The organism is Psychrobacter sp. UBA6739, assembly GCF_002453835.1.
Taxonomy (GTDB): domain Bacteria; phylum Pseudomonadota; class Gammaproteobacteria; order Pseudomonadales; family Moraxellaceae; genus Psychrobacter; species Psychrobacter immobilis_A.
In genome coordinates this window covers 76,783-123,808 of sequence record NZ_DKHR01000003.1, presented here as the reverse complement: position 1 = coordinate 123,808, position 47,026 = coordinate 76,783, and the positions used below count along the sequence as shown (strand labels likewise).

General features: G+C 43.3%; 37 protein-coding genes and 2 tRNA genes. 11 read left to right on the top strand and 28 right to left on the bottom strand.

The genetic code is table 11. The features are described 5' to 3' along the window. Positions 1-335: 335 nt before the first annotated feature. The 3 genes from B2575_RS00880 to B2575_RS00870 are packed head-to-tail and all read left to right on the top strand — an operon-like array spanning position 336 to position 1,695. Complete coding sequence (locus B2575_RS00880) at positions 336-731, top strand: outer membrane protein assembly factor BamE (RefSeq protein ID WP_201539591.1); 396 nt, start codon at positions 336-338, stop codon at positions 729-731. An 11-nt stretch (positions 732-742) separates the two neighbouring features. Next, positions 743-1,273 carry a hypothetical protein gene (locus tag B2575_RS00875; protein ID WP_060490679.1) on the top strand — a complete coding sequence of 177 codons (531 nt, stop codon included), beginning with the start codon at positions 743-745 and terminating at the stop codon, positions 1,271-1,273. Continuing rightward, positions 1,270-1,695, top strand: coding sequence for a hypothetical protein (locus B2575_RS00870; protein WP_060490678.1), 426 nt, complete (start codon positions 1,270-1,272; stop codon positions 1,693-1,695). The genes B2575_RS00875 and B2575_RS00870 overlap by 4 nt, the downstream gene beginning before the upstream one ends. Before the next feature lie 86 nt (positions 1,696-1,781). Here B2575_RS00870 and B2575_RS00865 read toward each other — a convergent pair whose 3' ends face one another. Next, positions 1,782-2,807 (bottom strand): protein kinase domain-containing protein, encoded by a 1,026-nt coding sequence (locus tag B2575_RS00865; RefSeq protein WP_201539590.1) that lies wholly within the window; start codon positions 2,805-2,807, stop codon positions 1,782-1,784. A gap of 69 nt (positions 2,808-2,876) precedes the next feature. Here B2575_RS00865 and B2575_RS00860 point away from each other — a divergent pair, with 69 nt between their 5' ends. After that, positions 2,877-3,839 carry an ATP-binding protein gene (locus B2575_RS00860; RefSeq protein ID WP_201559881.1) on the top strand — a complete coding sequence of 321 codons (963 nt, stop codon included), beginning with the start codon at positions 2,877-2,879 and terminating at the stop codon, positions 3,837-3,839. A 39-nt stretch (positions 3,840-3,878) separates the two neighbouring features. On the opposite strand, the gene B2575_RS00855 is transcribed toward B2575_RS00860, so the two are convergent. From B2575_RS00855 to B2575_RS00820, 8 genes are all read right to left on the bottom strand, one after another. Next, positions 3,879-5,006: a ribonuclease Z gene (locus B2575_RS00855; RefSeq protein ID WP_201559882.1), complete on the bottom strand. Its 1,128-nt coding sequence runs from the start codon at positions 5,004-5,006 to the stop codon at positions 3,879-3,881. Positions 5,007-5,038: 32 nt separating this feature from the next. Beyond that, positions 5,039-5,308 carry a hypothetical protein gene (locus tag B2575_RS00850; RefSeq protein ID WP_201559883.1) on the bottom strand — a complete coding sequence of 90 codons (270 nt, stop codon included), beginning with the start codon at positions 5,306-5,308 and terminating at the stop codon, positions 5,039-5,041. Positions 5,309-5,401: 93 nt separating this feature from the next. Beyond that, entirely contained in the window at positions 5,402-6,070 is a 669-nt protein-coding gene (locus B2575_RS00845; protein ID WP_045444962.1) for a glutathione S-transferase, read from the bottom strand. Between the two features lie 215 nt (positions 6,071-6,285). Beyond that, a complete protein-coding gene (gene rarD / locus B2575_RS00840) occupies positions 6,286-7,356 on the bottom strand; it encodes an EamA family transporter RarD (RefSeq protein ID WP_201553568.1) in 1,071 nt (356 codons plus the stop codon). A gap of 241 nt (positions 7,357-7,597) precedes the next feature. Continuing rightward, on the bottom strand, positions 7,598-8,668 hold the full coding sequence (rarD, locus tag B2575_RS00835; RefSeq protein ID WP_060490672.1) for an EamA family transporter RarD: 1,071 nt from the start codon (positions 8,666-8,668) through the stop codon (positions 7,598-7,600). Positions 8,669-8,855: 187 nt separating this feature from the next. Beyond that, positions 8,856-11,675: a DNA gyrase subunit A gene (gene gyrA, locus B2575_RS00830; RefSeq protein ID WP_296239779.1), complete on the bottom strand. Its 2,820-nt coding sequence runs from the start codon at positions 11,673-11,675 to the stop codon at positions 8,856-8,858. 305 nt (positions 11,676-11,980) lie between these two features. After that, positions 11,981-12,160, bottom strand: coding sequence for a hypothetical protein (locus tag B2575_RS00825; protein WP_087814632.1), 180 nt, complete (start codon positions 12,158-12,160; stop codon positions 11,981-11,983). A 105-nt stretch (positions 12,161-12,265) separates the two neighbouring features. Then, entirely contained in the window at positions 12,266-13,957 is a 1,692-nt protein-coding gene (locus B2575_RS00820) for an alpha/beta hydrolase family protein (protein WP_201559886.1), read from the bottom strand. Between the two features lie 322 nt (positions 13,958-14,279). On the opposite strand from B2575_RS00820, the gene B2575_RS00815 reads away from it, so the two are divergent. Continuing rightward, a complete protein-coding gene (locus B2575_RS00815; protein ID WP_201559887.1) occupies positions 14,280-15,152 on the top strand; it encodes a methyltransferase domain-containing protein in 873 nt (290 codons plus the stop codon). A 166-nt stretch (positions 15,153-15,318) separates the two neighbouring features. Here the strand turns inward: B2575_RS00815 and B2575_RS00810 are convergent, their stop codons facing one another. The 7 genes from B2575_RS00810 to B2575_RS00780 form a co-directional block, all read right to left on the bottom strand. Further along, the gene (locus B2575_RS00810; RefSeq protein ID WP_201559888.1) at positions 15,319-16,671 is read right to left on the bottom strand and encodes an ABC transporter ATP-binding protein; all 1,353 of its coding nucleotides are present in this window, start codon (positions 16,669-16,671) and stop codon (positions 15,319-15,321) included. A 106-nt stretch (positions 16,672-16,777) separates the two neighbouring features. Beyond that, the gene (locus B2575_RS00805; RefSeq protein WP_296239775.1) at positions 16,778-18,484 is read right to left on the bottom strand and encodes an ABC transporter permease; all 1,707 of its coding nucleotides are present in this window, start codon (positions 18,482-18,484) and stop codon (positions 16,778-16,780) included. A 173-nt stretch (positions 18,485-18,657) separates the two neighbouring features. Then, positions 18,658-19,782 carry an extracellular solute-binding protein gene (locus B2575_RS00800; protein WP_201559890.1) on the bottom strand — a complete coding sequence of 375 codons (1,125 nt, stop codon included), beginning with the start codon at positions 19,780-19,782 and terminating at the stop codon, positions 18,658-18,660. A 290-nt stretch (positions 19,783-20,072) separates the two neighbouring features. Continuing rightward, a complete protein-coding gene (locus B2575_RS00795; RefSeq protein WP_201559891.1) occupies positions 20,073-20,798 on the bottom strand; it encodes a 16S rRNA (uracil(1498)-N(3))-methyltransferase in 726 nt (241 codons plus the stop codon). Continuing rightward, entirely contained in the window at positions 20,795-22,381 is a 1,587-nt protein-coding gene (locus tag B2575_RS00790; RefSeq protein WP_296239773.1) for a 3-deoxy-D-manno-octulosonic acid transferase, read from the bottom strand. The genes B2575_RS00795 and B2575_RS00790 overlap by 4 nt, the downstream gene beginning before the upstream one ends. Positions 22,382-22,557: 176 nt before the next feature. Next, the gene (locus B2575_RS00785; protein ID WP_296239770.1) at positions 22,558-24,015 is read right to left on the bottom strand and encodes a tetratricopeptide repeat protein; all 1,458 of its coding nucleotides are present in this window, start codon (positions 24,013-24,015) and stop codon (positions 22,558-22,560) included. Between the two features lie 104 nt (positions 24,016-24,119). Beyond that, positions 24,120-25,757 (bottom strand): cardiolipin synthase, encoded by a 1,638-nt coding sequence (locus B2575_RS00780; RefSeq protein WP_296239768.1) that lies wholly within the window; start codon positions 25,755-25,757, stop codon positions 24,120-24,122. Positions 25,758-26,053: 296 nt separating this feature from the next. On the opposite strand from B2575_RS00780, the gene B2575_RS00775 reads away from it, so the two are divergent. The 4 genes from B2575_RS00775 to B2575_RS00760 all read left to right on the top strand — a co-directional run bounded on the left by B2575_RS00775 (position 26,054) and on the right by B2575_RS00760 (position 28,977). Next, positions 26,054-26,129, top strand: a tRNA-Val gene (locus B2575_RS00775). 65 nt (positions 26,130-26,194) lie between these two features. Further along, positions 26,195-26,271, top strand: a tRNA-Asp gene (locus B2575_RS00770). Between the two features lie 592 nt (positions 26,272-26,863). Next, positions 26,864-27,667 carry a DUF5020 family protein gene (locus tag B2575_RS00765; protein WP_227675931.1) on the top strand — a complete coding sequence of 268 codons (804 nt, stop codon included), beginning with the start codon at positions 26,864-26,866 and terminating at the stop codon, positions 27,665-27,667. 305 nt (positions 27,668-27,972) lie between these two features. Next, positions 27,973-28,977: a D-cysteine desulfhydrase family protein gene (locus tag B2575_RS00760; RefSeq protein WP_296239765.1), complete on the top strand. Its 1,005-nt coding sequence runs from the start codon at positions 27,973-27,975 to the stop codon at positions 28,975-28,977. Between the two features lie 46 nt (positions 28,978-29,023). Here the strand turns inward: B2575_RS00760 and modB are convergent, their stop codons facing one another. From modB to surE, 4 genes are all read right to left on the bottom strand, one after another. Beyond that, positions 29,024-29,725 (bottom strand): molybdate ABC transporter permease subunit, encoded by a 702-nt coding sequence (gene modB, locus B2575_RS00755; protein ID WP_250163882.1) that lies wholly within the window; start codon positions 29,723-29,725, stop codon positions 29,024-29,026. Positions 29,726-30,093: 368 nt separating this feature from the next. Further along, entirely contained in the window at positions 30,094-31,398 is a 1,305-nt protein-coding gene (locus B2575_RS00750) for a lytic murein transglycosylase (protein WP_296239760.1), read from the bottom strand. 139 nt (positions 31,399-31,537) lie between these two features. Then, positions 31,538-32,332 (bottom strand): M23 family metallopeptidase, encoded by a 795-nt coding sequence (locus B2575_RS00745; RefSeq protein WP_201603485.1) that lies wholly within the window; start codon positions 32,330-32,332, stop codon positions 31,538-31,540. Positions 32,333-32,581: 249 nt separating this feature from the next. After that, complete coding sequence (surE, locus tag B2575_RS00740; RefSeq protein ID WP_238049758.1) at positions 32,582-33,394, bottom strand: 5'/3'-nucleotidase SurE; 813 nt, start codon at positions 33,392-33,394, stop codon at positions 32,582-32,584. Between the two features lie 629 nt (positions 33,395-34,023). Here surE and B2575_RS00735 point away from each other — a divergent pair. Then, positions 34,024-34,461 carry an MCR_0457 family protein gene (locus B2575_RS00735; RefSeq protein WP_045444876.1) on the top strand — a complete coding sequence of 146 codons (438 nt, stop codon included), beginning with the start codon at positions 34,024-34,026 and terminating at the stop codon, positions 34,459-34,461. Positions 34,462-35,037: 576 nt separating this feature from the next. Further along, entirely contained in the window at positions 35,038-36,204 is a 1,167-nt protein-coding gene (locus B2575_RS00730) for a D-alanyl-D-alanine carboxypeptidase family protein (protein WP_045444873.1), read from the top strand. Positions 36,205-36,522: 318 nt separating this feature from the next. Here the strand turns inward: B2575_RS00730 and B2575_RS00725 are convergent, their stop codons facing one another. The 8 genes from B2575_RS00725 to pilW form a co-directional block, all read right to left on the bottom strand. Next, positions 36,523-38,460 carry a sensor histidine kinase gene (locus B2575_RS00725; protein WP_296239752.1) on the bottom strand — a complete coding sequence of 646 codons (1,938 nt, stop codon included), beginning with the start codon at positions 38,458-38,460 and terminating at the stop codon, positions 36,523-36,525. Positions 38,461-38,680: 220 nt separating this feature from the next. Beyond that, the gene (gene der, locus B2575_RS00720) at positions 38,681-40,123 is read right to left on the bottom strand and encodes a ribosome biogenesis GTPase Der (RefSeq protein ID WP_055124475.1); all 1,443 of its coding nucleotides are present in this window, start codon (positions 40,121-40,123) and stop codon (positions 38,681-38,683) included. Between the two features lie 381 nt (positions 40,124-40,504). Further along, complete coding sequence (gene bamB, locus B2575_RS00715) at positions 40,505-41,713, bottom strand: outer membrane protein assembly factor BamB (protein WP_045451756.1); 1,209 nt, start codon at positions 41,711-41,713, stop codon at positions 40,505-40,507. A 243-nt stretch (positions 41,714-41,956) separates the two neighbouring features. Further along, positions 41,957-42,742, bottom strand: a complete 786-nt coding sequence (locus tag B2575_RS00710) for a YfgM family protein (protein WP_201559924.1) — start codon at positions 42,740-42,742, stop codon at positions 41,957-41,959. Positions 42,743-42,797: 55 nt separating this feature from the next. Further along, positions 42,798-44,087 (bottom strand): histidine--tRNA ligase, encoded by a 1,290-nt coding sequence (hisS, locus tag B2575_RS00705; protein ID WP_296239745.1) that lies wholly within the window; start codon positions 44,085-44,087, stop codon positions 42,798-42,800. Positions 44,088-44,151: 64 nt separating this feature from the next. Next, the gene (ispG, locus tag B2575_RS00700; RefSeq protein ID WP_055124478.1) at positions 44,152-45,267 is read right to left on the bottom strand and encodes a flavodoxin-dependent (E)-4-hydroxy-3-methylbut-2-enyl-diphosphate synthase; all 1,116 of its coding nucleotides are present in this window, start codon (positions 45,265-45,267) and stop codon (positions 44,152-44,154) included. A gap of 133 nt (positions 45,268-45,400) precedes the next feature. Continuing rightward, entirely contained in the window at positions 45,401-46,213 is an 813-nt protein-coding gene (locus B2575_RS00695; RefSeq protein ID WP_109591647.1) for a helix-turn-helix domain-containing protein, read from the bottom strand. Then, positions 46,210-47,022 (bottom strand): type IV pilus biogenesis/stability protein PilW, encoded by an 813-nt coding sequence (gene pilW, locus B2575_RS00690; protein ID WP_414707405.1) that lies wholly within the window; start codon positions 47,020-47,022, stop codon positions 46,210-46,212. Before pilW ends, B2575_RS00695 begins: the two co-directional genes overlap by 4 nt. Between the last annotated feature and the right edge of the window lie 4 nt (positions 47,023-47,026).

Sequence of the window (47,026 nt, the reverse complement as noted above, 5' to 3'; positions counted from 1 at the left end):
GATAGTACATCTTAGACCAAATATCAAAGCCTGCTTTTTAGCAGGTTTTTTTGTGTCTGTATTTTGTCGGAAAACAAACACTCACTTCAAAACTAATTCAGATCTCCTTCGCTTTTCTTTAATACCAGATTAGTATTTTGGAATAAAAACCCACACCCATCTAATAATTACAATAAAACAATATTTATAATTAATTAGTAATACTAACGACTAATTGTTTACATTAGTTAACTTTTTGTTTACATTACCCTTGACAGGCTTAGGTATGAGATATTCTATAAACATCATACTTAAATAAAAGAGTTAAGTTTATTGATAGTCCAAAAGGAAAGATAATGAAAACTATAGTTGCCTTGTTGGCTGCCCTATCATTGGTTGGTTGTGTTTCAGCATCTGAGCATGCTGCCCAAGTCCAAAACAATGGAAACATCTCTGTAGGGGTTGTTCAAAAACAGATTAAAGTTGGAATGAGTGGCGCAGATGTGTTGCAGGCGCTTGGCTCACCAAATATGGTTTCTACTGACGACAAAAGAAGAGAAGTTTGGGTTTACGATAAGGTAGCAACAGATACCGTGCAGTCATCAAGTACAGGCTGGGTATTTGCTGTTTTAGCTGGTGGCCAGACTAGCTCAGGAGCATCGTCTAGATCACAAAGAACGCTGACTATCATAATAAAATTTGATGAGCAAAACTTGGTAAGAGACTTTGCATACCATTCCTCAAAATTCTAAAGGCCAGCTAAATGAAAAAACTGAAATATATATTTGTTGCTTGTGCCTTAGGAATAACAGGCTGTGCAACCACTCCACCAGAAAACTTATTTCAAGTAGCAGAGACCTCATTACAAGATCGACAAATGCAATCGAGATTTTTTGAAACAAGCAACGAGGTAGAGCTTCTTTCGGCTGGGGTAGCTGTGTTACAAGACATGGGATATTCAATAGATGAAACAGAGACAAAATCAGGTGTTGTGACCGCATCTAAAACTGTAGATGCTACTAACAATGCGCAGATAGCGGGTGCTGTATTACTAGCGGTACTTGGTGGCGGAAACATGTCGATTGATAGCCAGCAACAGATAAAAGTTAGTTTCGTAACATTACCGTCTAAAAACAATAAAAATGGTTATTTAGCTAGAGCTACTTTTCAACGCATTGTGACGAATACACAAGGACAGGTAACCAAAGCCGAAACAATGAAAACAGAAGAGCTATATGCTGAATTCTTTAACAAACTATCTAAATCAGTATTCTTAGAGGCTCAAAAAATATGAATACATTAAAAATAGCTTTATTCGCAGCTTGTCTAACTTTGATTACTGGTTGCGCTACAACTCATGATGCCAGAATTTTAGGCGCTGACAATCAAGTAGAATTACGTAGTATGCAAACTAGATCTTTTGATACTAGTGATAAAACTGTAGTTGTTAGAAATGTCATATCAACGTTACAGGATTTGAGCTTTGTAATTGATAAGGCTGATACCGACCTTGGTACTGTTTCAGCGACGAGATTGTATAATGGCAACAAGGTTAGAATGACTGTAACCGCGAGACCGTCTTCTTCTAGCAAGTCTGTAATCGTTAGAGCTAACGCTCAGTACAACCTAAAGCCAATTGAGAATCCTAAAATATATCAAGATTTCTTCTCATCTTTATCGAAGTCGCTTTTCTTATCAGATAATGCTGTAGAGTAAAACATAATATCCTAACCATTAAAAATAAAAAAAACTCACTAAATAGTGGGTTTTTTATTTAACTCCTTCCACATAAAACTGTACTCTTAGTAAATTCGTAATTGCTCTAAACTCTTCAACACCTCTTCCATACTCTGATACCTTCTCTCCACCCGCTTTGCCAATGCTTTATTAATGATACCTTGATAGTGACTATATTCTAACGGTAAGGTTGGAATAGGCTGTTGGCAATGCTGAATCGCCCATGCTTTTAATTTGTCATTACTGTTAGCACATATCTGAAACGGTCGCTTGCCTGTTAGTATTTCAACCATCATAATACCAAACGCATAGATATCACTTTGCACTGTCGCACTCTGACTCTTACTTTGCCAGCGTTCAGGGGCAAGATACGCTGGTGTACCAGCAAGACTAGTCTCTATTGATTTACTAATTGGCTTAGCTAAGGCAAAATCGTTTAACAATAAATCAGCCTTGATACAGCTATCATCCGCATGATTTGGCAAAAAATCATCTAGCAAAATATTACTGGGCTTAATATCATTATGTAGCCAACCAGCGCTATGTAGAGTAGCGATAAGGTGCGCAGATTGCACCATAAAATGATGCTTTCGTTGAGAATTTAATAACGAATGATTTCGAATATTAAGCTGAGTTGCTAAGCTACCACTGAGATAATATGGCATGGTAAGTATCGTCAGCTGCGAAAACGGATCTAATACCTGTACCCTTAAAGTTTCATAAGCGAGCATTGGCGGAGCAATAGCAAAAAGACTGTCTTGAAATCTCTTTTGATTGGCTGATAAATTATTGATAGATTTTAGAATACCGATTTCATGGGTTAAGCCCGCCAAATTTTGATTGCTAGCAGCCGTTAACTGCCATTTAATCATCACTCGACCAAACTGTAGATGCTGGGCACGCGTCAAGCCTTGGTAGTCATTCTCGTTATTATTGTTACTTTGCTGGCTGAGTCGTTGATGCGAAATATCGTTATAATTCAGGCTTGAGAATAACGCAGTCAATGTTGGCAACATTTGCTGTGCTTGCATTTGTAATGCTTGTTTTGCACACGCTTTTGCATTAGAGGAATTACTGGCATTATGTTTCATGGTAAAGTGAAGCCTTTATACGTCTAGTATGCCACACGTTATTTTAATTTTTATGAGCGACTGAGTATTATGCCCCAATCCACTAAGCCTGTTAAGAATTACGCCCTACCCGACCATTTATTGGATTTACTTGGACAGTATTTACAAGAGCAAGTCACGCCCACTATCGAGATTGATCCTGCACAGCTCGCCTATCGCTGGGTCGGTGGTCATAATGGACATTTGGAGCCATTGGCAGTGAACTTATTTTTAAGTTTAGATGATTTGCATGGTATCGATACGCAAAAGGCAAAACTGGTACAAAACACACGACAATTTCTAAAGGGCTATCCTGCCAATCATGTCTTGATGACAGGGACACGTGGTGCTGGCAAATCATCGCTGATTCGGGCATTGCTACAAGCCTATCATAGTGAAGGATTACGCATTATTGAAATTGCCCGTGATGACCTGCGAGTGCTTGATAAGATACGCGCCGTCATTAATGCACTGCCGACCGAGTGTGGTTGTCACTATGTGGTGTACTGTGATGACTTGGCGTTTAACGGTCAAGACGAGAGTTATCGGACGTTAAAAAGCGTATTGGACGGCTCGCTAGACTCAGAGCAAGACAAGTTGTTGGTTTATGCGACCAGTAATCGCCGTCATCTATTGCCTCAGCTAATGAAAGACAATGTCAATATTTATAATGGTCAAACCGATGAGGTCAATCCTTATGAAACCATTGATGAGACGGTATCGCTGTCTGATCGCTTTGGGCTTTGGTTGTCCTTTCATCCAATGGATCAAAACACCTATTTGCACATCGTGCGCCATTATTTATCACTTTCGCCAAACCGCCATCTAGATAATGCGAATGACGTTAAAGAAAGTAATAGTGAAGAAAAAAATAAGACGCTACCTGATAACATCAGAGCAGCAGCGTTGCGCTGGGCATCAGAGCGCGGTGGACGTTCAGGACGAGTGGCGTATCAGTTTAGCCGCTACTGGATAGGACAGACACGATTAGCAGCTGAAGACAGTCCATTGTAAAGCTTCATTAAAAGTTATTTTTATGATGACGCTCAGTGCTTAACGACCGCGTGCAGAACCCAGATATTGTACGCGGTTATTTTCATTAATATCTGCCAAATCAACGGCACCATCGACCATATATTGGTCAAAATCTGCGGCTAGCCATAGATTACCTTTGTAAACGCTCTCAGCATCTAAACGAATGTATGCCATATTTGGCGTCTTGCTATTAGGATTATCAAAACCCTGATAACGCGCGCTAAAGTGAGTCAAAATTAAATTATTTACACCACTTTTTTCCACAAAATCAGCCACCAATTGTGCACTACTATGCATTGGATCAAACTCTGGATTTTTGCCTTGAATCTTAGTCAACACCTCATGCGTATACGTCGCTTCATGCACCAATAAATCCGTATCAACCAACGCCGCAGTGAGACACGCTGGCGTATCGTTATCACCAGCCACCACTACTCGCGTTCGTGATAAATCATCATTGACATAATCGGCTGTATATAACTGCTGACCCTCTTCAGTGATAACGTCATGACCTTGCTGCAATTTACCCCATAGTGCGCTTGCAGGAATACCTTGCGCCAGCAGTTTATCCGTATCAAGCGTGCGATGATGGATAGTCTGCGTGATACCAAATGCATGAGAAGCAACCCGATGTGCTAGCGGCGTAATATCGATATCAAGCTGATGTTGGTCGCTTAAGCGAATATTTATCTTGCTTGTATCACTTTGCTCAGATAGCACCTCTTCAATCGCTATAAAATTGAGAGCAAAAGGTAAATACAATTCCGTGGTTAAGGTAATGGCTTCGAGCAATGTCTTGATTGCTTTTGGGGCAATGAGGGTCAGCGGCTCACGGCGTCCTGACATGGCGGCACTCGCCAACAGTCCTGGCAGACCATAACAATGATCGCCATGCACATGGGTGATACAGATAGCAGCTAGTTGATTCAAAGAGAGCTTTGTATGTAACAGTTGCTGCTGTGTGCCTTCACCGCAATCAATCAATAGCCATGGGCGCGACTTTTTATTTTGATTGGCATTCTGTGGTTGATTGCCTTGCTGTGCGCTAGATAAATAAGGATTAAGACATTCAATCGCCAGTGCTGTCACATTGCGCTGTTTGGTTGGCACACCAGCAGAGGTACCCAAAAAAGTCAGCTTCAACATAGATTGCCCCTCTTACACATGATACTTATCTGCTATGACAATTGGCACATCATGGTTTTTTGCGCTGCAACCATCTGCCCACCATTGGCCGTACATTCACTGACCATATTGGACTCATAAGATTTCCAGCCGCCATAAAAGCTGGCAATACATAGTATAACCACGAGCAATTTTTGTGACCATGCTTTAATGGATACCTGCTGATGGTTCACATTGTCAGCAGTAGTATCAAGCGCGGGCTTAGCAGCAATGTCAGTATCGACATCAGTATGCTTGTTATGCGATTTATTTAAGTCTGTCATTTCTTATCCTAAAAAAGGTTTTGTCTATGAATAAACAAAACCTTTTATTTTAATATCAAATTAGTTATTTATGAACGATTAAATCCGCCGCTTTTAGAACTGCAAACGACCACCCTTTTCTTCTGCACGCTTAAAGGCATCACGCTCCTCACAGCGTTTTAGCCAAATTAAGATATTGGCATATTTACTGCTATCTAATCCTGTACCAGCATTGGCACCCACAACCGCAAGATGCATTTGGATATCAGCGGCACTAAATTCGGCCCCTGCAAACCAATGATTGTCTTGCAAATGCTGCTCCATCATCGCCAATATAGCATCTAGACTTTTGCTTATCATATTTTTTTCGACTTGGTTGCGGATGCTTTTGCTCACAGGCTTGATGAGCATGGGCGACTGCTCAACCACTTTGGTAAATACCAAACGCATGACCAATGGCGGCATCACTGATGCTTCAGCGAAATGTAACCAAAACGTGTAAGCCTCCCACGCCGCTTCATTATCATCGGCAGGCTTGAACTGTTTCTCGCTATCATAATGCTTCAACAAGTATTCGATAATAAAACCTGATTCGATGAGCACACGGTCATTTACTTCTAACATGGGTGCATGACCGAGCGGATGTATTTTTTTTAAACTGTCAGGCGCACGGTATGCTTTATTGCGCTCATAGCAAGTCAATTGATAATCGACGCCAAGCTCTTCTAACAGCCAAATAATACGAAATGATCGCGAATTTGCTAAATGATGAAGGTGTAACATAAACCATCCTAGTTATAATGTGAATAAGTTATCGTGTGAATAAGTCATAATATGTATAGTTGGTGCCACGCATTCCATTAATAAACGTTGTTAAGCGTGGCAGCAATGCTATCGATAATAGCGTAATTAATGCCTCTTTAACACAGAAACTGTGTAGAGTAATGACGAAAAATACTGCCCGCTAAGTCAGGTCTATATCGACTTGCTGGCAGGTGCTACTTTGAATGCAGCTCTTCAATTTTGCGTGTCATCTTATGTATTTTTTGCTGATACTTTCTAATTTTACGGAAACGATGCGCGGTTAATACACCTTTAATACGGCGGTTTTTCAGACGGCGACGTGGTGGGAAGCTACCCACTTGTGGCTCATTATAACCATGCAAACGGTCATCACGCTTACGCGCCAAGTAACCAAGCGCACTATCCACAATCATCATCAACAACGCGACAAAAATCATGCCGTACATAAATAAAGAGCCGCCCTCATCGATACTTTGATGCAAAATCGTGATGGAAAATATAAATAAAAATATCGGCTCAAGGTAGCATAAAGTGCCAAATAATGAGACGGGCAGCTTTTGGCTGGCAACCATGGTCAATGACATCGCAGCCGTACTGATAATGCCTAATAGTGGCAACAGATACCAAAACTTATCGGTAGATATCGCCAGCGCAAACCCGCCATTGAGATATAAAGCAATCAACACCACCGGCGTCAATAAAACAAGGTCAGAGATAAGCCCTGTAATCGGCGGCACTGCCAATTTACGACGCAGTAGATAATAGGGCGGATAACCCAAGCAAACAAATAAAGTCGCCCAAGAAATACTGCCGTACTGAAAGACATCATAGGCAATACCTGCGCCTGCGCAAATGGTGGCAATCCATTGTAACAAGCTCATGTCTTCGTTATAAAAAAACCGACCAACCATAATCATAATCATTGGATATAAAAAGTAACCCAGTGTCACCTCAAGCCCCAAATCATTGACAGGTGCCCACATAAATATCCAGATTTGCGCGCCCAATATTGGTGTGGGTATGATAAATAAAAACCATTCTTTGGGCGACTTTAGGGTTTTGAGATAATCAAAAATATGCTGCCACTGCTTAAGCACACTAATCAGCAGCACCAGACTCAATAGCATCATCAGTACGCGCCAAGAAGCGACTTGCGTCCCTGACAACGGCTGCATCAATAGACCAAATAAGAATAGCAATGAATATAAAAAATTTGCTGCCACTGCAGCGATGGTACCTTGCGACGTTTGATTCGTGGTAAGCATAACGACAACCTTGAAAAATGAGCGCACGTCCTTGGCAATTTTAGAAAAAAACAAAAGCCTCCGACGCGGACGTCGAAGGCTTTTTGATCTATAAACTCTGTTATCTACAACATAATCATATAATATTGAGATAAATACTTGGAATATATCGTGTTTATCTTGTGGTCGGTATTATGTCAAAGTCAGAATAGATAAGCAATACACCTGCTTCACTAAAGCGTTCACCTATCCATTCAGCATCTTACTTTGCACTCAACTGCTCGATTTTTTGCTGTATTCTATCCATCTTTTTTTGATAGCGCCGAATCTTGCGAAAACGATGCGCGGTTAAAACCCCATCAATACGCTGATCTATGAAACGACGACGCGGCGGAAACCCGCCCACTTGTGGCTCTCGATAGCCATGCAAATGATTGTCACGGCGGCGCTTAAGATAACCTTTTATACTATCAGCAATCATCACCAGTAACGCCAAACTTACCATACCATACATAAATAGCGAGCCGCCCTCATCGAGACTTTGACTTAGAACAGTGATGGATAAAACAAACAGCAGCATAGGCTCGACATAGCTTAGCGCCCCAAATAATGACACGGGTAATTTGCTACTGGCAATCATGGTTAAGGACATCGCCAGCGCACTAAAAGCTCCTAGCAGTGGTAATAAATACCAGAACTTGATGTCCTGTGCTGCCGTACTAAAGCCGCCGCTAAAATACAACATAATGAGCACTACTGGCGTTAACAGAGCCAAATCAGACAACAGCCCTGTAATAGGCGGCACAGCCAGTTTACGCCGCAGCAGATAATAAGGTGGATAGCCCAAGCACACAAACAACGTTACCCAAGATACTGAGCCATATTGAAAGATATCATAGCCAATACCTAAGGCTGCACATAGCGCCGCCACCCACTGCAACGCACTCATATGCTCGTGATAAAAGAAACGACCCAGCACTATCATTACCAGCGGTAATAAAAAATAGCCCAAGGTGACATCCAGACCAAAGCCATTGACTGGTGCCCACATAAATAGCCAAATTTGACCACCCAAAATCGGTGTGGGCAAAATAAATATCAGCCACTCTTTCGGAGTTTTTAAGGTTTTCAAATAATCAAAAACGTGTTGCCATTGCTTGGTAAAACTGACCAACAATAGCAAACTTAGCAGCATCATGAGCACGCGCCATGAGGCTACCTGCGTACCTGTCAAAGGCAGCATAAATAGCCCAAACACAAACATCATCGAAAATAAAAAGCTCGATGATATCGAAGCAAGGGTTCCTTGAAAAGTTTGATTGGTCGAGAGCATAACAACAGCCTTAAAAAATAGAACTTTATGGGCATTATTTATAAAAAATTAGAGCAGCGGAAACTTAAAAGCAGACTCTAACAATAGATGACATACAGAAAAAAATAAAAGCCTCCGACGATAACGTCAGAGGCTTTTTATAGAACAATCATATAAGACTAGATCAAAAAGCTAACTACTGAGACATTTATTCGTCGTCTGCGTTTTCACCGTCTGTACTATCAACATCTAATTCATTGTCAGTAGCAATATCCATAACGTCATTCGTTGCTGTGTTGCCAGTCGCCGCATCGATATCTATCTGCTCTTGACCTGCCACATCAAGTGTACCGTCTTCTCTCATGGCGTCAACCAGCTCATCGTCACCTTCTTCATGCTCAACACGCGCCATAGCGACCAGCTTCTCGTCTTTTGATAGACGAATCAGCGTCACACCTTGCGTATTACGACCAGAGCTAGCGACATGCTCAACGGGCGTACGAACCAATGTACCTTTATCAGAGATTAAAATAATATCGTCTGTAGAGTCAACCTTAGTGGCTCTTACTAGCGCACCATTACGCTCACTGGTTTTGATGGCAATTACACCGCCGCCGCCACGATTTTGGGTATTGAACTCATCGATAAAGGTACGTTTACCAAAGCCGTTTTCACAAGCAATAAGAATTTCGCGGACATCATCTTCGATCACAACCAATGATTTTATAGACTCATTAGCCGCCAAACGCATACCACGAACACCTTTAGCCGTACGACCCATCACACGAGCATCATTTTCATCAAAACGAATGGCTTTACCACTGGATGCAAACAACATCACTTCTTGGCTACCATTAGTGATACGAGCACTGACCAGCTTATCGCCCTCTTCTAGTCCAACCGCAATCAAGCCGTTCGAGCGAATATTGGCAAACTGCTTAAGCTCTACCCGCTTCACCGTACCATTAGCCGTTGCAAAGAACACAAAAGGTGGCTCTGCTTGCGTGCTAGCGTCTAATGAATCATCATCCCCATCTATTAGATCATCTGTTAATGCTTCACCTTTTACCGATAGCTCTTCCACTATTTTTGGAATCGGTAGTATCGTAGTAACAGTTTCATCAGGATTTAAGCCAATTAAATTCACTAATGGACGACCGCGAGCACCTCGACTGGCAATCGGCACTTCAAAACCACGTAAGCTAAAGACACGACCGCTATCCGTGAAGCACAATACGGTAGCATGCGTTGAGGTCACAACCAAATGATCAATCACATCATCTTCTTTCATTGCGGTTGCAGACTTACCTTTACCACCACGTTTTTGTGCGACATAATCGTCAATCGGCTGAGTTTTTGCATAACCAGTACGTGAGACCGTCATGACAACCGTCTGTTCAGGAATCAGATCTTCACGGTTAAAATCAGTACGTGAGTCAATAATATCAGTACGGCGCTCATCACCAAAGTTATCACGAATCTCAATCATCTCATTGGAGATAATGGTCATTAGCTTATCAAAATCACCAAGAATAGACTCTAAATGAGCAATTTCACGTAGCAAATCCTGATATTCTTCGGTCAATTTGTCTTGCTCAAGACCCGTTAGACGATGCAACTGCATATCTAAAATCGCGTTGACCTGCTCAAGTGATAAGCGATAACGTTCTTCGCCCTCAATCAAGCCAAATGGTGCTTTAGGATCTTCGCCTTCGATATAGTCAGGACGCACAGATTGGCTACCAGCCGCGGTAAGCATCGCCACCACGCTACCTGAACCCCACGTATTATTTAATAGGCTTTCACGTGCCAAACCGCGGTTAGCAGAGGCTTTGATCGTTGCAATAATCTCGTCGATATTGGCTAACGCAACGGTCAAACCTTCGAGTAAATGACCACGTACGCGCGCTTTGTTTAACTCATAAATCGTACGGCGTGTCACCACTTCTTGGCGATGACGTACAAAGGCGGCAATCAGCTGACGCAAAGTCAGTAATTTCGGCTGACCATTATCGAGCGCAACCATATTGATACTAAAGCTTGATTCGAGCGGCGTTTGCAAGAACAAGTTATTAACGATAACTTCAGCTGTCTCACCACGACGCAAATCAATGGCGATACGCATACCATCTTTGTCAGACTCGTCACGAATCTCGCTAATACCTTCAATCTTTTTATCACGTACCAGCTCTGCGATACGCTCAATCATTTTAGCTTTATTAGATTGATAAGGTACTTCGGTAAAGACAATACGCTCACGATCGCGGTTGACACCCGTATCACTCATGGCTTCAATATGATAGCGACCACGGATGTGCAAACGACCTTTACCCGTGCGATAAGCATCTAAAATACCAGCGCGACCATAAATGATACCGCCTGTAGGAAAATCAGGACCTGAGATGTGTGACATCAACTCTTCAGCTGATACTTGTGGGTTTTCGGCATAAGCCAAACAAGCATTAATCACTTCTGTCAGGTTGTGCGGCGCCATATTAGTCGCCATACCAACAGCAATACCAGTCGCACCATTAATGAGTAAGTTTGGAACACGCGCTGGCATGACGCTAGGCATACGCTCAGAACCATCGTAGTTGTCTTCCCAATCAACTGTGTCTTTGTCCAAATCAGCAAGCATCTGATGCGTCAGCTTGGTCATACGTACTTCGGTATAACGCATGGCAGCCGGAGGATCATCATCGATCGATCCAAAGTTACCTTGACCGTCAACCATCGGATAACGCAAACTAAAATCCTGCGCCATCCGCACAATGGCATCATAGACCGCACTATCGCCATGTGGGTGATATTTACCAATGACATCGCCGACGACACGTGCAGACTTCTTATATGGCTTATTATAGTCGTTAGATAGCACGTGCATGGCGTACATCACACGGCGGTGTACAGGTTTGAACCCATCACGCACATCAGGCAGCGCACGCGAGACAATCACGCTCATCGCATAATCCAGATAGGATTGCTTTAGTTCCTCTACGATGCCAATAGGACTGACCGATTCGCTCATATACACTCCTTCACTCACATTGTTTTTCTAATGTTGACACGTTTGTTCAAGATACTCATGGGTCATACAAAAATATAGCTGCATCAATGCGCAGCTACTATCAGAATAGTGACCCTAAAAAAGCACTGTCAAAGGTGCAAAACAATAGGAAAATAGTGATACGGTTTTTGTTAAAAATAATGTTCAATTAAAGAAGCTATTTTAGCACAAATTTGCTGATTTAGGGGCGTCTGGCTGTTATTAAAATTAAGCAAAACAGCTGATTAGCGGTTTTTTTCACTCTAATAACAAGGGTAAAAACAACTTTAACGACATACTTGTTTTGATTGACTGATTTTGCCGTTTTTGCAAACAAATTTACCATCTTTTGAGCAGTGAGATACGCCGCCCATTTTGCCCGAACAAGGTGTATTCTTAGCCTGTGCTTGACTGATCGGAGCTATGATAAAGACACAGGCAATTAGTGATAATATTATCGATTTCATATTTTTCTCTTATTGAGGATTAAATGATATTCATGAAAAAACTGCATCCAATGGATACAGTTTTTTCGATACTCAGGCTATTTTTTATGGTTAAAATGATCTCTATTAAGCAGGTTTAAATTCCTGATTAAAGAACTCACGTGTGGCTTGCGTACAAGCCGTACTGACTAGACCGCCGTGATAGTTGCCCAATACAGCAACGCTTGCAGGTATGCCTTGCTGTGCTCCTGCATCTACTACGCGTTGAAGATTTTGAACAAAGTTACTTTGAACACTTGTTACCACAGAATTAATATTCCATTGGTTCATGGACGCCTGTCCAATAAGTTGAACATTAGAATTATCAGGACGATCATCAGCTGTCGTCGCATCAACATCTAATACTGTCACGTTAACGGTAAGCGCTGGATTTTGTGCGACACTCCCTTGAATAATAGCAGCCATTGAACTGGTATTTAGGTCATAAAAAACCGTTGGATCTTGATTACCACCACATAGCAGAGTTGGCATTTTTGGTACATATCCACGTAGATCATTGGCTTTTAAGGCTTTTCGTAAGTTGTTTTGTGGATTGGCTGCTAGTGATGCTCCTGTCATCGCGATTAGGCTATCAGGGTTCTGTAATGCATCTGCGACATAAGCGGTACGGAAGTCTGTTTTGATCAGATAATTATCATCCGCGAAGCCAATAGAAGCAAAGGGAACGGTAGGCGCTGGTAGAAGATCAAGCGTGGGATTGTTTTCAGGATCTTTTTCAAACAGCGCATTATCAGGCAGTTTATTAGCAGCGACCAACTCACCAAAGCTCAATAAACTTGGTAATTGTGTGTTTGCATAATTGGCAGTGAATATATCAGCAGTACTATTATAGACATTGCCATACGCATTTTGGAGACCAGATGCCAGTAGCGGTGCAAAACGCGATGCACCGATATTGACGTTACCCGAAAATATTGCATCACCAAACGCTGCCAGTGCATAAGGCCCTGATAAAGGTGCAATGGCAGTGACAGGCTCATCATTTTTCTCGAACATTCTTGCAGTTGCCATCGCCACATGCCCACCCTGAGAGTAACCACTGATGAATAACTTACCAGAGTCATCAAGGTTGGTGTAGTCAGGATCATTAGCGCGTTGTTGTCTTGCAATGATGGTACGGGCACTGTCTAACGCATCAGCCATGTCAGTGGCTTGTTGCTCAGCCACAAGGTATGGATGGTAATCAAGATCAGACTCATCGTAACCAGCATAGTTTGGTGCAACGACGATGTAGCCTTGAGCGGCAAAGTTGGCAGCGATTAATGTCGACTCACCAGCGGCTGGATTTTGAGGATTAGCGACTTGACTAAAATCGTAGCCTTTGTCCGTAGTTGTACCATGGGCATACAGCAAGATAGGTCGATCGCCTTGACAGTCAGCACTGTCGCCACTTGGTAGCATCAAAGCTGCTGTCGCGTTGGTACGCTCACCCGCGGCTCCTACTGTCGGATAGCTGACTTTTTCGATTTTGATATCGCATTTGGCATCAGGGGTTGCCGTACCATCAAGACCAAACTGGGTATTTATTTGCGCGGTGTTAAATGAGCTGATTGATTTAACTGACGTCGCAGAGTCAGAGCCTATGACAGCATCAAAGTCATTGTCATCGCCACAACCGACGAGTAGCAAGCTACTGGCAATAGCGACGGATAATAGGCAGCGCAGCATCACAGGCTTGCTCGTCGTAATGGATACTGATTGATGGGTACTGCTAGATGATTTGTCAGTTATAGCGGTAGTAGATTTAGATACGATCATGGTTGCTGTCCTTAGCGGTGGTAGATCAGACGTTTGCTGAGAGTCCTTGACAATAAAAAATTTCAGTATGGCAGACTCTTTTTATCGATTGGTTTTTATCGAATACAGTGAAGTATCAAATATTTTCAATAAAACTTACTCAATAATTGTTTCTTAAACCTTACTACTTATACCGTAAAATATTGTGAAAAGCTACTGGAAAACAGGTATTTAATGGCATCTTTAATGCTATGGTAAAGCTAGTATTGGCGTCAAACCTAGCTTAGCTTTTGTCTTTGTTGTACGATGTTCCAAAATACCACCCTAATACAGATAGCGCTTTATGCAAACCCATAGTGAAAGTACCAAAGAACATGACAACCAATCGGTTGATCTGACACAAACAATCGACGCATCAGGCGATATACGTGCCGATCGTAGCTTCGATGCGATTGCGGATCATTTTGAAAAAAAGGTCTACGGTGGCTTAAAAGGCGATATTCGATTGGCGGTGCTACGCCGTGATATCTTTGAATATAGCGCGCAAATGAGTGAAAGCCTTGGGCGACCTTTACGTATTTTGGATGTGGGTGCAGGGCTCGCACAGATTGCAATAGAGCTGGCAGCTCAAGGTCATACATTGGTCATCAATGACATCTCAGCCAATATGCTAGAAAAAGCGAAAGCGAGTGCCGCGCAGATAGACGAAAACCTCGATATCACATGGTATGTTTGCCCCTATCAGGAGCTGCCAGAAAAATTAGACAAAGAAAAGCATGAAAAGTTTGATTTAATCATGTGTCATGCGCTGCTTGAATGGTTGGCAGAGCCCGCTGCCGTGATGGACTTTTTTGATCAGCAATTAACGGATAATGGTGCGCTATCTTTATGCTTTTATAACCCAGTAAGCTTTGATTATCGCAACCTGATCATGGGGAATTTTAACTTACTCGATAATACAGAATACAAGGCGGACAACAAAAAAAGCCTCACGCCCAACCATCCTGTCGCCAAAGAAGAAGTTGAATCTTGGTTGACGGCGCATCATTATCAGACCATACGTACCAGTGGTCTGCGCGTATTTCATGATTATGCCCCGCTTAAGCGTGGTGGTCACAATGACCCAGAGGCCGTGATACGCATGGAGCTGCGCTACTCGCAATTAGAGCCGTATAAACGGTTGGGACGTTATTTGCACATATTGGCGACGCGATAAGCGTAAGTGCAAGCACCTGTTTTTTGGAGGGAGTTTTAATCAATATAATCGCAGCAGTGTAAAATAGGTATAAAGTAGATACAAGGCAGCCAAGCGTCAATAGCATACCGTGTGCATGTCGCGAGGTTAATTTCCTAATCCTTTATAAATGCTTTGATTATAACGACTATTCTGTCTCATCAACTCTCTCTGATCTATCATACTCTGACCAAGTCGTCGCATTGATGTCTTTTTCATCAAATACCACGACATGCTCTAGGATAGGTAAGATACCAATCTGCGATCCAATCTCATGATTATGGTGACTGGCGACTAAAGACAGTACCGTTTGCCCGTCGTCAAGTTGCAAGCGATATAAATAGTTGGCACCGCGAAATACGCGTCCAACGACTAAAGCGGTTTGTGTGCTCTCATCGTCATGAATGATATCATCAGGGCGCACCAACACCTTAATCGGTGTGCCGTTAGGATAATCATACTCGCAATACTGTGGGTACCCTGATTCATCATACACTTCCATACGCCGATAGATATCGCCTAATGCCGTCTCAACATGGCCTTCTTTGATGATGCCATCTATCATCGCGCCTTCGCCGACAAACTCGGCGACAAAAGGACTGATTGGCTCATGATATAGCTCGCTTGGGGTTGCCCACTGTACCAGCTTGCCTTTATGCATCACCCCCACTTTATCAGCCAGTGCAAAGGCTTCGTTTTGATCATGAGTGACCAATATTGCCGTGGTATTGGTGCGTTTAAGAATATCACGGACATTCATTGCCAATGATTCACGTAGCACCACATCTAGATTAGAAAACGGCTCATCGAGTAGTAATAGTTTTGGCTTTGGGGCTAATGCACGGGCTAATGCCACCCGCTGCTGTTGGCCACCTGACAGCTCATTTGGACGTTTGTCAGCATGCTCAGACAATTCAACCAGCTCTAGCATCTCAGCGACACGGGCTTTTTTGTCAGCAGCAGACCATTTATTCAGACCAAAAGCGATGTTTTTTGCCACGCTCAAATGCCCAAACAACGCATAGTCCTGAAACACCATACCCATACCGCGTTTGGCGGGTGCGACTGCATACGAGTTGCGGTCAGTTTTATCAGTAAGACATTGATTGTTTAAGAGAACCGTACCATCACGGCTTTGTTCCAGCCCTGCAATCGCTCTTAGTGCCGTGGTCTTGCCGCAGCCGCTATAACCCAAAAAGCAACCAATCTCGCCTTGCTTCAATTCCAATGACAAACCATTGACGATAATCGTATCGTCATAACCGACGATTAAATCTTGCACACTAAAATAAGGACTAGTAGCCGTAGCTGCCTCAGTATTTGTCTCAACATCTTGGCTAAAAGCACTACTTTTTTCTAAAGACTTACTAGGCTGGGCGGGCGACGTCTTAACTTGAGCAACTGGTAATTTTTTTATATGCTCCAGTCTTGCCTTCGCCTTTATTGACTTGGCATTGATTGATTTAGAGTCTGCTGAGCCTTTCATTGAATCAGTGTACATAGACGGTACCAGTTAGCTATTAGTAAATAAAACGCATAGATAAAACAGTGAAAACAATCATAAAATGGAGCGTTATCGGATAATGCAGATTCACTCTAAAAACACCTTAACCTTGCTTATCGCTTTGACGCAATAATATCCAAACAGGCAGCAGCCCAACCAGCACAATCAATAAACTTGGCAACGCAGCTCGTCCCCACATGCCTTCGCTGGTCATCTCAAACACCCGCACCGCCAGCGTATCCCAGCCTTGGCGACGCGTCATTAACGTAATCGGCATCTCTTTCATGACTTCAACAAACCCCATCAATAGTCCTGTCAATATTCCTGGACTAATGACAGGCAACATCACTTGCCGCCAGCGCTGGTAAGGACTGTCACTCAGTAATTTGGCAGCCGCTTCTTGATTGACCGTTAGTCGCTGTAGCTGTCGATCAACTGGCTGAAAACTCACCGTCATAAAACGCGTTGATAATGCCAATAGCATCACTATCACACTGCCTGATAATACTTGCTGCGTGGTAATCCCAAAGGCAATCATTTGGTTGTCTAGCCAAGCAATTGGGATAAAGATGCCCACTGCCAATACTGTACCCGGCACCACATAACCCAAATTTGCCAAAGTAGTCATGAGCTTGGTCAATTTATCAGGATACTGCCGCTTAATCCACGCAATAATAATCGCCAAAAAGGCAATAAAAATCGTGGTCATGCTAGCAATCATGAGGCTGTTGGTCACAAAATCAATATAGCGCGCATCGAAATCTTGGCGAAAATTCAATGCCGTCCAGTAGATAAGCTGCAAAAATGGGATTAAAAAAGCGCCAGCAAACACCAAGGTACACAGCAATGTCATACCCAATTTCGCGGGCGTGCTGGCATCAAAACGCTGACTACTACCTTGAGTCACATTATTGCCGCGCTTGGTTTGCCAATACTGCTCAAACAATACCACAATAAAGATCACACCGATGAGCAAAGCTGCCAATTGTGCCGCAGTGGTCAAACTAAAGAAGCCAAACCATGCTTTGTAAATAGCCGTGGTAAAGGTATCAACATTAAAGACTGACACGGCACCAAAGTCTGCCAAGGTTTCCATACTGGCAAGCAATAGTCCGCCAATAATCCACGGCAAGGCTTGTGGTAATGCCAACCGAAAAAACACGCGGCTACGGCTTAAGCCCAGCATTTGTCCTGCTTCAATCACGCGCCTGCCTTGCGATAAGAACGCTTGACGCGCCAGCAAATAGACGTAGGGATAAAATGCTAGGGACAATACCAAACCTGCTCCCCAGACATTACGGATCGAAGGAATCGCTGTATCAAAGCCTAGGTCGCGCAAACCTGTTTGTAATGGTCCACTAAAATCAACAATACCAATGGTGACAAACGCCAATACATAGGCAGGTATCGCCAGCGGTAACATCAGCGCCCACGAAAAAAACCGCTGTCCAGGGAAGCGGTACATACTGGTTACCCAAGCAAGCGCTGTGCCAATAGTGCCAGACACGACCGTTACCATCAGCAATAAAATCGCGGTATTTTTAAGCACTTGCGGCAGCACATAATCTGCCATGTGCGTCCAGATATCAGCAATTGGCTGCGTCCAAGATAGCAACACAATCAAAATTGGCAAAAGCATAAACGACGAAATCAGTCCTAAGACTGATTTTGAGATAATACGTTTACGGACGGCGTGGTCTTGGCTGACAGTCTGCTTGCCATCAATATTATGATTATCCATATTGTTGGCATTAGCACTATCATTGACTGTATCGTTTTGACGTACAGACGCGTCTGGCGTTTTGATCATATCATTATTACCGTGTCATACGCATAAAGACCTTATAACATTATACCAAACTCAAAAATACGGCTAAAAACACTGTCTGCTTTGAACATAAACACTATCATTTAGCCTATCAAGCTTGATACTCGTGCTTGATAGGCATTGTCATTTTTGAGAAGGGTATGACTGTCAATACCTTATTTATAACCTGCTTTGTCCATCAACTGAATGGCTTGGGTTTGTAGCTCACCAAACTTTTGCACATTGATATCGTCTTTTTTGAATTCACCCCATGATCTGAGCATTTCTGACTCATCAACCCCTACTTTTACTGGGAATTCTTTGTCTGAGCTGGCATAAAGACCTTGCGCCTCATCAGAAGACAACCACTCTATCAGTTTAAGCGTCCCATCTGGATTGTCTGAACCTGCGACCACACCAGCACCTGAAATATTTACGTGTGTACCAGTCGTGCCTTGGTTTGCCCAAAATATTTTCACAGGGAAGTTAGGTTTTTCATCGAGCAGACGACCGTAGTAGTAACTGTTGGCAATGCCCACTTCACACTGACCAGCAGCGATGGCTTCTAGCATACTGGTATCATCACTGAACACGTCAGTAGCTAAGTTAGCGACCCAACCACGGACGATTTCTTCGGTTTTCTCTTCGCCTAAATGCTCCATCATACTGGCCACAAGCGACTGGTTATAGACCTTTTTAGAGGTACGTAGGCATAACTTGCCTTTCCATTTTGGATCGGCTAAATCTGCATAAGTAGACAATTGGTCGGCACTGACTTTACTTGGGTCATAAAAGATCGTACGAGCACGCAATGATAGCCCTGTCCACTGACCTTTTGGATCACGATATTTGGCAGGAACGTTGGTCTCTAACACAGTAGAGGATACTGGTTGTAACAAGCCTTGCTGAGCCGCTTGCCATAAGTTACCCGCATCAACCGTGAGCAGCATATCGGCTGGCGTGTTCTGACCTTCAGCTTGCAAACGCGCCATGAGCGGACCTGTACTATCTGTGACCAGCTCAATCTTCACACCTGTCTGTTCTGTATAACGGTCTAGCAATGGCTTAATCAGCTGCTCATTTCGCGAAGAATAAATAGTAATCGTTTGACCACCTTCACTCGTAGCACCATCATTAGCAGCTGGTTGCTCAGTAGCCGCCGCTGATGTCTCCGCCTCCACGCTCTCTTCTGTTGTAGATGAATTGCTACAACCAGCCAGTCCCAACATCATGCCAAATACGGCAACAGGCAAGATAAGCTTAGTAGAAGTTAGGTTAGCGCTAATGGCATTCAATGACATGGTTTTCCCCATAATGATGCTACGAAAAGGTGAGATAAATAGACGAGATGACAATAAGATAAGACGGCGCTAAAGACCTATAATAATAAGGTTCAATCACGCGATAATCTCTGAAACAACATACTAATAGAAATGATATTAATTATCAATACATTTGTTTAACTCAGAAATACACCGATAATTTGGCTCAATTGTCTCTTTTTAAGGACAAATTTATAGATCTTCATGGAGTAATGTATAGATTTTCTAAGTGATGGCATGTCTTAATTATCTTTCAATGATCTGCTGATTCACGACAGCAACCATTGACCTAAAATCACATTGACGGCGGCTTCTGTACGCAGGATGCGCGAGCCTATAGTCACTGCCGCGCAACATTGAGTGGCGAGCAGTGCTATTTCATAATCAATCCAGCCGCCCTCGCTACCGATACAAACCAGACTTGGCAATCCTAACGATGGCGGCTGTTGTAGATACTGTGTCAAGGATAGCTCACTATACGGGTGCGCCACGATGGCTCGATTGGTTACCAAACCTGCCAGCTCATCTTCCACGAATGGCTTGAAGCGTTTTTGTAAAGTGATACGAGGTGCTATGGTGTCAACCCCTTGTTGCAGCCCTTCTAATACAAACTCATCAAGGCGCTCAAGCATCGGACTTTGCCAATAGCTTTTTTGCGTGCGATAGCTATTGATTAAGATGATATCGCGCACACCAAGCGCGGTCATATCCATGATTAAGCGGCGTAGCACTTTAGGACGCGGTAGTGCCAATACAACGGTCAAATCTAACTTAGGTGGCGGCGAAGTGGTGAGCTGGATATCACGCAACTCAATAGCATCAGAGCGGATGCTCTCAATCACAGCAGTGCCCAAATGACCGCCCATTTGACCGATTTTCAGCGTATCACCAACTTTTGCTGTTAGCACTTTATTGACGTGATTTATTTGTGATAATTCATCAATATATGCCGCATCCGAAGAGAAGTTTTCAATGGGTAATAATAGACAATTCATAGCAGCTCTTGGCTTGGTTGTTGAATAGCATGCTGCTCGACAACCTCTTTAATCATGGTAAATTGGCGGGTCAGTACGGCTTGCTGTTGTCTCGTCATTCGCGCGCCAGCTTGCCCTGCTTGTGCCGCTACCTCAAGATCACTGAGCCAAGACACTAGCTGCTGATAAATGAGCGCTACCTCCTCTTTAGCGGCAGGCTTCTTACGAGAGGATTGTTGATTCGTATCATCATTAGTAGTAGCCGCACTAACAGTAACGGGACGATAGAAAACATTGTTTGGCTGATATAACGCGCCGACCTCCGCCAATTTATCCACCACGCTTTGGCAAGACTGCGTATAGCGTCCCATGAGTACAGGCGTTGCCACACTCGCTGGCTCAACGGGATTATGTCCACCGACATCTACTAACGAGCCGCCGACCAGTGCCACATCTGCCAACTTATACCACGTCATCAGCTCACCCATGCTATCAGCCAGATAGACTTGTGTGTCTACATGAATGCTATCTTCTGCACTACGCCGTGCCATTGTTAATTCGGACGCTTGAATGAGCGCTGCTACTTCATCAAAACGTTCAGGATGTCTAGGTACAATGATAAGCAGCGCATCAGCGAGCGCGGGATGAGACAATAGCTGTTGATGCAATGACAGTGCCGTCTCTTCTTCGCCACTATGGGTACTTGCGGCAACCCAAATCGGTCGACCAGCGATATTCATCTCTTTTGCTAATGTGGACTCTTTGGCCGATTCAGAATATTGGTTTGGTACGCTAGAATTTTCTGTATAGTTGTTTTCTATATCAGCCGCTTTATCTTCAATTTGAGGCGTATTAATCACCCATTTGAGTGAACCTGCGACACGAATTTGCGCGCTATTCGCACCCAATTGTCGAAAGCGTTTCGCTGAGTCGCTGTCTTGGGCGATAATCAAAGTCAGATTTTTCATCATGCTGGCACTGACCGCAGCAATTTTTTGATAACTTTTAAAAGAAGACGCTGACAGCCGACCGTTGACCAAGATACTGGGAATACGGTGTTCGGATAATTTGGTTAGGATATTTGCCCACAGTTCCGTTTCTACAAACAGAGCAGCGATGGGCTTGACATGCGCCAAAAAAGCCTCAATCACAGTTGGGCTGTCGACAGGTACGTAGCTATGGCTCATCCGACCTTGAGCAATATCATCGGCGAAACGGCTAGCACCGCGAGCAAAACCTGTCTGCGTGGTATTGGTTAGCCATATTTGATAGCCATCAGCCAATAATGTATCTAATAATGGCGCGACGGTATTGGTCTCGCCCAATGACACCGCATGACACCAAATAACACCTTTATTGGTTTGCGCATTAGTCACTTTAGCCACTGGTCGCGGCGGATATTGTTTACCAAAACGCTGCGCCACTTCTTGTTGATAGTTGTCGCGGTTGTGTGAGCGTTGCCAAACTTGCAGTCGATATAGCGGCTTAAGTAAGCCAATGGCGCACTGATAATACAAAGGCGCAGTATAAACAGTGCGACTGGGCAACGATACTGGGTCAGTCGCTTCTAAAGCACAATCAGAGGATATAGGAGAAGATGGCATAAAGTTGCCCAGATTAGTAATGGCTTAAATAATATAGTCGATTCACTATAAAATAGTGACGGCATTCACCTCTTTAAATTAAATCGACTATAACAAAGTGACGGTAAAAATTGCGCCAATTCTACCTGAATTTAGCGCTTAACAATATGCTTTACAGCGTGTTGCCATAAAATATTTTAGACAATAATTAGGATCAATATTGCCACTACGAGTATGGCTGCGAATAGCAGCTGATAGCGCTTCATACTATGTTGCTCTTGTTTTTGCGTCGTTATCAACGCTTGCGCTTGTTGCCATTGCCCTACTACGCTCGCCGCTTCCGTGTGTCCATTTTCCGCTGCTTGCTCTAGCCAATATTTGCCAGTGTCTATATCTTGCGCCACGCCGATGCCTTGGTAATACATCTTGCTTAGTAGGCGCTGCGCACGGCTGTCGTTTTTGCTGGCGGCCTGCTTAACCCACTCAGCACCTGACGCTGTAGCAGCACCCTTATCAACCGCTAATCCTTCACCAAGTAACTCATACATTGCCAAATGTAGCATGGCAGCGCTATTACCCGCCTGCGCCGCCTCTTGCAGTGTTAATAGCGCTTGCTTTTTTGTCGCTAAATGACTCTCTGAAAAGCGCATTTGCGTGCGCGGCTGACTTTGCTTGGCAATATGCTGTTCTAACTGCTCCAACACTTTATGGGCTTGCTGATACTCACTATTGCCAGCCGTTTGAACGACTTCTATGTTATCCAGCTCTACGAGCAATTGAGTAAAAATCGCGGGCGTTGGCAATTCTTGAAGAGAAGGCACTAACGATGGTAGTGGCTGCTCCAATACCGTATTTTCTGAGGCCGTATGAGGTCGTACTGTTTCTGTTTTAGACAGCACAGGCTTAGTTTGGCTCTCTTGCTGAGACAGATTCTGAGATTTTGGCACAGCATGTGGCGTATGACTCAACCCTTCTTTTTCTAATGGTTTCTGACTATCAACCGTTTTAATACGCTCTACATGAGCGCTTGTATTTGGTGTGCTGATATTAATGGCTGGTATGATCGAATTAGCAACGTGATTGTCGTGCGCATGTGGCAACCTTGCGCTAACCGCTTGATACAGACCACTCGCCACTTGACCGCCTTGTACGGCTGCAAACGGCCGATCAATATGACCAAATAACCGCAATCCTATCGGCTCTAGCGCAAAAAATAATGACGTAACGCTATTAGCATCAGCCGACTGACAATAGACAACCGCCATGTGTTGATAAAAATCATCGGTCGTCAGTGCCAGTTCAGGATAGCGCTTATGTAGCTCAAACTGTCCATACCAATGCGGCGTACTTTGCCATTGCTGTGCCAATACTCGCCCCGCATAAAACGCCAAAAATACCATAAAGTTACGATAGCCTTCATCGAGCAATAATCTCTCTTCATGCCATCTACCAGTTTTAACCATCTCACGGCGTATGTGCGACAGCAGCGTATCGACTCGCTGTAAGCTGGCCAATGACTCATCTAAGATACAATCACGAAGCTCGCTTTCGTAAGCAATGCCACCAGCGATAGGACGATCCGCTAGAAAGTCTTGCCAATAGCCTGCTGCAATATAATCAAAGGGCGTTAGAGGTGATGCAGACGATGCATACATAGACAAGCGCATCCTTTATCGGGATAAATTAATAGTAATAAAAATAAGGTCATCATGGGACTAAACTGATATCAGTCGTTTACCTTACCCTAAAATTGAAAATGCTACAATAAAGGACTAAATAAGCGTACCACATTATCAAATAAACGCTCTGCACCATGGCGCTGTTGCCACTGCTCTAAACTCAGCAAACGGCAACTTTGTAAGTATACTTCTTGACAATCAGCCACTTGAGCGACCATCTCTGGCGTATAAATAGCCAAACTCACTTCCATATTTAGATAAAAACTGCGCATATCGATGTTTACAGTGCCAAATAAACAATAATCATCATCGATAACCACTGTTTTGGTATGCAACAGACCACCCTTGAACAAGGCAATCGTCACGCCTGCCTCGAGCAGCTCTTGATAATAGGCTTGTGATGCATGCTGTACAAGAAACGAATCCACCTTTTCAGGGACAATCAGCGTCACCTCAACCCCGCGTTTGGCAGCGATCGTTAATGCTCCCGAGAGCGCCTCGTCAGGTACAAAATACGGTGTGGTAATGCGAATGCGTTTATTGGCGCGATGAATAACGGTCACCAATGTATTGTAAATAACATGGGCTGTCACTTGCGGTGCGGAGGGTATCAGCTGCGCCAGCACTCCTTCTACCATCGGCATCTTCGGTATCACAATCGATGTTGAGCCAATATTTGGTTGCTTATAATAGTCGATCTCACCAGCCAATACCTTTACCCGACTGTTTAAATCATTAATGGTTGGGTTCATCACATATAGTTTACGAGTATAGCCATTGACGCGCTGATTGAGCGCGTCTAAATTGTCGTTATTTTCCGCACCAATATCCGTGGCCACCACGATCGCCATGGCTGTCGTAATACTAATAGAGTGTTGACTGGTCGTGCGTATCGCCACATCGATCCACTGTCCAACGTTTTTATTTTGTTTAAAAAATCTTGGATCGACCAAGTTAAAGCTACCGATATAGCCAATGTGCTCATCAATCACGATAATCTTACGATGGTTACGCAAGTCAGAGCGCTTAAATAGCGTTTTAAACAAACCCACTGGTAGTGACTGATGGACAAAGACACCTGCTTTTTCTAATGTACGATGCGCGCTACTATTAAAGAAACTAAAGCTGCCCACGCTATCGGCCAAGATATGACACTCAATACCACGCTGCGCTGCCGCTGACAGCGCCTCTATCAGCTCTAGCACTTGTCCTTTAGGATAAACAATATAAAACTCCATCAGGATAATACTCTGAGCGGCATTGATATCTTCGATTAATCTCTGAAAAATAGTATGAGGATCTGTCAATAGCTGCATATTGTGATTAGGAAACACGCCCAGCCCCGTCCAGCGCGTGCCTATTTGACTGACACCGCGGTAGTTGGCTGGCAGCAGCTCTTGTCCCTGATCAAAAACCAAATTCTCACGCCGTGCCATATCATCCATCAATAAGCTTGCTTGGTCTACCCGTTGACGATAGCGCCGCCCTATCATCGGCTCACCCAATAGTATATAAGCGATAAAACCGAAAAGAGGCAAGGTATAGAGCACAGCAATCCAAGCAATAGACACACCGATATTGCGCTGTACCGACACAACACGTAGCGTCATTACTATCATGAGAACAATATGCAATACCAGACCCAAGCCTGCGAAGTCTCCCCAAGACCAGGTCGTAAAAGTTTGTTCAATAGTAGAATTTTCTATGCCCGCCTCCAACAATCAACATAAAATAAAGCATGAGTCGTAAAACACCCTCAATAGTATAGTAGTTTTTGACCATCAAACAATGACTAACCATAATAAGTTTTTAGGCAGCAACCTTAGAAAACACGTGCCTCAGACTACTATTAATAATAGCTGTCAGACAGTATTTTCAATTATTTTTCAAAATAGTTAAAAAACTGTTTGACAGCCATGTGTAAATCTATATAATACACACCCACAGCAGCAGAGCTTAGTGACAAACTTAGAGCTCAGTTGATGTTGAATAAATTGCTTAGCAATTGTTCGAAGGGTGATTAGCTCAGTTGGTAGAGCGTCTGCCTTACACGCAGAATGTCGGCGGTTCGAATCCGTCATCACCCACCACTATTTAGTATAGCGTTACTTTCAAGTAGTAGGCTAAGTGGTTAAATAAACTAAGTACGACCTAAGCAGCGGTAGTTCAGTTGGTTAGAATACCGGCCTGTCACGCCGGGGGTCGCGGGTTCGAGTCCCGTCCGCTGCGCCATATTTAAAACGAATTTAAACTCTCGAGTTTAAGCAAGTTTCGCCTCAAGTATTAGTTTACTTGAGGTTTTTTTGTGTCTATTAATTCTGCCATACCCTTATTAACTTTCCTCTCATATCATTTGTCCTTAACCACCCTACCAGCTCTTTTCACTACTCTGAATCGTAATAATTATTGCTAGTGGTTTAGCCTACCAGCTACTTCAACACATCTCCTTGTTTACAAAAATAATAAAGCTGACCATTTAGTCAGTTAATTTAATAAAATCATAAACTTAGGTAATATCAAATACTTAGAAGGCTTGATAGACCGTTTTTCTTAGCCAGCTTATGGTTGTCACTCACTATAAAACATGCTTAACTGTTTCAAAGTGTTAAGAATTATTGCGGATAACATAGCCAACAGAGCATTTTTTATACTTTTGACAATACTTATATCGATAGCATTTATCTTCATTATTTTAGATTGCTATCGAAAATTGACCGCGCTTTATCCTTAGCAGCGTTGACCCGTTTTGACAGGAAGTTAAAACGCGCTTCTGTCATATATCCAACCTGCTAGGATGACCCACTCTATATAAAGGAATATTACTGTGCGTTATCACTTATTTGCAAACCTGCCACTGGCTAGCCAATTATGTAGAACCAATATTCAGAAAAAACTGTTTTTTAGTAGCTCATTAACCACGGCCTTAGCCGCGATCGTTGCCTTGAGTACGATGAGCAGCAGCCATGCAAAGGTGCTTTTCACCGATACCAGTCTTTCTGTACTATATGGTAATGACTATGAGCTGGTAGAAGACGGAGAATTGACGACCATCACTCTGGAGCACGCATCTACCCACAGTTGGGGCGGCGTATTTTTCTTCGTCGATCGTCATCAAGGCGCAAATGATATTGAAAACAATAGATTTAAAGAAACGTATGGTGAGTTTGCGCCCAAGCTTAAGCTTACAACTTTCGATGATAGCTTTATCAAACAGCTCAATCTAGCGGGGCAATATGAGTTTGGCTCGAACAGCAAAGGCTTTAGCCAAGACAACTATATGATAGGACTAGGGGCAGATTTGAATGTTCCTATTTCAGGTATGAAGTATGCCTCTGCTTCCCTATATCATGTCTTCAATGATAATACTGATGATGACCAGCAAATCACCTTAACTTACGGTTGGGAGAAAAACAATTTTGTGGTCGATGGTTATGTAGACTACTCTTTTAACAACGATGACTTAAAAAACCAACTACATATCAATCCGCAAATAAAGTATAACTTACAACCACTATTAGGCATTGATAATCGCTTAGAGGTCGGTATGGAATATAGCTATTGGAAAAATAAGTATGGTAGTGATACAACTCAAAATGTGCCTAGCGCTCTAGTGAAGTTTCATTTTTAACCGTCTAATTGGTTTGACGAATAGTTCTAAAACAGCTTTCAACTCTTTCTTAATAAAATAAATAGTCCTCATGCAAAATTGACAGCTTGCATGAGGACTATTTGTTTTATATTTGATAAATTAACTCTTAGGATTCCACTGATTCTCAAGCTAGATAAGCAATAAGCATTCATATGTTTTATGAGGCTTTTACGACGTATAATTACTGGCTATTTATAGCCGCTAAATAATCATCTTTAACTGACTTTATCAATGGCTATGTTTCAAACTTATTCAGCATTTTTTTATTATAAAAGGGACAAAATATGGAATATAACCACATACCCAGACAATCATTGGGCTTCTTCCCCACTCCCTTGATAGCGCTCAGCAGATTGAGTAAAGCGCTTGATGGCCCTACTATTTTTATGAAACGAGATGACAACACGGGACTGGCATTGGGTGGCAATAAAACCCGTAAGCTTGAATTTATCATGGGTGATGCCCTTGCTCAAGGTGCTGATTGCGTGATTACGGCAGGTGCCGCACAATCAAACCATTGTCGCCAAACTGCTGCCGCAGCGGCAAGCTTGGGACTTGACTGCCATTTAGTATTGGGTGGAGAAGAACCCGAACAAACAAGTGGCAATCTTTTATTAGACAAAATTTTTGGATCACACATCCATTGGGCAGGCGCCAATCGTAAAGGAGAAGATATTCCTAAAATCGTTGAGCAATTAACAAAACAAGGCAAAAAACCATATATCATACCCTATGGCGGCTCCAATGAGCTGGGTGCTTTAGCGTTTGTAGAAGCTTTTAAAGAGTTAGAATCGCAACGTGAAAGCATGGACCTATCATTTACTCATATCGTTTTTGCTTCTAGCTCTGGGGCAACACAAGCCGGTTTGATGCTTGGCAAAAAAATACTCAACTCGCCCGCCCAAATCGTAGGTATCAATATCGATAAAGGCGAAACAGACAAAGTGCCTTTTGATCAACATACCCTCGCGCTTGCCAATAGCACGGCCTCCCTTATCGGTGCCGATCATCAGTTTTCAGAGACCGATTTAATACTTAACTCTGATTATGTAGGCGAAGGTTATGGCGTGGTTGGTACATTAGAAAATGAAGCCATTGCGATGACGGCCCAAACAGAAGGCATACTTTTAGATCCTGTCTATACAGGTCGTGCGATGGGCGGACTCATAGATATGATTCGTTCTGGCAAAATCAAGAAAACCGATCGTGTCTTATTTTGGCATACGGGCGGTGCACCAGCTTTATTTGCCTACTCAAGTGACTTAGATATGATGAAAATAAATGGATAAATAAATTTTGACGCATTAACTCAAGCTATAGGTATTAACCGCAATCTTATGAGCGTTGATTCAGCCGGCTCACACTAGCAATCAGCGCCACCATAACCACTCCCATAATGATGAGAATCCCAGACATCATGTGCGCTGCCTCGTAATTCAGCGCCTCTACTTGCTCATATATCGCAATCGAGACCACTTTAGTCTCATCGGATATACTACCCCCTATCATCAAAACCACGCCAAACTCACCAATAGTATGGGCAAAACTTATTAAGCTGCCGAGCACAATACCGACACGCGCTTGTGGCAGAGCGACTCTGAGAAACCGTTTGAAACGGCTTGGCTCCAATAAATGTGCCACTTCCATCACGCTTTGTGGAATACGTAAAAATTGGGCGTAGACAGGCTGAATATAAAAAGGCAAGGAGTAAATAATCGAACCAATGACAAGACCTTCAAAGGTAAATATTAAGGGGCTGATATTATGTTCGCTAAGCCATTTACCAATACCGACACTAGGGCTCAACAGTAATAAAAGATAAAAGCCGATGACGGTAGGCGGCAAAACCAATGGCATGGCAATGATGCCCATAAGCAAGACTTTAAGACGTGCCACAACTTGCCTACGACTGGGCTTAGCGAGCCAATAAGCCACAGGCGTTGCGAACAGTAATAGACAAATGGTAGTGACACCAGCAAGCTTAATACTGACCCAAAACGGACTAAGCATATCGGACATAAGAGACTGGTCTATCATAATGTCACTGCTCGTTGCCATTCGTTATGAGGATAAAAGATCTATTGTATCTAATATTAAAAGATTGAACAGACAAATATAATGCCAGCTCTTATAAATAGCACGTTGATAAACAAACAGTGTAGCGTTTATCAGTCACAGTATCAGTCTGCTTGTGTCCATATTATTTATTAAAACCTGACAAGATTAAAGTCTGTTGAAAAACAATCATAGCGTAAAATAAAAAAGCACCCTAATAGGTGCTTTTTTATTTTATTCACTAAGCTCATCGTATTAAATACTACCGTCAAAAATGATGGTTAAAAAATTTCTTTTAACACGCTAATATTAGAATTAATACGAGTCAAAAAAAGTGCAATCAACCTGCTTCACCACGAAGCTAACGATGACGCACTACGCTGAGTAATAAAGCCGTCTGGAGTCTGACCATTGTCTGCTTGCCAGCGCTGGAACGCCAACCGAGTATTGGTACCCACGATACCGTCAGCGCCTTTGGTGTCATAGCCTGAGTTGGTCAAACGCTGCTGTAAATTTCGTACTTGAGCTGTGGATAATGGACGCTCATAACGCGGCCATGATTTCTGTAACCCGCCTTGTCCAGCAAGCGCTTTACCCAACAAGCTGACACCTAGCGCATAGCTCGATGAGTTATTATAAACCTTGATCACATCAAAGTTTGGACTGAGTAGCAGCACTGGACCATCCTTGCCGGCTGGTAGCCACAGCTCCATTTCGGTATTGGCATCCAAATAAACATCAGCTATCGTATCAACGCCCATCGCCGCCCATCTCGCGGCAGGCTGCTTACTACCAACCATGGAGTAATCGAATGAGGCAGGAATAGTTGCTTCGTAAAATGGCGCTAGACCTCGAATCCAACCTGAGTTGCTCAAATAATTAGCGGTGGACGCCAGTGCATCGCCCGTTGCCCACGGATTACGGTGACCATTACCATCGCCATCCACTCCGTGCTTCAGCCAAGTATCAGGGATAAACTGCGTCTGTCCCATGCCGCCTGCCCAAGAACCATCGAGCTGCGACCAAGACACATCACCGCGCTGCAATAGCGTCGCTAATGACAACAACTGAGTTTCGGCAAATTCTTGGCGACGACCATCATAAGCCAGACTCGCAAGCGAGCTTGGTATGCTGCTATTACCCGTCACCACGCCGTATGACGACTCCATGCCCCAAATAGCAGCGATTATTTCTGCATTGACACCGTACTGCGATTCTAATTGCGACAAAAATGCCCGTTGCTCGGTAAACTTACGCTTACCAGTACTCACACGCCCATCAGATACGGCAGAATCGACATATTCCCATGGCATCTTAGAAAACTCTGGCTGTCCTGAGTCAAGTGAGATGACTTGCTGATTTAAATAAGCGGTATCAAGTAAACGACGCACCGTCGCTGCATCATGGCCTGATGAAATCGCCCGCATAGAAAAATCAGACTTCCAATCAGAGAAGCTGTTATAGCTTGGCTTTGCCACTGGCTGCGGCTTGATGACAGGCTTCGGTGCTGGCTTCACTTGAATGGTTTGAGTTTGGGTAATCTGAACGTTGCCTTGACGCACAGGTTTGCTAGGTTTTTGCATCGCCTGTTGGCTGGTACACCCAACCATCACTAACGCAGGAAACAGGGCAAGATATTGTTTTTTTAACATCATAAAATTCTCAAGTATGAATAAGTAAAGCGACTCAAATAAACCGATTTAGTTAAGGTGGCTTTATTCAAACACTCTGAAATTCAAGCGCTCTGAATAAAGCTACTAAACTTGCCAAATCAGTCACAACTTGGCATCACGTTTAACGCCCGAGTACCGCACGTGGGTCAATAGGATTGCCATTTAAGCGCACTTGGAACTCTAAGCCGACCTGATTGGTCTGGCCACTGTTACCCATGTTTGCAATGCGCTGACCGCGCTGTACAGCATCGCCTTCTTTGACCAGTAGCTGACTATTATGCGCATAAGCGGTGATGTAATTATCACTATGACGAATCATAATAAGATTGCCATACTCTGGCAGACCATCGCCCGAGTACAGTACCGTGCCAGATTGGCTAGCAAGTACGGGATCACCGACATTACCAGCAAACCACATACCCATCGTGCCCGCTGCCGCATCAAAGTTACGAGTCACTTGATTGCGACTTGGATATTCATAGCCTGACGTTGCGTTAGCCGTCACTTCGTATACAGGGCTTGGTGAGCTATTATTAGGCACGCTCGTTACAGGTGGTGTGTACGTTGGCTGTGTCGTTGTAGGCGCGTTATAACGATTGTTATCGGCTGGCGTACCTTGCCACAGCTTGAGCCATTGACCACTATAAATTGTATACTTGCTGTCTAAACCATTGAGCGAACCGATTTGACGGTAACTGAGACGATAGCGCTCAGCAATCTGGCTGACCGTATCGCCACGCTGTACACGATGGTAGTTAGGAACGCCTTGTGCATTGGTAATAATCTTAGGTCCCGCTTGGTTAGCTGATTGGTAAGTAGGCTTGGTTGCACAGCCCACCATCGTTAACGTTGCTGCTGTTAAAGTACCTATCAATGCCACTGTTGCAAAGCGCGATCCAGCAATAAGCTTCTTCATACAAGATTTCCTATTCTTTATGTTACTCACAAACTCCTTGTGTTACTCACAAGCATTTTGCTAACTTTTATACCGTTTAGTATTTGGCAAATACCATTATCAATCACTCGATAGTAAACCATTTTCTAAGGCGTGTCCTCATTTTGAAAATGGTGATAAAAATGAGATAAATGGCAGCCAAATAACAAAAATAGCGCAGATAATATCAGGATATTGACCAGCTGTTTGACGCATTTTGGCAGCGTAAATTTATAGCATTAACGCCGACAGCGTTTTAAGCGTGTCTGCTGGCGTATGATGCAGGCGCACTGGCGATAGACTAATATAACCCGCCGCTATCGCTTGATCATCCGTCATATCTGTTGCAGAGGATTGTAAATCTTCAGTTTCTAATGGCAACTCATGTGGGCGTTTACGTAGCGACAACCAATAAGCATCACGCCCACGTGGATCGACCACATGATGTACAGGACGCGCAATCTGACGGTGCCCTAACGCCGTTATTTTCCGACCTTTGATATCATCAGCACTATCCACATCAGGAATATTAACGTTTAATACATGATAGGGCAAATTTTTGCAAGCATCTAATATCGGTGTTTCTATCAATAATTTAACTATTTCAGCTGCCGCCATTTGATAATGACTGGTCTGCTCTTGCTTTTCTCCTTTGACGCCGCCGCCCACTAGGGAGGTCGCAATGGCAGGTATTCCAAAGAGCTGTGCGGTTAATGCAGCACCAAAGGTACCCGAAAATAAAACGTCTTGACCAAGATTGGCGCCAGAATTAATACCAGTAATCACACAATCAAAACGCGTATCAGGATACAACTCATGCAATGCCAAATGTACACAATCCGCGGGCGAACCATTTACCGCTATAAAACCAGAATCCAATTGATGAGTATATAATGGCATCGATAGGCTCAAAGCACTCGCGCAGCCACTTTGCTCACTATTTGGCGCAACCACTACCACCTCTGCAATAGCAGACAGGGCTTGATATAATGCCAATAACCCTGGTGCATAAACCCCATCATCATTACTAATTAAAAATTTCATTTTCACTCAATATACTCATTAATGACCGCCTGTCCACTTATGAACTTTAGCCGCATAAAATTGCTATAATCAGACCCGAAAATGGTGGTTAGATTGTGTGATTGTACTGTTGATGCTGACATCTACATTGACTTTTTCTGCATAAACAGTATTTATACACAGCATTTGGCAAGCGTCAAATGGTAGCTGAATTTACTATAAAAGTTAAAAAAGCCATACCGCTATCAAAGTAAAATGACACTGTGTTTATATCACAGCATGCATATGAAAAAATTGATAGAGCAAAACGCGGATGCCACCATAATTTTGGGCGATTATACCCTAATAATACGCTGACACGAACCCAGTCTTTGCGCATAATCCATCCAATTCATAATTTTATCTTTATGATATCTGCATCAATAACAGCAAAAAAACTTGGCGTGACGTTACAATAGGCAACACCTTACAACAATACAAACTTATATTTTTATGCTGACGTAACTTATGAGTCTATGCTGCTGATATGTTGCTCAAAAAGAGCTTTGGCTCACAAGATATCTACACATAAATCAATATTTTATGTGACTTTTGTTTTTTTACCCATTAACATATCACCATTAATTAAAGATAAGCGAGTGTAATACTGCATGAAAAATCAATCGATATTATCTATAGCTTCTGTGATAGCAAAGACGGCGTCCAAAATTAGTCTTGCAGGACTGGTAACCTCTGTTGCCATGCTGTCTCAAGCATCCTTTGCGGCGAATAATTCTGCTACGACCATACCTCTAGATATGTCTGGCATCAATGTTACCAAACATGAAATTGCGGTCATGCAAGTGCTATCAGAGATATGTCCACCGATGCTCAATGGCAAACAAAAACAGCGCTTTTATAAATCTTATAACGTGCAGCTTCACGAGTTGATGCCGTCTTTAGAAGATCCAAAAGCAGCGATTCAATATCTATCCACTCAGCAAGATTATCGCCAGATATTACAAGGCATTCGTAGCTGGACAATGGGCTTCTCTAAACAAGACAACAAAGCTCTATGCGAAGATTTGGCGAATGCTGAATACCAGTAGTGGATCATCATAACTAAGCTCAACAATTACAACATTATAATTGGCTTACTTATCAGACATCCTATCGTCTTCCCTACAATAGCTATGCCCCAGCATTGATTCTAAATTGATAAAGTCAGCTATAATTAATGACAATAAATCATGGCATTATCTGTCTTGGAACGCTGATTATGGGCTATTTAGCGACACCTTATAAGCTTGTTCATCAGGCTTATAAGTAACAAAAAAGCTTACGTTAATTCTGTTTATACCAACAGGATGACCGTAAGCTTTTTTATGACAGTCGAATTATTTCTATTCAAGGCACTATGGCAGTCCTAGTCTGAGCAAACGTTTACTTCTTACCACTCTTTCTTTTTAATCGGGTCTTTTTTTGCATTTATCGATTCCCCATCGGTTGGCATTTTGCTAAGATAAGGCGTTAATTTTATGTCTGTCGCTCAGCCATCACCACTCTTATTAATACATTGTTTTTAAACAGAATGTTTAAGACAGGCTACTTAAAATGATGCATAAGATTTAGTGCAAGGTACAAGCGGTAGATACATTTGGTTTCATGATGCGGTGTAACGATATATGACAGTAAAGCGTGTAAAAAATCAGCTGGTGCAGCTGGTAGTCGGTGTGAGTATCTCTATGAGTGCAGTGATGGCAAACGCAGCCATCCAGCCGCCTGAGATGGATAATACCGCCTATGTATTGATGGATTATAATACTGGTGAGATTTTGGCACAAAAGAACGCCAATGAGTCGCTACCGCCAGCGTCTTTGACAAAAATGATGACCAGTTACATCATTGAGCAGCGCTTAGCATCAGGCGACCTCAAAGAAGATGACCAAGTCATAATGAGTCCAAATGCTTGGTGTCGTGGTAGTAGCAGCCAGTCTTGCATGTATGTGCCGGTAAATAAATCTGCGAGTGTTATCGACATGCTACGCGGTATTATTATTCAATCAGGTAACGATGCCTCAAAAGCTATGGCTGAGCATATCGCTGGTAGCGAAGCCTCATTTGCTATCTTGATGAATGAGCAAGCAGAAAAACTTGGTATGAAAAATACCCATTTCGTCAACTCTACTGGTATGCCTGACGAAGGGCATGAGGCATCAGCACTAGATTTGGCCAAATTGTCACGTGCTATTATCAAGAATAGCGGTGACTATTATGGTATTTATGCAGAAAAAGAGTTCACCTATAACGGTATTACTCAAGGTAACCGTAATGCTCTACTTGCAACCGACCCAACCGTCGATGGTTTAAAAACTGGCCACACTGATGCTGCAGGCTATTGCTTAGCGGCTTCAAGCAATCGTGATGGCATGCGCTTGATTTCTGTGATTATGGGAACAGAGAGCCAGCAAGCACGTGCCGATCAATCACGTGAGCTGCTCAACTGGGGCTTTGGCCACTTCACTACTGTCACCAAAGCACCTGCCGGACAATTCGTCAGCAAAGTTCCAGTCTGGTTCGGTGAAGCTGATGAAGTCGAGCTAGTCACTGCGGATAATTTGCAAATTCTAACCAGCAAAACGCAAAAAAACAAAATCACGACTGTGGTAGATATTCCTGAAAGCTTAGAAGCACCCATCAAAAAAGGTCAAGAAATTGGCAAAATGATGGCCGTTATTGATGGTAAAGCGGTGGCTTCAGTGCCTATTATAGCGACCAGTGATATCGAGCAATCAGGCTTTATGAGCCGCACTTGGCAGCGTGTCGTACGTTGGGCACAAAATCTGTTTTAGAGAATATTAGTAGAAGCTATTTCTCAAGAACATTACTGACAAAAAAGACGCCTCAAAACGGGGCGTCTTTTTTATGTCTTCATTCACCGCACAGATTTTATTATTGCTATTAAGTAGTGTCATCATAAAACTGTGATAAACACTGATTTGCTAGAATTAGCAGGTTTGCCCTCGTTCATCATATTTTTCAGATTAAAAGCAAGCACTCTTGTCGAAAATACGATGTTCGAAACTATTTACAGTAAATGAGTAAATGAAAGGCAATCGAGTACATTAAACGAGGTTAGTACAGTAAGCGTGGCAAATCCTTTAGTCCTCTTACGTCCATACCAACCAGCGCTTAAGCAAGTCGCTTAATGCTTTATCTTTATAAGTGGCGCTATAACAGTAATCGACACCAGCTGCTTTTAAACCATGCTCAAAGCTATCTAACTGCTTCGCTCGATGTGGTGGATACCAATATACCAATAAAGCCCGATGTTCACTTTCAAATTGACGAATACGCTTGGCTAACGACTCAGCTTTACTTGGAAAAATATCTTCCGCAAACATCACCATATTCACCTGTCTTATACTCATCTCCTCTATAACCAGTGCTTCATGCTGACGATAAATGACAGTCGCGCCTAAACGCTCTAGCTCCTTCGCTAAAAACCCAACTTCATGATAATAATAGTAAATAATAGTCAATCCAGCCAATAAATGCTGCTGCCGAGACTGCTGTTTATTGGTCATCGATATGGTCAGCATGAATTGGGTGCCTGACCCTAACGTGCTATCTACTTCTATAGTAGCGCCCATCAGCTGAGCCATTTGCTTGACGACTGGCAAACCAACACCTGAGCCTTCATATTGACGAGTTTGTGATGAATCCACTTGGAAAAACGGATTAAAAATATCATCGATATGAGTGCTATCGATACCAATACCTGTATCTTTCACACTGATTTGCCAGCGATTGCTTTTATCAAAATGAGTCAATTGCGACGTAATAGTCACCTGCCCCGCTGGAGTAAACTTAATCGCATTGCTCAATAATATCGATAATATTTGTTTTATTTTTTCCGCATCCCCTTCCAGACCATAGTCTATATGATGAATACGGCTAATCAACTCTAGCCTTTTTTGCCGAGCAATAGGCTCATATTCTGCCAACAGATCGGCGATTAACTGCAGTGGATTGAACGCAATACAATTAATACTCATCTGACCTTTTTGTATTTGATTCAATTGAATAATATGATCAAGCGACGACACCAATTTATCACTACCGTCACTGATAATTTCAACCGCATCTTTTTGTTCTCTATTGAGGGTATCGTAATCTAACAGCTGTAAACCGCCTACGATAGCATTTAGCGAAGTTTTCAACTCATGGGTGATCATGCTTTGAAAGTTATGCAGCTGCACATCGAGGGATACGTCTTTGTTGTGTAATTGCTGCTCAAAAATAGCAAGCGCCTCATAATCTTGTTGGACTTTCTGTAAACGATCAAACAATACAGCCAAAGTTTGCTTGATTTGCACCAGTTCCTGAAATTCAAAAAGCTGTGGAATCACTGGTAACTGCTCAAGCTCTGGGTTTTTCACAACGATGTGACAGACTTCTTTCAAAGCTTCAATATCTCTGATTGGCCATTTGAGTTTGCGCAGAATGTACAATACCCAAAGTACCGTCAATATCGTGGTGATAAGCCATAGCAATATATTGCTTCGAAACCAATGTGAACGCAGGGTGTTCACATCTAAAGTGAGATTAATATATCCAACTAACGCGCTATTTTTATTGGCCTCAGCAGACGCTGATGATTCTTGCTCACCATTTGATAAAGTCGTGGACGATTGCTGACTGCTGTTTAACGTATCTAGCGCGCTATCATCACCGATATCGTCACTGGTAACGGGATAATTGAAGCTGACAGTATCTGCAAATAAGGCATTCTTCCAATCATCTCTGGATTGATTAACTTCATCAATAGGTTTGGGTGTTGAATAAAATAAAATACTTCTAATGCTGGGTTCACTTTCTAACAAGAATCTCACTTGCTCAGCCACGATATCAGCACCATCGGCTGTCGATGCGCTGGTGGTCAACATGGTAGCCAATTGCTGGATATGCTGACGCTTCTCTTTATAGTGGTATAACAAACCATAAACGATAGACATCAAGAAGCCTGCCAACACAGCCAAAATAATGGCTTGTACGACAGAACGCCAAATAAGCGTAGAGATGGTTTGAGAGGGACGGTTGTTCATATTACTTAACTGAGTTAAGAAAACTTTTGATTATAGTACAGGTATTTTGTAGGAGTAGTGAGGGAAATATCACATGTTAATAAAACTTAACAACGTATTAATATATCATGATGACCGATATAATCATCATGATATAGCACATTACAGAGAAGCATGAACAATAGAATAAAATAGTGTTTATTTACTACAACAATATAAAGACCGTCATCATTTGGCTAAATTAACGCTTTTTATCTTTATTGGTGAATTTCTGCTTATCTTTGGTAGTAAATTTCTGTGCCCGATTACGCTCGCGTTGGCGCAATTGTTGCGTCTTCGCTTTGGTTGGCGTATCGCTCTTGTTGGCATATGGGTTGTCATTTTGTTTAAGGACAACGTTGAGTGGCGTGCCTTCGAGCTTAAATACTTGGCGGAATTGGTTTTCAAGATAGCGCTGATAGCTCTTAGGTAGCGCACTGGTTTGGTTACCATGAATGACAATGACAGGCGGATTGTGACCACCGATGTGAGCAAAGCGTAGTTTAATACGGCGACCAGCAACCGTTGGTGGTGGATTGGCTGTCACCGCATCTTGCAGAATCTGAGTCAAACGATTGGTTGACACTTCAAACATCGAAGATTTATAAGCACGCAAGATAGACGGGTATAGATTACCCACACCCGTACCATGTAGTGCTGAGATTAGATGCACTTTTACATAAGGGATAAAGTTAAAGCGGCGATCCATCTCAATCTTGATATAATTTTTCTGATCAGCAGTCAGACCATCCCACTTATTAATCGCAACAACTAAAGCACGACCCGCATCAAGCGCATAGCCAATCATATGCAAGTCTTGATCAACGATACCTTCATGGGCATCAATAACAATAACGGTTACGTTAGAATCTTCGATTGCTTGTAGGGTTTTAATGACCGAGAATTTTTCTACTTTTTCATCAATTCTACCGCGGCGGCGTACACCAGCAGTATCGATTAAGACGTAGTCCTTACCTTCGCGTGTATAAGGAATATAAATACTGTCACGTGTGGTACCGGGCATATCAAAAACCACTACTCGGTCTTCACCCAATAGACGATTGACTAGCGTCGATTTACCAACGTTTGGACGACCTATGATCGCTAACTTCAAACCTTTTGGCTCTACAACATTCTCTTGCTCAGGCATATCAGCCGTCAATATTTCAAGCAAATTACCGACACCGCGACCATGACTTGCCGCCATCGGATATGGCTCACCCAATCCTAATGCATAAAACTCGGCAGGTGCAGCGTCGTGAGCACCATCGACTTTATTGGCAACCACATAGACTGGTTTGCCAAGTGTGTGCAAAAACTTACCAATCTCAGCATCTGCGCCGATCATACCAGCACGAGCATCCACCACAAATACGATGATGTCCGCTTCATGAATCGCTGTATGCGATTGCTCAGACATATAATCATCAATGTTGCCGCTACCGTCATCCGCCTCACCAATACCGCCAGTGTCTACAACGATAAAAGATTTGTCTTCATAGGTCGCATCACCGTACTGACGGTCACGAGTCAGTCCTGACAAATCAGCAACCAATGCCTGCCGACTTTTTGTGAACTGATTAAATAAGGTGGATTTACCGACGTTTGGACGACCAATTAAGGCGACCACAGGCTTGATACTCATGGGTTACTCTCAGTGAAAGGCACAATGGCGGGCAGTACAGTTATTCTTATAACCAGTGATATAACAGTAGTCGTGAATAAGCTGCTCTTGACCGCAAATTAAAATGAATGATAGAACAATAGCAAAAATAATAGTCAGCTATTTTACAATTAGCAAGTGGTACATAGGATGACTAAATGATAAATAAATAATATATATGGATAACACCTACGGCGCATCGGTCGCATAGAGTACGCGAAAGCCTGTATTTAAACAAGCAATTTACACAAGGCACTAAACGCTGACGAAGCAGCGTTTGTGTTCTCTAAAATTGCAATCAACCAGTTGGCTTAACGATAATATCAAACATACTATCTAAGTAAGCATTAACCGATAAAAAGCTTAGCGGGCTAATTGCCAAATAGCAACCTGTCCTGATGTGCTCTGTGTCATTAAACGGCTGCCTTGTACTTGCAAGCTACTCAAAGCACCCTTAGTTTGTACACGGCTAACGATTTTACCGCTAGCTGGATCGAATAAGTGTACCATGCCGTCAAAATCACCCACGGCAATATAATTGCCAATCATTACAGGATTGGTTAAATGACGATAAGCCAGCTCTTCACTTTCCCAAAGAACCTCACCATTACTGCGATTATAGGCAACCACTTTGCCCTCTAAGCTGGTACCAATCACTTGCTGGTTATTTACAGCAAGTGACTTTAAGCTGGCAAGCTCGTTGACAAACATGACTTGACGCGAAGCCAAATCAATACCTAGTAACTGACCGCTATAACTGATGGCAAATAGCTGGTTTTTATCGACGATCGGCGTACCATCGACATCACTCATGCGCTCAACTTCACTACTACCAGTGCCAACACCAACACGTCTTGACCACTGCGGTAAACCACTATCAGTCGTCACCGCATGTAAACGACCATCAGCAGTCGCTAATAACGCCGTTTTGCTATCTAATAACGTTGGCGCCGCACTACCGCGTACACTGATGGCTGGAACTTGTGTGGCAAACTGCCAGACAGACTGACCTGTCTGTAGTGACAAGCCATGTAAAAAGCCATCGTTCGCTGATAGAATGACACGGTTATTGGTAATTAAAGCGGGTGTCAATACTGATCCTGATAACTGCTTCTGCCAGCGTTTTGCGCCAGTCACACTATCAAATGCCATCACTTGACCACCGCGTGTGCTAATAATCGCTGTTTGGCTTAAAGCATCTAAAGCAACGCCGCCCGTGATTTGATCGCCAACGTTGATCGACCATAAACGTTCGCCTGCACTGTTAAAGCCGGTCAAGTCCCCACCGCGCGATGCAGTGACGATTTGTCCATTGACATAACCTACTTGCAAGTCTAATGGATCTTTCTTACTGGCTTTTTTATTGCCAATATCTGTGCTAAAAACCGGTTGCAACACACTGATAGGCTCAGCAATCTGTACCAGCTTGACTGGATCATTGACGACGGGTTTAATACCGCGATTACACCCAATCACCGCAGTGCTCATCACTGCCAATACTGCCACATGCATCACCGTCGATTTGATGGTTTTAGCTTTTGATATCTTGCTAGAGCGAATAGATTGAGTCATTATGAGTTCTCACTACAAATAAATTATTATTAATTAGTAAATTGGTTATCAGTAAGTATAAGATCGGCGATTAGTACTCACCAAGCACATTCAATGAGTGCTGGTGGTTCATGCGACGCGATTGTTTTACTGTACCACTTAGCTTGTAGAACGGTTATAGATACGCGCTATTGACTAGCAATTATCAGGCATTAGGTAGAACGCAAACGCTATTATTGGTTAACAGCGCTTGTCACTGTACAATTATTGCGCAACCTCGGCAGCAGCATTTTCTTCCACCAAGGGCTGTGCAGGATTACTTGACTCTTGAATCAGACTGACTGGTTCGTCGATAGGCTCAGGTACGATGCCCAGACTCTCCATCTTTAATGCCAATACTGCACGCGTCTCTTGACGGTTGCGTAACAACTCCCAAGCATTATTATAAGACTTGATCGCTGAGTCTTTATTATCTTGTGCCAAATAAATATCCCCTAACAACTCTTGTTGGCTGGCTTCAAATGAGCTTGGCATATCATTGTTGGCTTCTGCTAATGCAGCATCCGTATCGCCCGCCGCCAGTAACGTTGTCGCATAGCGCAAACGAGTAATTGCCTGTAAACCTGCATCACCTAAGTCAATAGCCAATGCTTTTTTGAAGGTTTCACTTGCCTCGGTAAATTCATTATTATCTACTTGCTGACGCGCTTTAATCATCAGTGCCTGCCAAGCGTAAACCGACTCACCATGCTTACTGACTAGCGCATCAATATCTTTGTTTAGCTGGGTGCGACTTTGGGCAAGTGCTGCCTGTGCTTCTGCTTCCAAATCAGGGTTTTGTGAGGCCAAACTGACTTCTTCATTCAACCGCTGAATGTCTGCATAATGATCTGCTGCAACGGTGTCTACGCGCGCATGGTTGTCCTGCCAATATGTCCAACCAAAATAAGCGGCCAGTGCCAACAAAATCGCAGTGACAATATAGCTGCCATACTGCTTTAGCGCTTGCATTGAATTGTCTGCATTCGGCGAATTGGGTGTCAGAGCCATATGTGTTTACCTGATAAAAGTGTTATGAAATTGCTAATGCTAAAACCGCAATCGATTACTGACGGATAAAATTTTCTTTGCTCGACAGCCAATCTGTCGCAACCGTCTGTTGTTCGCCCGTCTGCATGTCTTTAACGCTGAGGGTATTATCATCCAGCTCTTGCTGCGCAATAATAACGGTCAATGCAGCACCTGACTTATCGGCTTTCTTCATTTGCGCTTTTAGGCTCGTCGCACTCGCCATTTTCACCCGAATGTCTGGGCGACTATAGCGTAGACGTTGAGCATAGCCAATACCAGCACTATAAACCTCTGGATGGGCAACCACAAAGACATCACAAGCGGGAACATCAGCAATTGGCGCAACCGCTTCCATTAACAGTAATAAACGCTCAAGCCCCATGGCAAATCCAACAGCAGGCTCAGATTTTACTGGCTTATTGCCATCAGTACCGATGGATTTTAGTTGCCCAATCAAACCATCATAACGGCCGCCTGCACAAACAGTCGCTTGGCTACCAAGCTTGTCGGTCACCCACTCAAAAACCGTTTTGTTATAATAATCAAGACCGCGTACTAAGTGTGGATTGATCTCAAAATTAATACCCAGCTCTGTTAAATAGGCTTGTACTTGCTCAAAATGCGCCACGCTTTCTTCACCTAAAAAGTCAGCAAGCTTCGGCGCGTCTACCAATAGAGCTTGGGTGCTTGCTTCTTTGCTATCTAAAATACGTAGCGGATTGGTGGTCAAGCGGCGCTTGCTGTCTTCATCCAGCTGATCTTTTTCATCGGTTAAATAAGCAACCAATGCTTCGCGATAAGCATAACGCTCATCAATTTCGCCCAGACTGTTTAGCTCTAAACGCATCTCATCTTTTAGACCCAGCTCTTGCCACATCAAATGAGTCATGGCGATCAGCTCAGCGTCAGCATCTGGTAAGGCACTACCAAAGCTTTCAACACCTATTTGATGAAATTGACGATAACGACCTTTTTGTGGACGCTCATAGCGAAACATTGGACCGATATACCATAACTTTGGCGTATCACCGCGCAGCAAGTTATGCTCAATCACAGCACGTACTGCACCTGCTGTACCTTCAGGGCGTAGAGCCAACGGCGTTGGTGGCTCAGACTTATCGGTAAAGCTATACATCTCTTTTTCGACAATATCAGTCGCGCCACCAATAGCACGCGCAAACAAATCGGTTTGCTCAACGATTGGTAAGCGAATATGCTCAAAGCCGTATCTGCCCAGTACTTCAGCCAATATCGCTTCTAAATGCAGCCATTTTGCGGACTGATCAGGCAAAATATCATTAAACCCTTTGATAGCTTTAATCATGGTACGGTCGTATCCTTAAAAATTTTAACAAGTGTCTCTTTTATTTTTTGCTCATAATAGTGTTTTATTTTACGCGGATAATCTCATTCTCGCGTTTTTTAGCCAAATCTTCGGCATGTGCGCGTACCATACCTTCTATTTCATCGACCAAATTGTCGGTATCGATAAGATGGCTTTTTTCACCCATACGATATACCAAGGATCTTGGTGCGGCACCAACAATGCCAATATCGGCCTCTTTCGCTTCACCAGGACCATTTACTTTACAGCCGATCACAGACAGATTCATCGGTTCACGAATGTCTTCTAAGCGCGACTCTAAAGCCGTCATAACTCGAATCACATCAAACTCTTGGCGCGAGCAGCTTGGGCACGCAATAAAGTTGACACCATTAGAACGTATATTGAGCGATTTTAAAATATCAAAGCCGATTTTAATTTCTTCTTCAGGCTCTGCCGCCAGTGAGATACGAATGGTATCACCGATGCCATCTAATAATAAACCGCCAAGTGCAATCGCGGATTTAACTGCGCCCGTACGATAAACGCCTGCCTCGGTGACGCCTAAATGCAGCGGATTATCAATTTGGGCAGAAATCAGGCGATACGCATCCAAGGTCAAAAACACATTACTGGCTTTGACTGATACTTTATATTGATCAAAATTTAGACGCTCTAATATATCAATATGGCGCATGGCTGATTCAAGCATCGCCTCGCCAGTTGGCTCGGTATATTTGCGCTGAATGTCTTTTTCGAGCGAGCCTGCATTGACACCGATACGAATAGGGATGTTGTAATATTTGGCACAGGCGACCACTTCACGTACTTTGGCATCGCTACCGATGTTACCTGGATTAATACGCAGACAGTCAGCCCCTGCTTCAGCAACTGCTAACGCAATTTTGTGGTCGAAATGCACATCTGCAATCAAAGGCACACTGACCAGCTTACGAATTTCGCCAAAAGCTTTGACCGTATCCATCGTTGGTGTCGACACCCGCATCAAATCCGCACCAGCTTCAACGCAGCGTTCGATTTGGGCGACAGTTGCTGCCACATCGCAAGTATCTGTATTGGTCATACTCTGCACACTAATCGGCGCATCACCACCAATCGCGACATCACCGACATATATTTTTTTGGTAAGGCGACGGTTAATAGGCGCTGACGTTGACATAGACAAACCCTTCAGTTAGAGCGAAAAAACGCAGAAAAAACACACTTATAATAGCTTGCAGATAGCAACTTTTAAAAATAAATCTTGTACAGCAGTCGATAAGACTAGCATTCAAAATTATCCGCTTAAAAAGTTAAGGCGCTAACTCAAAATTGGCTTGCTTATCCGTTGCATAAGTATTTAGCGCAACCGCTTCTTGGTTAAGCATTATGCTGACATTATCAACATTATCAATTTGTACATTAAACGGCGGCGTACCTGACAGTTTATAATCCCCAGATGTCTGCGAGCCACTCATTAGACTACTACCAGAAGCATCAGTAATACTCACGACGGCGGTATCCGTCAGTTTGACATCTAAAGACGCTGGACTTGCATCGCCGCCCAAGTTTAGAGCAGAGCCAGAGGCACCAACGCCCATCTCATCAGTATTGATTGCCGCACCTTGCGCTTGCTCTATCGCTGAGACGTCTTCGACCGTCGATACTGGCTGCTCGGTATTCTCTTTACTTGCATTACTCACCATGCGAAATAAGAAAATCGCTAAAATAATGACACCAATAACGGCGATGATCAGTAGTGGGTTAAAACGAATTCGATTGTGCGTATCACGTTGCAACGTGCCCATTGGACGCAGTGGCGTATCCGTGTTATTCACTGACTTTGCTTTCAGCTCCGTAGGATAAGCGGCATCAAAGCTGGTCGCTATTTTTACAGGATCCAAACCCAAAAACTTAGCATAATTGATGGCAAACCCACGGGCAAAAGCAGCTTGCGGCATCTCCGAAAAATTTTCATTTTCAAGCGCTTGCAAATGACGCTTTAAAATAAATAACTCGGCAGCTACCTCGTCTAAGCTGATTTGCTTATTTTTACGGGCTTGCTGCAACACGGCACCAAATGATCCCTGAGCGTTAGATTGAGTGTTTAATGATGGGGTGGTCATTTCCATGGTGCCTCTGGATTGTTAAGCCAAGTCTTAAGTTGTTTTGCTTCATCACTTAAAGGATAAGCAGATAAAAGCTGCTGTGCCAATTGCTGGCGCGTCGTTATGTTATTTTGTGCCGCGGCCAATTTGATACCTTGTAATAGCAAGCGCGGGCTAATGCCCTGCCCTTGCACCAGTATCAAGGTTTCATCATAAAGCCTTTGAGCCTGTGGAACACGTTGCTGCTCAAGCAATAAATCGACCAACTCGATATGGGCAATAATACTATTACGATTGCCATCAAGTGCCCGTAAAAATGCTTTAGCAGCCGCACTGCGATCCCCTAGCTGTAAGTAAGTGCGCCCTAGGTTCTCTAGCGCACCAATACGACCTTCGTAACCTAATGCTGAACCCGCAATCTCAAACTGCTCTGCCGCCTCACGATAGCGCTTCATTTGTGACAAATAAACGCCATAGTTATTGTGGGCTTGCTCAAAATCTTTATCAAGCGCGATCGCTTTTTTAAAATACTGATCGGCTTTTTCGAGATTGAGTCGACTGCCCTCTTGCTGCAGCAAAACGCCCATCATATCATAGGCTGGCGCGTAACGGCTATCGGCAGCAAAGGCTTTTTCGAGTTGGCGCTGAGCGGTATCAAGCTCATTTTTGCGGATATATTGCGCGGCCAGTGAAGTGCGCACGCGAGCAATTTCTTGTTGATCTAAGTTACGATTGTCATTGGGTCGCGTAGACGTTTGATAAGCCGCAATGTTTGTCAAATCATTGGTCGGCGTGCTTTGACAACCAGTGAGCAGCAGCCCTACCAATGCC

Excerpts from the sequence above, each read along its gene's own strand:
- ispG (WP_055124478.1), bottom strand. The coding sequence starts at position 45,267 with ATGTCAACGTCAGCGCCTATTAACCGTCGCCTTACCAAAAAAATATAT.
- B2575_RS00725 (WP_296239752.1), bottom strand. The coding sequence starts at position 38,460 with ATGAACAACCGTCCCTCTCAAACCATCTCTACGCTTATTTGGCGTTCT.
- B2575_RS00875 (WP_060490679.1), top strand. The coding sequence starts at position 743 with ATGAAAAAACTGAAATATATATTTGTTGCTTGTGCCTTAGGAATAACA.
- rarD (WP_201553568.1), bottom strand. The coding sequence starts at position 7,356 with ATGCTTACCACGAATCAAACGTCGCAAGGTACCATCGCTGCAGTGGCA.
- B2575_RS00710 (WP_201559924.1), bottom strand. The coding sequence starts at position 42,742 with ATGGCTCTGACACCCAATTCGCCGAATGCAGACAATTCAATGCAAGCG.
- B2575_RS00825 (WP_087814632.1), bottom strand. The coding sequence starts at position 12,160 with ATGAAATCGATAATATTATCACTAATTGCCTGTGTCTTTATCATAGCT.
- B2575_RS00810 (WP_201559888.1), bottom strand. The coding sequence starts at position 16,671 with ATGTACACTGATTCAATGAAAGGCTCAGCAGACTCTAAATCAATCAAT.
- B2575_RS00850 (WP_201559883.1), bottom strand. The coding sequence starts at position 5,308 with ATGACAGACTTAAATAAATCGCATAACAAGCATACTGATGTCGATACT.
- B2575_RS00870 (WP_060490678.1), top strand. The coding sequence starts at position 1,270 with ATGAATACATTAAAAATAGCTTTATTCGCAGCTTGTCTAACTTTGATT.
- modB (WP_250163882.1), bottom strand. The coding sequence starts at position 29,725 with ATGATAGACCAGTCTCTTATGTCCGATATGCTTAGTCCGTTTTGGGTC.
- B2575_RS00695 (WP_109591647.1), bottom strand. The coding sequence starts at position 46,213 with ATGACCACCCCATCATTAAACACTCAATCTAACGCTCAGGGATCATTT.
- B2575_RS00735 (WP_045444876.1), top strand. The coding sequence starts at position 34,024 with ATGAAAAATCAATCGATATTATCTATAGCTTCTGTGATAGCAAAGACG.
- surE (WP_238049758.1), bottom strand. The coding sequence starts at position 33,394 with ATGAAATTTTTAATTAGTAATGATGATGGGGTTTATGCACCAGGGTTA.
- B2575_RS00790 (WP_296239773.1), bottom strand. The coding sequence starts at position 22,381 with ATGCCATCTTCTCCTATATCCTCTGATTGTGCTTTAGAAGCGACTGAC.
- B2575_RS00760 (WP_296239765.1), top strand. The coding sequence starts at position 27,973 with ATGGAATATAACCACATACCCAGACAATCATTGGGCTTCTTCCCCACT.
- bamB (WP_045451756.1), bottom strand. The coding sequence starts at position 41,713 with ATGACTCAATCTATTCGCTCTAGCAAGATATCAAAAGCTAAAACCATC.
- B2575_RS00845 (WP_045444962.1), bottom strand. The coding sequence starts at position 6,070 with ATGTTACACCTTCATCATTTAGCAAATTCGCGATCATTTCGTATTATT.
- hisS (WP_296239745.1), bottom strand. The coding sequence starts at position 44,087 with ATGATTAAAGCTATCAAAGGGTTTAATGATATTTTGCCTGATCAGTCC.
- B2575_RS00820 (WP_201559886.1), bottom strand. The coding sequence starts at position 13,957 with ATGATCGTATCTAAATCTACTACCGCTATAACTGACAAATCATCTAGC.
- rarD (WP_060490672.1), bottom strand. The coding sequence starts at position 8,668 with ATGCTCTCGACCAATCAAACTTTTCAAGGAACCCTTGCTTCGATATCA.
- B2575_RS00750 (WP_296239760.1), bottom strand. The coding sequence starts at position 31,398 with ATGATGTTAAAAAAACAATATCTTGCCCTGTTTCCTGCGTTAGTGATG.
- B2575_RS00785 (WP_296239770.1), bottom strand. The coding sequence starts at position 24,015 with ATGTATGCATCGTCTGCATCACCTCTAACGCCCTTTGATTATATTGCA.
- B2575_RS00865 (WP_201539590.1), bottom strand. The coding sequence starts at position 2,807 with ATGAAACATAATGCCAGTAATTCCTCTAATGCAAAAGCGTGTGCAAAA.
- B2575_RS00800 (WP_201559890.1), bottom strand. The coding sequence starts at position 19,782 with ATGTCATTGAATGCCATTAGCGCTAACCTAACTTCTACTAAGCTTATC.
- B2575_RS00745 (WP_201603485.1), bottom strand. The coding sequence starts at position 32,332 with ATGAAGAAGCTTATTGCTGGATCGCGCTTTGCAACAGTGGCATTGATA.
- B2575_RS00730 (WP_045444873.1), top strand. The coding sequence starts at position 35,038 with ATGACAGTAAAGCGTGTAAAAAATCAGCTGGTGCAGCTGGTAGTCGGT.
- gyrA (WP_296239779.1), bottom strand. The coding sequence starts at position 11,675 with ATGAGCGAATCGGTCAGTCCTATTGGCATCGTAGAGGAACTAAAGCAA.
- B2575_RS00860 (WP_201559881.1), top strand. The coding sequence starts at position 2,877 with ATGCCCCAATCCACTAAGCCTGTTAAGAATTACGCCCTACCCGACCAT.
- B2575_RS00805 (WP_296239775.1), bottom strand. The coding sequence starts at position 18,484 with ATGATCAAAACGCCAGACGCGTCTGTACGTCAAAACGATACAGTCAAT.
- B2575_RS00795 (WP_201559891.1), bottom strand. The coding sequence starts at position 20,798 with ATGAATTGTCTATTATTACCCATTGAAAACTTCTCTTCGGATGCGGCA.
- B2575_RS00880 (WP_201539591.1), top strand. The coding sequence starts at position 336 with ATGAAAACTATAGTTGCCTTGTTGGCTGCCCTATCATTGGTTGGTTGT.
- der (WP_055124475.1), bottom strand. The coding sequence starts at position 40,123 with ATGAGTATCAAGCCTGTGGTCGCCTTAATTGGTCGTCCAAACGTCGGT.
- B2575_RS00815 (WP_201559887.1), top strand. The coding sequence starts at position 14,280 with ATGCAAACCCATAGTGAAAGTACCAAAGAACATGACAACCAATCGGTT.
- B2575_RS00855 (WP_201559882.1), bottom strand. The coding sequence starts at position 5,006 with ATGTTGAAGCTGACTTTTTTGGGTACCTCTGCTGGTGTGCCAACCAAA.